Raw genomic sequence first — 57,671 nt, forward strand, 5'->3', positions numbered from 1 at the left:
GCTGGAAATCTTCCGCGTGGTGATGACCAACTGCGACGATCACCAGCACCTGGTGGTCGGCGGCGTGGAACAAGTGCCGCAAGGCATCTGGCGCCATGTGCCGGAGCGTTGCGTGCACTGGCCTGAAGGCACCAGCCTCAGCTCGCTGCACAACGGCGCACCGCGTACCGGCGTGAAGAAAATTGCCCACGCGGCAGGCGGCCGTTTTGCGGTCACCGACAACTGGGGCGACACCCGCGAATACGCAGCGGTGCTGACCACTTGCCAGAGCTGGCTGCTGACCACCCAGATCGAATGCGACGAGAGCCTGTTCTCGCAAAAGATGTGGATGGCCCTGGACCGTACCCGCTACATGCAGTCGTCGAAAACTTTCGTGATGGTCGACCGCCCGTTCTGGAAGGACAAAGACCCGGAAACCGGCCGCGACCTGATGAGCATGACCCTCACTGATCGCCTGACCCGTGGCACGTACTTGTTCGATAACGGCGACGACAAGCCTGGGGTGATTTGCCTGTCGTACTCATGGATGAGCGACGCCCTGAAAATGCTTCCACAGCCAGTGGAAAAGCGCGTGAAGCTGGCGCTGGATGCGTTGAAGAAGATCTACCCGAAAGTCGACATCGCCGCGCGGATCATCGGCGATCCGATCACCGTGTCGTGGGAAGCCGACCCGCATTTCCTCGGGGCCTTCAAGGGCGCCCTGCCCGGTCACTACCGCTACAACCAGCGCATGTACGCGCACTTCATGCAGGACGACATGCCGCCCGAGCAACGCGGGATTTTCATCGCCGGCGATGACGTTTCATGGACGCCGGCGTGGGTTGAAGGCGCGGTGCAGACGTCGCTCAACGCGGTATGGGGCATCATGAAACACTTCGGCGGTGAAACTCACGCTGAAAACCCGGGTCCAGGAGATGTGTTCAACGAGATCGGTCCGATCGCCCTGCCCGAGTAAGAGGAATCCGAAATGCGCGTAGCCCTTTACCAATGTCCACCGCTGCCCCTGGATGTCGCAGGCAACCTGCAACGCCTGCATCAACTGGCGCTGGAGGCCAAGGGCGCGGATTTGCTGGTGGTGCCGGAGATGTTCCTGACCGGCTACAACATCGGCATAGACGCCGTCAGCGTGCTGGCGGAGGTGCACAACGGTGAATCGGCGCAGCAAATCGCGCGCATCGCCAAGGCAGCCGGGATCGCCATTCTGTATGGCTACCCCGAGCGTACCGAGGACGGGCAGATCTACAACGCCGTGCAGTTGATCGACGCCCATGGCGAGCGGCTGTGCAACTACCGCAAGACTCATCTGTTCGGTGATCTCGATCACTCGATGTTCAGCCCCGGGTCGGATGAGTTTCCGTTGGTTGAACTCAATGGCTGGAAGCTTGGCTTTTTGATCTGCTACGACCTGGAGTTCCCGGAAAACGCCCGGCGTCTGGCGTTGGCCGGTGCCGAGCTGATCCTGGTGCCGACGGCGAACATGATTCCCTACGATTTCATCGCCGACGTCACCGTCCGCGCCCGGGCCTTCGAAAACCAGTGTTATGTGGCTTACGCCAACTACTGTGGGAGCGAGGGCGAGATCCAGTATTGCGGCCAGAGCAGCATCGCCGCGCCGGATGGCAGCCGTATCGCCCAGGCCGGCCTTGATGAAGCACTGATTGTCGGTGAGCTGGATCGCCAGCTGATGATCGATTCCCGCGCCGCCAATCGCTACTTCCTCGATCGCCGTCCCGAGCTTTACGACGCGCTGAACAAGCGCTGATCCACTTAGGGGGCGTTCTCAATATGTTTCCCCGGCGCAGTGTGGAAACTCATTGAGAACGCCCCCTAATCCGCTAGCATTAGCGCTTCTCTGTTCTGGAAGTGCTCATGCCTGCGCTGAATCACCCCCACCTTCACACTGAAACCCTGGCCAACGGTCTGCGGGTGACGCTGCGTCATGCTCCCGGTTTGAAGCGCGGCGCCGCTGCGTTGCGGGTCGCTGCCGGCAGTCACGACGTGCCATCGGCCTGGCCGGGGCTGGCGCACTTTCTCGAGCATTTGCTGTTCCTGGGTACAGAGCGCTTTCCCGCAGGACAAGGGCTGATGGCCTATGTGCAAGGTCATGGCGGGCAGGTGAATGCGCGCACCAGCGAACGGACGACGGACTTCTTTTTCGAACTGCCGCCCCAGGCGTTCAGCGCTGGGCTGGAGCATCTGTCAGACATGCTCGCCCATCCGCGTATGAATCCAGACGATCAGCGGCGGGAACGGGAAGTGCTGCACGCCGAATTTGTCGCCTGGTCGCGGGATGCCACAGCCCAACAGCAATTCGCGCTGTTCGACGGGCTCTCGGCGGCTCACCCGTTACGGGCGTTTCATGCTGGCAACCGTTACAGCCTGCCGATTCCACAGCCCGAGTTTCAGCAAGCCTTACAGGGCTTCTATCAGCGGTTTTATCAGACCGGCCAGATGACGCTGAGCCTGGCCGGCCCGCAGAGTCTCGACGAATTGAAAGGGATGGCGCAGAAGTTTGCCGCGGCCATTACCACTGGGGAGAAAGTCCCTCAGACAAAGCCCACCCTGTTGATGGATTCTTCGGCCAATAGTTATCAACAGGCTGGAGAACGTCGACTGGATCTGCTGTTCACCTTCGAAGCGCTGCCCGACTCATCGCCCGAAGCGCTGGCGTTCCTGTGCCATTGGCTGACCGCCGCAAAGCCCGGCGGCCTGTTGGCGCAGCTGCGAGACAGCGGGCTGGCAGACAACCTGAAAGCCGCGCCGCTCTACTGCTATGCCGGGCAAGCCTTGCTGCACATCGAATTCACGCTGCCCGCAAACGCCACGCAATCGGGCAACGTGATCCGCGAACGGCTTCTGGATTGGCTGGGCTTTTTTGCCTCCCGTCAGGATTGGGCCCAATTGCGCGAAGAATACGCAGCCCTGCAGCAGCGCCAACAACAAGTCAGCAGCGCCTTGCAACTGGCCCAACGGGACAGCGAGCAACTTGCACCGGGGTTATCCGAACAAGGCGTTGTCGCCCTCAAGGCAATCCTGCAACAAATCGGCGCTGTGGATAACTTCACCGGCCAGTGGCAACTACCGCCCCCCAACCCGTTTTTGCGTACCGAGACTCCAGCCCCGAATGCCGGCTTGATTCGCGGCCAGACCAGCGCCCACCGTGGCCTGCGGACCTTTGCCCAGGATCGCTCGCGCAGTCGCCGCGAACGTTCGCCGATGCAGTTCAGTCAGGCGTTGCCGGATAACACGGATGAAGGCGCGGTTTATCTGCGCTGGCGCCTGGAGTCCGCGCCTCACGGCCGTCTTCAGACCAATCTGGAAAACAACCTGGGGCCGTTGCGCGAGGATGCACGTCAGGCCGGTGTCGACGTTTCCTTCAGCGCATCGGGCAATGAGTGGCTGCTGAAACTGACGGGCCTGCAGGAGCCGATGCCAACAGTCCTCGAACATGTGCTGAAAGCGCTGACAAAACCTGATGCCCGTTTCTTACAGGAAGCACCGACGGCCACCCCATTGATGCCGATTCGACAGCTGCTCAAGGCGTTGCCCGATCTATGCACTGAGCACACCGCAGCCTCGGATGACTTGCAGCAACTCTGGTCGAGTGCGCGCTGGGATGGCCTGGCGACCGGACTGTCGGCCCAGACGCAAGCGGCGATGGGGTTGGCGTTGAGTCGTGTGCCGGGAACGCCAGACCATCAATCGACGTCACCTCTATCGATCGGCTCACAGCATCTCTGGAGCGCCATCGATACCGGCTCCAGCGAACACGCGCTGTTACTCTTTTGTCCGACGGCAACCCATGACATCGCCGACGAAGCTGCCTGGCGCTTGCTCGCACACGTGTGCCAGACACCGTTCTATCAACGCTTGCGGGTGGAACTGCAACTCGGTTACGCGGTGTTCAGTGGCCTGCGCCAGATCAACGGTCAGACCGGGCTGTTGTTCGGCGTGCAATCGCCGAGCGTCGCGCCTCTGGACTTGTTGCAGCACATCGAACAATTCCTCGGCGAGCTCGAAAGGATGATCGAAAGCATCGATGAGCTGACCTTCATCGCCCAACGCCAAGCCCTGGCCGATCAATTCGACAGCACCGCCCTGCCCAACACCCAGGCCGCCGAACTGCTCTGGCAAGGCAAACTGGCCGGCCACTCGTCGGATTATCTGGGCCTTTTACCTCAAGCGATTCTGAAGATCGACCGCAAAGCCTTGCTGGCCGCGGCACAGCGACTGAATATGGCCGAAGGTGGCTGGCGCTGTCTGGCCAGCGGAGCTTGCCCGACTACGCGCTGGCAAGTGGCAAAATGATCATTACCGGCGCTGCAATTAGCTTTCTCAAAGATTCGCAGCCAATCACTCTGTAATTTTGAGTAACATAGCCACCTAACTATCTGAACATCTCCGGCTGGAGGTGGACTATATGTGTAGGTCTCAACTGTCCCATCCACCTGAAGGAGCGCTTCTATGTCCTGGTCCAAACCTGCTTACACCGACCTGCGTATCGGCTTCGAAGTCACCATGTACTTCGCAAGCCGCTAAGCTCTGCCGTTTGGTAGAGAATGCAGTGCTACGCCTCGGCTTGCCGGGGCGTTTTTATTTTCAGTTTTCAATGATGGAGCGGCCATGTTTGTCCAGATTCTAGGTTCCGCCGCCGGCGGCGGTTTCCCCCAGTGGAACTGCAACTGCGCGAACTGCGCAGGTTTTCGCGACGGCAGCCTGCGGGCCGAAGCGCGTACCCAGTCGTCCATCGCGATTTCCGATGATGGCGTGAACTGGGTGCTGTGCAATGCTTCGCCGGACATCCGCGCCCAGCTCCAGAGTTTCGCGCCGATGCAGCCGGGACGCGCGCTGCGAGATACCGGCATCAGCGCAATCATCCTGATGGACAGCCAGATCGACCACACCACCGGCCTGCTCAGCTTGCGCGAAGGCTGCCCGCATCAGGTCTGGTGCACCGACATGGTCCATGAAGACCTGAGCACCGGGTTCCCGTTGTTCACCATGCTGACCCACTGGAACGGCGGGTTGAACTGGAACCGTATCGAACTCGATCAGAGCTTCACCGTCCCGGCCTGCCCGAATCTGCGCTTCACCCCACTGCCTCTGCGCAGCGCCGCCCCACCCTACTCGCCGCACCGCTTTGACCCGCATCCGGGCGACAACATCGGCCTGATCGTCGAAGACCTGAGCACCGGCGGTAAACTGTTCTACGCACCGGGCCTGGGCAAGGTCGATGCTCCGCTGCTGAAGATCATGGCCAGCAGCGATTGTCTGTTGGTAGACGGTACGATGTGGGACGACGACGAAATGCAGCGCCGTGGTGTCGGCACGCGCACGGGTCGGGAAATGGGCCATCTGGCGCAGAACGGCCCCGGCGGCATGCTCGAAGTGCTGGAACAACTGCCCAAGCAGCGCAAAGTGCTTATCCACATCAACAACACCAACCCGATTCTCGATGAGGATTCGCCAGAGCGTGCGGAGCTGGCCCGTCGTGAAGTTGAAGTGGCTTATGACGGCATGAGTATTGTGCTGTAGCGGATGGCCTCTTCGCGGGCCAGCCACGCTCCCACAGGGATAGCGCTATCTCTGTGGGAGCAGGCCTGCCCGCGAAGGCGTCAGACCAGACACCAAAGAATCCACCGGTTGTTCCCGGAGAACCGCAATGACTGACACCCCAATGTCCCCCGCCGAATTCGAAGCGGCCCTGCGCGCCAAGGGCGCCTACTACCACATCTATCACCCGTATCACGTGGCGATGTATGAAGGCCGGGCGACCCGCGAGCAGATCCAGGGCTGGGTCGCCAACCGCTTTTACTATCAGGTGAACATCCCGCTCAAGGACGCCGCGATCCTGGCCAACTGCCCGGACCGCGAGATTCGTCGCGAGTGGATTCAGCGCCTGCTGGACCATGACGGCGCCCCCGGTGAAGACGGCGGTATCGAAGCCTGGTTGCGTCTTGGGCAAGCGGTCGGCCTCGACCCGGATCAGTTGCGCTCCCAAGAACTGGTGCTGCCCGGCGTGCGTTTCGCCGTGGATGCCTACGTCAACTTCGCCCGCCGGGCCCGTTGGCAGGAAGCCGCCAGCAGCTCATTGACCGAACTGTTTGCGCCGCAAATCCACCAATCGCGCCTCGACAGTTGGCCGCAGCATTACCCGTGGATCGACCCGGCCGGTTACGAATATTTCCGTACACGCCTGGGCCAGGCTCGCCGGGATGTGGAGCACGGTCTGGCAATCACGTTGCAGCATTACACTACGCGGGAAGGCCAGGAGCGCATGCTGGAAATTCTCCAGTTCAAACTGGACATTCTTTGGAGCATGCTCGATGCCATGAGCATGGCCTACGAACTGAACCGCCCGCCGTACCACAGCGTGACCGAACAGCGGGTCTGGCATAAAGGAATCACCTTATGAGTTTTGATCGCAGCAAAACCCCGACCTGGCGTCCCGGCTACCGTTTCCAGTACGAACCGGCGCAAAAGGGCCATGTATTGCTCTACCCCGAAGGCATGATCAAACTCAATGAGAGCGCCGCGCTGATCGGCGGCTTGATCGATGGCCAGCGAGATGTCGCGGCCATCATCGCCGAGCTCGACAAACAGTTCCCCGGCGTGCCCGAGCTCGGTGACGACATCGAGCAATTCATGGAGGTCGCCCGTGCTCAGCACTGGATCGAACTTGCCTGATTCCGTGTCAGGCAAGTTACCGCCCAAGCCCGAAATCGGCCTGCCCCTTTGGCTGCTGGCCGAGCTGACCTATCGCTGCCCGTTGCAATGCCCGTACTGCTCCAATCCGCTGGATTTCGCCGAGCAAGGCCGGGAGTTGACCACCGAGCAGTGGATCAAGGTCTTTCGCGAAGCCCGGGAAATGGGCGCGGCGCAGTTGGGCTTTTCCGGTGGTGAACCGCTGGTGCGCCAGGACCTCGCCGAGTTGATCGCTGAGGCGCGCAAACTGGGGTTCTACACCAACCTGATCACCTCCGGCATCGGCCTCACCGAGCAGAAAATCAGCGACTTCAAAAAGGCCGGCCTGGACCACATCCAGATCAGCTTCCAGGCCAGCGACGAGCAGGTGAACAACCTGCTGGCCGGCTCGAAAAAGGCCTTCGCGCAAAAACTCGAAATGGCCCGTGCGGTGAAGGCGCACGGCTATCCGATGGTGCTGAACTTCGTCACCCATCGGCACAACATCGACAAAATCGACCGGATCATCGAGCTGTGCATTGCCCTTGAGGCAGACTTCGTCGAACTCGCGACGTGCCAGTTCTATGGTTGGGCTCAGCTCAATCGGGTCGGCCTGCTACCGACCAAGGAACAATTGGTTCGCGCCGAACGCATCACCAACGAATACCGCGCGAAACTGGAAGCCGAAGGGCATCCGTGCAAGCTGATTTTCGTGACGCCGGACTATTACGAAGAGCGTCCGAAAGCCTGCATGAATGGCTGGGGCAGTATTTTTCTGACGGTCACACCAGACGGAACCGCCCTGCCCTGTCATGGCGCCCGACAGCTGCCGGTGCAGTTTCCCAACGTGCGCGACCACAGCATGCAGCACATCTGGTACGACTCGTTCGGCTTCAACCGCTTTCGCGGTTACGACTGGATGCCCGAGCCGTGCCGCTCCTGCGACGAGAAAGAAAAGGACTTCGGCGGCTGCCGTTGCCAGGCGTTCATGCTCACGGGTGACGCGAGCAATGCCGACCCGGTGTGCAGCAAGTCGAAACATCACGGCGTGATCCTCAAGGCCCGCGAAGAAGCCGAGCACGCGACCCAGACCATCGAACAACTGGCCTTTCGCAATGAACGAAACTCACGCCTCATCGCCAAAAGCTGAACCCTTGAGCGCCGCCAGGGCCGTCGCGGCCGGCATCGACTTCGCCGAGTTGCAGGTCGGGCCACATGGCCTGTTCTGGAACGAGTACCGCCCCGAAGATGCTGCCTGCCGAGTCTGGCAGTGGCGCGACGGTCAGGCCCATTGCCTGACGCCACCCACGTTCAGTGTGCGCAGCCGGGTGTACGAATATGGCGGTGGCGCGTTTTGTCTGACCGATGACGGGCTGGTGTTCGTCAACGAGGCCGATCAGCAGCTGTATCGGCAATCGCTGAGCGATGAGACGCCTGAGGTGCTGACTTCAAGTGAATGCCGGTACGGCGATCTGCACTTCGCCAACGGGCAAGTGCTGGCGGTGGAAGAAAACCGCGATCGGCATCGCCTGGTGGCGATCGATCTGGCAGATGGCCGACGCCATCTGCTGGCCGAAGGCGCTGATTTCTACGCGGCACCGACCTTTAGTCCTGACGGTCGACGTCTGGCCTGGATCGAGTGGAATCGCCCGGATCAGCCCTGGACCGCAACACGCCTGATGGTTGCCGAACGCCAGCGCGATCACACCTTTGCGCAGCCGCGTTGTGTGGCCGGTGACGGTGCTCAGGAGTCACTGCAACAACCGGGATTCGATGACAGCGGCCGTCTGTATTGTCTGACTGATCGCGGCGGTTTCTGGCAGCCGTGGGTGGAGTCGACAGAAGGACTGAGCCCACTCCCGAGCACTGCTGCCGACCATGGACCGGCGCCCTGGCAATTGGGTGGTTGCACCTGGTTACCGTTGAGCGAAGACACTTATCTGGCCAGTTGGACCGAAGAGGGTTTTGGGCGACTGGGGCTTTGTCATGGCGATGGCTCCCGTGAGGATTTCACGGGCGACTACAGCCGCTTCCGCCATCTCGCACAGGATGAACAGTTCATCTACTGCATCGCTGCTTCACCAGTCAGTTCGGCGTCGGTGATTGCCATTGACCGCAAGACCCGACAGGTGAAGACCCTCGCCGGTGGTGTTGTCCCCCTGCCGGCCGATCAGATCAGCCGCCCGCAAACCCTGCGTTATCCGAGCGGTTCGGGCGAGGCCCATGGGTTCTTCTACCCGGCAATGAACGACGATACGAAACCGCCCTTGGTGGTGTTCATTCACGGCGGCCCGACTTCGGCCTGCTACCCGATGTTCGACCCGCGAATCCAGTATTGGGCACAACGCGGCTTCGCCGTGGCCGATCTCAACTACCGAGGCAGCAGCGGCTACGGCCGTGCTTATCGCCAGGCGCTGCATTTGAGCTGGGGCAAGGTGGACGTGGAAGATGCCTGCGCAGTGGTCGGCTACCTGGCCGGGCGCGGACTGATCGACGGCGATAAAGCGTTTATCCGTGGTGGCAGCGCCGGCGGGTACACCGCATTGTGCGCATTGGCCTTTCACAAGGTCTTTCGTGCGGGCGCCAGCCTGTATGGCGTCAGCGATCCCGTTGCGCTGGGCCGCGTCACGCACAAGTTCGAAAGCGATTATCTGGACTGGTTGATCGGAGACCCGGTAGAGGACGCTGAACGCTACGCCGCGCGCACGCCGCTGCTGCACGCGAACAACATTAGCGTTCCAATGATCTTCTTTCAGGGTGAACTGGACGCCGTGGTGGTGCCGCAACAGACCCGCGACATGGTCAAGGCATTACAGGACAACGGCATTCTGGTCGAAGCGCATTACTACGCCGACGAACGCCATGGCTTTCGCAAGGCCGGCAACCAGGCCCATGTGCTGGAGCAGGAATGGATGTTTTATCGGCGGGTGATGGAGTTGGCGGACTGAAATCGTAGCGCCCCATTCGCGGGCAACCATTGATCCTGCTATCGCTCAAGCACTGAAATGTCTTCGGCAAACCGCAGAGACAAAAAAACGCCCCACGCGAAAAGAATCAAACGTGGGGCGCTGCGTTATACCGCGAGACGGTTCGGAAATTCGTGTAGGGCGGGTCTGATCAGACAGCAATACCTTTGCGGCACTGCAGTTGCGCGGTGCGCACGCGGGAGAAGGCGCGGGCCAGACGCAGGAGCATTTCGTCGATATTGGCCTTGCTGACCGTAAGGGCCGGGGTAAAGCGCAGGCAATCGGCTTGCGGCGCATTGAGCAGCAAGCCTTCGTACAACGCAGCCTTGACTACGGCGTCGGCCGAATCGTCGGACAGATCGAGCCCCCAGAGCAGCCCTTGCCCACGCAATTCGCCGTGACCATAGCGATGGGCCAGACGACTCAGGCCTTCGCCCAGATGCTGAGCGGTTTCCCGCATATGATCGATAAAGCCCTTGTCCTGCACGCTGTCGAGCACGACAAGCCCGGCGGCACTCATCAACGCATTGCCATGATGAGTGCCGCTCATTTCGCCGATTTCGAGACAACAGGCCTTGCCTCGCGCCAACAATGCCGCCAATGGCACGCCACCACCGAGCCCTTTGCCGAGCACCACGATATCTGCCCGCACACCGTAGGACTGTTCGGCAAGCAATGTGCCGCAGCGACCGACGCCGGTTTGCACTTCGTCAAATATCAGCAGAATGCCAAGCTCACGACACAAGCGCTCGACGCCCTTGAGGTAGTGCTCGGTAGCGGGAATCACCCCGGCCTCGCTCTGGATCGGTTCGAGCATGATCGCGACCGTCTGGGCATCCACGGCCGCATGCAAGGCGGGCAGGTCATTGAACGGGACATGGCTGAAGCCCGGCAACTGTGGCTCGAATCGGTTGATCAGATTCGAACTGTCCGACGCAGAAATCGTCCCCAGGCTACGGCCATGACAGCCTTTGCTGGCCACAATGATCCGCGAAGCGCCGCCACGATGTTGCTGGCCCCATTTGCGCGCCAGTTTGATCGCCGCTTCACAGGCTTCGCTGCCACTGTTGAGCAGGTACGCCTGGTCACTGCCGGTACTGGCGCAGAGCCGGTCGGCGAGGTTGAGCATGCCGCGGTTGTGCAGTCCGAAACCCGGATTGATCAGCGACTGAGCCTGCTCCGAAATCGCTTTGACCAGTGCTGAAGGGCTATGTCCGAGGCTATTGGCGCCGCCACCCTGTGAGAAATCCAGGTAAGCGCGGTTATCGCTGTCCCACAACCAGGAGCCTTGGCCACGCACGAAAATCTGTTTCGGTCGTTCGACACTGGGCATCAGGCACTCGCTGGAAAAGTTGTCGCTTCTGGCCGGCAGGGAAGTGTCCATCGCCAGGTCATCAAGGCTCGGTGGCTTGCGTCGCAGGTTGAACAGATTCATCGGATAAAACCTCGTCCGAGGTTTTTTGCCTTGCCTATGTAAACACCATCGCTGTAAACGGTATTCATCGTGCTTTATGGCCCTGTAAGCCTTGTGAATACGGTTAGACTAGGCGTAGACAAGGCACTGAGCCATTTCGATTTCTCAGCATTTTCGATAAGTGTTAGTTATGGATTTCAAGCAACTGCGTTATTTCGTCGCGGTCTACGAAGAGGGCCACGTCGGTCGGGCCGCCGAGCGGCTTTCTATCTCCCAGCCTGCGTTGTCTCAGCAGATCCGCCAACTCGAACAGAACCTCGATGTAAGCCTGTTCGAACGCAGCAGCAAGCGTCTGCTGCCAACCCTGGCGGCCCACACGTTGTACAACCATGCCCTGCCCTTGCTCGATGGCTTGCAACGCGCGCGCGAAGCCTTGGGCAATTTCAAGGGCAAGGCGCTGCGAACCTTGGCCATTGGCGTACTGCAGACCGTCCACTCCAGCCTGGTGCCGCAAATGCTCGAACGCGTGCGCAAGGCACAGCCGCATCTGGTGGTGCAGATCTATGAACTGACCGGCCTGGAAATCGAGCGGCGACTACTCAATGGTTCGCTGGACATCGGGATCAGTTACCTGCCGCCCCGTCAGCCGGGTTTGCACGGCGTGCCGTTGTACGAAGATGAGCTGACCCTTGTCATCCCGGCGGACCATCCGTTGCGCGAATTCAAGAAGGTCTCCATGAGCCAGGCGGCCGAGTTGCCCATGTTGCTGTTGGGTGAAGAGTTCCAGGTGCGGCAGATCTGGCAGGCACAACTGGCCAGTCTTGGGCGCCGGCCGCAGGTGCAGGCCGAGCTGAACAACATGGCGGGGATTCTCGACAGCCTGCCGCACACGCGGCTGGCGACTGTGCTGCCCGGACGCTCGCAAAAGACCCATGGCGACCAAGAGTTGCTGTGGAAACCACTGAGTGAGCCGCGGGTGCCGCTGAAAGTGGGGTTGGTGTGTCGGGATGTGCAGCGGCAACAGGCTTCGCTGGCGTTGTTGCGGACATTGCTGGAAGAGGTGATGGATGAACACTTGCGTAGCCCGACGGCCCTGGATGGGTTGAGCTGAACTTTTTTGCAGGCAAAAGAAAACCCCGCCGAAGCGGGGCTTTGCAGACTGTTTCCCTGACATCCATTTCACTCCGCCGTCCTGGCAGAATCCTACGTGTCCGTGTTGTTGCTTTGCGCTTCCTGCGCGACGTCCATGTGAAGTAGATTAGCTCTGGATCCAATCTGCGCATATGGGAAAACAGCAGCACGTCATGTAAGAGAATGCTTACATGACGTTACAGAGTCAGAACTGTCCTGCGTCCAACAGGAACAACGATTCGCTTCCCGCCTTTACCGACGCGCTCAACGAGTGAATACGTGGCAGCAGACGAGCGAAATAGAACCGCGCCGTACCCAGTTTGCTCGCGTAGAAATCGTCCTGCGCTTCTTTGCCGAAGGCTGCCTTGGCCATCAGTGCCCACATGTAGGCATAGGCGGTGTAACCGAATGCTTGTAGATACTCGACCGAAGCAGCGCCGATTTCGTTCGGGTTGTTTTTCGCCCGGTCCAGCAGCCATGCGGTCAGATCGTCGAGGGTGCCCACTGCATCGTTCAGCGGTTTGGTGAACTCCGCCAAATCAGCACTGGCCGTCGCGGTGAAATGACGAATCTCGTCAGCGAACAGTTTGTAGAATGCCCCGCCGCTGCCGACGATCTTGCGCCCGACAAGGTCCAGCGCCTGAATACCATTGGTGCCTTCGTAGATCTGCGTGATACGCACGTCACGAACCAGTTGCTCCTGGCCCCACTCACGGATGTAGCCGTGGCCGCCAAAAATCTGCTGGCCATGAACTGTGGTTTCAAGCCCCAAATCGGTCAGGAATGCCTTGGCAACAGGCGTCAACAGTGCGACCAGGTCTTCTGCGCGCTTGCGGGTGGTGGCGTCTTCGCTGAACTTGGCGGTGTCCAGTTGCATCGCCACGTAAGTGGAAAATGCACGGCCGCCTTCGTTCGAGGCTTTCATGGTCAGCAGCATGCGACGCACGTCAGGGTGGACGATGATCGGGTCAGCCACTTTGTCCTTGTTCTGCGCGCCGGTCGGCGAACGGCTCTGCAGGCGGTCGCGAGCGTATTCAATGGCGTTCTGGTAGGAACGTTCACCCGAGGCCAGGCCCTGGATGCCGACACCCAGACGCTCGTAGTTCATCATGGTGAACATCGCCGCCAGGCCTTTGTTCGGCTCGCCGACCAGGTAACCCACGGCTTCGTCGAAGTTCATCACGCAGGTCGCAGACGCCTGGATACCCATCTTGTGTTCGATCGAACCACAGGTCGCCGGGTTGCGCGCACCGAGGCTGCCATCGGCATTGACCATGAACTTCGGCACCAGGAACAGCGAAATACCTTTCGGCCCTGCTGGCGCGTCTGGCAGTTTGGCCAATACCAGGTGGATGATGTTTTCGGTCAGGTCGTGCTCGCCGCCGGTGATGAAGATCTTGGTGCCGCTGACCTTGTAGGAACCGTCAGCCTGAGGTTCGGCCTTGGTGCGGATAATCCCCAGATCAGTACCGGCGTGCGGCTCGGTCAGGCACATGGAACCGGCCCAGACACCGGCGTACATGTTCGGCAGGTACGCGGCTTTCAGCTCTTCGCTGGCGTGGGCGTTGATCGACAGGCAGGCGCCGGCGGTCAGCATCGGATACAGACCGAACGACAGGCTGGCGGAGTTGACCATTTCTTCGACCTGCGCCGAAACCGCCTTGGGCATGCCCATGCCGCCGTAGGTTGGATCGCCACCGACACCGACCCAACCGCCTTCAGCGTAGGTCTGATACGCCTGTGGGAAACCGGCCGGGGTGGTGACGGCACCGTCGGCCCAGTGGCAACCTTCTTCGTCAGCCGCACGGCTCAGGGGCGCGATGCTTTTGCTGGTGACCTTGCCGGCTTCTTCCAGAATGGCTTCGACGGTTTCAGCATCGACGGTCTCGGCGAGCGCAGGCAGTTCGGCCCAGAGTTTGGCGACCTCGAAAACTTCATTGAGGACGAAGCGCATATCGCGCAGGGGCGCTTTGTAGTCAGCCATGGCAAACCTCGCAAGATCTAAACAGGTGGTTCGTAGGAATAGTGATTTCGCTGTGTCCGAGTGTACCTCAACAACTTTTACGACACATAGGGTCAGCCCATGACCGATTTGTTATTTTTAGTCACCGACCTGTTCTTCATAAAGAAGCCCGCAGCAAGGCGGGCTTCTTTATGGCCGATTTGAATGATTAAAGTGCAAACAACTCCGCCGGCAACTTCATCAAACAGTCGCTACCCGCCTCGATGGCCGCCCGATGAGCAGCCGTACGCGGCAGTAAGCGCTTGAAGTAAAACTCGCTGGTCGCCAGCTTGCCTCGGCAATAATCGGCATCACCGCTGCCCGCCTCCAACTGCGACTGAGCCACCAGCGCCATGCGTAGCCACAGGTAGCCGAGGATGATATAGCCGCAGTACATCAGGTAATCCACCGAGGCGGCGCCGACCTCATCCGGATTTTTCATCGCAGCCATGCCGATCCTGGTGGTCAATTCACCCCACTGCTGATTCAGATCGTTGAGTTGCGCCACATAACCGCCGAGTTGCGGGTGCTCAGCGTTTGCCGCACAGAACTTGTGGACGATTTTAGTGAAGCCGCGCAGCAGTTTTCCCTGACTGCCAAGGACTTTGCGCCCAAGCAGATCCAGCGCCTGAATGCCGTTGGTGCCTTCATAGATCGGCGCGATCCGGCAGTCGCGAACCAACTGCTCCATGCCCCACTCACGAATGAAACCGTGGCCGCCAAACACCTGCATGCCGAGGTTGGTCACCTCCAGCCCGGTGTCGGTCATGAAGGCTTTGCAGATCGGTGTGAGGAACGCCAGCAAATCCTCGGCGTCCTGACGCGCCGTTTCATCCGGGCTCAGGTGCGCAGCGTCCAGCAACTGTGCGGTGAAGTAAGTCAGCGCCCGGTTGCCTTCATTGAAGGCCTTCATGGTCAACAACATCCTGCGCACATCGGGATGCACGATGATCGGGTCGGCAGGTTTTTCCGGGGCTTTCGGGCCGGTCAGCGAGCGCATTTGCAGACGGTCGTTGGCGTATTTGACCGCCCCCTGGAAGCTCGCCTCCCCCAGACACAAACCTTGCATGCCGGTGCCGAGCCGCGCGTGGTTCATCATGGTGAACATGCAGTTCAGGCCCTTATTCGGCTCACCGATCAAGAAGCCCTTGGCATCGTCGAAATTCAGCACGCAGGTGGCCGAGGCCTTGATGCCCATTTTGTGTTCGATCGAGCCGCAGGAAACGCCGTTGCGCTCGCCTGCCTCGCCCTCGGCATTGGGTAGGAATTTGGGCACGATAAACAGCGAAATACCTTTGGTCCCCGCTGGCGCGTCCGGCAGTTTGGCCAGCACCAGATGAATGATGTTGTCACTCATGTCGTGCTCACCGGCGGAGATGAATATCTTGCTGCCAGAGATCGCGTAACTGCCATCGGCCTGAGGCACGGCGCGGGTCTTGATGATGCCCAGATCGGTGCCGCAATGGGCTTCGGTCAGGCACATGGTGCCGGTCCATTGGCCTGCGGTGAGCTTGCTCAGGTAGGTCTGTTTCTGTTCTTCAGTGCCATGGGCATGGATGGCCGACATCGCACCGTGGGTCAGGCCGGGGTACATGCCCCAGGACGTGTTACTGGAGCCGACCATTTCGCTGATGACCAGCCCCAAGGAACTTGGCAAGCCCTGGCCGCCGTAAGCCGGGTCCGCCGCCAGACCATGCCAGCCGCCTTCCACGTATTGTGCGAATGCTTGCTTGAAGCCTGTAGGCGTTGTGACCACACCGTTGTCGAAATGGCAGCCTTCTTCGTCGCCGCTGCGGTTCAGCGGTGCGAGAACGTTCTCACAGAATTTCGCGCCTTCTTCGAGAATCGCATTGACCATGTCCGGGCTGGCATCGGTGGCCCCCAGCGCGGCGTAGTTGCTGTGAAAATCAAACACGTGATCGATCAGAAAGCGCATGTCGCGCAGGGGAGCTTTGTACTCGGGCATGTTCATTTCTCCGGCAGCAGATGGCCCAAACCTACTGCCGTGCATCACACCTCACAATCACAGTCCAGACGCTGAATGCGCCATCATCACTCAACCCGCAGCGGCGTCCATGCGCACTGCGCCACGGCGGTTCTGACCGAAGGCCATCACACAGTTTCGCCCCGCCCCCTTGGCGCTGTAGAGCGCCTGGTCGGCGGATTTGAGCACTTCTTCGGGGGTGCGTTGTTCCAGGCGTTCGGCGACGCCGATGCTGACGGTGACCGAAACACTCGAGGCACCCGAACCCGCGCGACGCTGGCGTCCCTGCTGGTCATCCTGGGGACGGCTGTCCTGATTGCGCAGCTGGATGTTGTAAGTGGCAATGGATTCGCGGATGACCTCCAGATGCGGCATGCACTCTTCGAGGGTCTTGCCTGCGAACACCAAGGCAAATTCCTCACCGCCGTAGCGATATGCCCTACCGCCACCACTGATTTTCGACAGCTTGCTGGCGACCAGACGCAACACTTGATCGCCGACATCGTGGCCGTGGGTGTCGTTGAATTTCTTGAAGTGATCGACGTCGCTCATCGCCAGCACGTAATTGCGCCCCAGCCGTTGCATGCGCTCGTTCAGGGCGCGGCGCCCCGGCAGGCCGGTGAGTTCGTCGCGGAAAGCCATCTGATAGGCCTCATGGGCAACCGCGGCGGCAATCATCAACATCACCTGGCTGCACATGATGTTGAGGGTGAAGGGCAGGATGAAGGTTTTCGGCAACATCCAGAACAATCCCAACAGCCCCACCAATTGCGCAGCGTGCAAGGGTCTTGGGTTGCGCCAGTATTGCCAGGCCAATAACAGGAACGAGGCGAGGAACACGGGATAAGACAATTGGATCAGGCTCATCCACGCACCATGCAACGCCGGCCAGCGGATCTCCGACAGCCACATCAGCAGCGCCTGTGGGTAACTTTGCTCCAGCCCCAGCGCCACACTGCCGAACGCCAGCAACACAGCGAAACGCGCCACCATGTCCTGGAACAGGTGAGTACGCTCTTGCCAGGCAGCGAACAAGCCAAACAGCAACGGCAACAACAGACAGCACAGATGGAACACCACCGCGGCGTCTTCACGAACCTTGCCGTTGTCGCGGTAATAGTCGGTCTGGGTGTCGAGCAGGAAGTAGGCGATGTACACCGTGACCATCAGAAACAGTTCACGCTGACGTCGATAAACCGCGCAATACGCACCGCCGAGCAACAGCACCAGAGTGGGCAGCACGTTGAACAGCGAAGTGAAGAAGACGTTGAGATCCTTGACGTAGGCAGCCGCAAGCCCCGCGAGCAACAACAGCAGCGATGGCAAAAAATGGCTGAAACGTACAGCGGAAGAACGCGGCAAGGGTAAAGCTCCGACCCGGCAAACAAAGATGGCATTGTGCCTGCATTTGGCGCAGCTAAGCACGTGCAACGTGACAGGCGTCACATCGCAGCCTCTTTAACGGCAGCAAAGTCGTTCTTCTTAGCGTTTTAGTCAGGAATATTTAAAGACGTGATCGTTTGCGTCAGGCATAAAAAAGCCGCTGCTTCCGAGGAAGCAGCGGCTTTGTGAAGAGACTGCGTAGGGCTTAGTAACCCAGTGCGAAGTCTTCTTCTTTCATGTCCATCAGGTTGTTGGCGCCCGACAGCATGGTTGCAACGTGAGTGCGGGTACGCGGCAGGATGCGCTGGAAGTAGAAGCGCGCAGTCTGCAGCTTGGCGGTGTAGAACGCCTCTTCGGTGGTACCGGCAGCCAGTTTCTCGGCCGCCAGACGCGCCATGTCAGCCCAGAAGTAGGCCAGGCAGGCGTAACCGGAGTACATCAGGTAGTCCACGGATGCTGCGCCGACTTCTTCGCGATCTTTCATGGCCGCCATACCGACCTTCATGGTCAGCTCGCCCCATTCTTTGTTCAGCGCAGCCAATGGCTCGACGAACTCTTTGACCGCGTCATTGCCTTCGTTGCTCTGGCAGAACTTGTGGACGATCTTGGTGAAGCCCTTGAGCGCTTCGCCTTGAGTCATCAGCACTTTACGGCCCAGCAGGTCGAGTGCCTGGATGCCGGTGGTGCCTTCGTACAGCATCGAAATACGGCTGTCGCGAACGTTCTGCTCCATGCCCCACTCGGCGATGAAACCGTGGCCACCGTAGATCTGCACGCCGTGGTTGGCGGATTCGAAACCGACTTCAGTCATGAAGGCTTTGGCGATCGGCGTCATGAAGGCCAGCAATGCGTCGGCTTTCTTCTTCTCTTCTTCATCGACGCCGTATTTGACGATGTCGACTTGCTTGGCGGTGAAGTAAACCATCGCACGGTTGCCTTCGGCGAACGCCTTCATGGTCAACAGCATGCGACGAACATCAGGGTGAACGATGATCGGGTCAGCGGCTTTGTCCGGCGCTTTCGGGCCAGTCAGGGAGCGCATTTGCAGGCGATCGCGAGCGTATTTCAGGCCGCCCTGGAAGCCGATCTCGGCGTGTGCCAGACCTTGCAGCGCGGTACCCAGACGTGCGGTGTTCATAAAGGTGAACATGCAGTTCAGGCCTTTGTTCGCCGGGCCGATCAGGTAACCGGTGGCCGCGTCGAAGTTCATCACGCAGGTGGCGTTGCCGTGGATGCCCATCTTGTGTTCCAGGGAACCGCAGCTCACAGCGTTGCGCGCGCCGATCGAGCCATCTGCGTTCGGCAGGAATTTCGGCACGATGAACAGCGAGATGCCTTTGGTGCCGGCAGGTGCGTCCGGCAGACGTGCCAGAACGATGTGGACGATGTTGTCGGCCATGTCGTGCTCACCGGCCGAGATGAAGATCTTGGTGCCGGACACTTTGTAGGAGCCGTCGGCCTGAGGTTCGGCCTTGGTGCGCAACATGCCCAGGTCAGTGCCGCAGTGCGGTTCGGTCAGGCACATGGTGCCGGTCCATTCGCCGGAAACCAGTTTGGTCAGGTAAGCCTCTTGCTGCTCAGGCGTGCCGTGCTCGGAAATAGTGTTCATCGCGCCATGGGACAGGCCTGGGTACATGCCCCACGACCAGTTGGCCTCGCCAACCATTTCGCTGACAGCCAGGCCCAGAGACTCCGGCAGGCCCTGGCCGCCGTGCTCTACATCGTGGGCCAGGCTAGGCCAGCCGCCTTCGACGAATTGCTTGTAGGCTTCTTTGAAACCGGTCGGGGTTTTAACGCCCGACTCGCTCCAGGTGCAGCCTTCGGTGTCACCCACGCGGTTCAGCGGAGCCAGCACCTGCTCACAAAACTTGGCGCCTTCTTCGAGAATGGCGTCAACCATGTCCGGAGTTGCGTCCTGGCAAGCCGGAAGGCTCTGATAGTGCGCTTCGTAGCCGAGCAGTTCGTCACGAACGAAGCGAATATCACGCAAGGGGGCCTTGTAGTCAGGCATAGCGATAAACCTCTGCTGATGTAACCGGGAATGAACGACCGTGGTGATTTGTTGTGACGGTCAAACAGTTGTTTGAAACATACGTTTACGCCCAAACCTTGTCAAGCGCCGATCTTTTGCCGTTCGTCTTCGATCTATGAAAATCTTGGGCGCGCAGTGGCGCAACGTCGTTGATTGAGCAACACGTCATGTAGGAGAGATTAGTTGAGGGAGAAGGACTTACGCAGAAAAACGCCGCGAACAGGCGCGGCGCTGGGGTAGTGAATTCAGTGAGGAATCAGGCGAAGGTATCGATCAACGTACCGAGCATTTCATCGGAGGCCTTGGCGACTTTGACGCCAAGTTCCACCTGGAACTTGCCTTGAGACATCTCGACCACATTGCTGGCCAGATCCGATTGCTGGCTGCGGTCTACCGAGCGCAAACGATCGACCTGAACCTCGGAGGACTGACTGGTGACCGAACGCTCGATGGTGTTGTTGGCGATCTGTCCCGAAGCCTGATCGACGCGGCTCTGCCCTGTCTGAATAGTGCTCAGACCGGCATAGAAAGCGGTGTTTCCTGAGATTTCCATGGGAGAACTCGTCCTACAAAGGATCAACAGCGGCCATTGAACCAGACACGCCGCTAAAAGGCCCGACAAAAACACTAATGGCACAGTGCCTTATCATAGGTAAAACCCACGCCAGAAACGTCAGTCCAGCAGATCCAGCTGTAGATGTTCGGCCACCGCTTCGGCCGTCACCGACTTGAGTTTCGGCACCCGCCCCAGGCACGGCGCGGGAATGCGCTCGGCCAGCGTCGCCAGGTTTTCTTCCAGGCGCGAGGTCTTCGGATCGATGATGTTCGCCACCCACCCCGCCAACTGCAAACCATCCCGAGCAATTGCCTCAGCCGTCAGCAGCGCATGGTTGATGCAGCCCAGGCGCACACCAACCACCAGGATTACCGGCAGATCCAGCGCCATGGCCAGGTCTGACAGATTGTCTTGATCCGCCAACGGCACTCGCCAGCCGCCAGCGCCTTCGATCAAGGTGAAGTCCGCCTGCAGATCCAGAACCTGCCGCATTGGTGCCAGCAACGATTGCACGGTCAGCGCCACGCCAGCCTCCCGCGCCGCCAGATGCGGTGCGATCGCCGGCTCGAACGCGACCGGATTGACCTGATCGTAGGTCAACGGTATCGAGCATTCGGACAGCAGTGCCAGTGCGTCGGCGTTGCGTAATCCCTTGGGCGTCAGCTCACACCCGGAGGCTACCGGCTTACCCGCCGCTGTGCTCAAGCCTGACAATCGCGCGGCATGCAGCAAACCTGCGGCGACGGTGGTCTTGCCGACATCGGTGTCAGTACCGGTGATGAAATAGGCTGCGCTCATAAGGGTTTCTCCAGCACGGCGTAAACCACTTGATAAGTCGCCGGCAGTCCCTGTGCCTGACGAAACTGCTCGTAAGCCTCGATCAAGCCGAGGATTCGCGCCCTGCCGGTCAAACCGCCCGGCCGACCGGGGTTCAGGTTATGCGCCCCGAGTGCCTTGAGCTCATGGGTCAGGCTGCGGACATCGGGGTAATGCAACACATGTGGATGTGTTTCAAGACTGATGACCTTCAAGCCACTGTCCGCGCAAAGCTGCTGGTAAACACCGAACTCGCGGAAGCGGTTGACGTGCACCATGCCATCCACCTGACGCCAGCTGTCGCGCAATTCGTACAGCGTGCCTACACACAGACTAGCAAACGCGAAAATACCGCCCGGCTTCAGCACCCGATACGCTTCGTTGAGCACCGAGGCGAAATCCGCGCACCACTGCACCGCCAGGCTGGAGAAGACCAGGTCGCAGGTCGAATCCTGCAACGGCAAGCGTTCGGCATCACTGGCGATGAAATGGTTGGCGCCGCCCAAGGGACGGGCGTGATTGAGCATCCCCTCTGCGATATCAAGGGCCAGCCCGTTGCCGGCAGGAAAACGCGCCCCGAGGGCGCGGCTGAAATATCCGGTGCCGCAACCCATGTCCAGCCAACGAGCAGGGACGAAATCCTCCGGCAACCGACTCAACAACTGATTACCAACGTCGCGCTGCAATTCGGCCACGCTGTCGTAGCTCGCCGCCGCTCGGGAAAAGGACGCCGCTACCTGGCGTTTATCGGGCAAGCCGCCGGGCAGGTTGGGAAAGGACAAATCAGTCATCACCGGACTCATGCAAAAAGGCCTGAATCGCCCCCGCCACACCGTGGGGGTCTTCCAGAAGAAACGCGTGGCTGGCCTGTTCAATCAGACCGATTTCGACATCCGGCAGCAGCGCCAGCAAATCCCCCGCCGCTTCGGCCGGGACCAATCCGTCGAGACCACCGAACAAGTGCAATTGCGGACCGCGAAACGCCTGCAACGCTTGCCGGGTATCCAGCTGTGCAAGCAACTCCAGGCCGCTCATCAGCACCGATGGAGACGAAAGCGGTGCGCCAGCGAGCAACAGCCGCGATAGCCCGCGCGGGTCTGCGGCACCTTGGGTGCACAGCAGCGAGAAACGTTTCAACGTTATGCCCGGGTCGGCTTTGCAACCGGCCAGAAACGCGTCGAAGGTCTCGCCGGGCATCGCGCTCGACCACTGCTCATGGGCGACAAAAGAAGGGTTACTCGCCAGAGTCACCAAACCGCAGCAACGGTCACCACGCTTCGCCGCCAATTCGGATGCCAGCATGCCGCCCAATGACCAACCACCTAGCCAGGCATCCTGGGGCAGCGTCGAATCCAGTTCATCGAGCCATTCTTCAAGGTCGCTCGACTCCAGTTCCGGCAGTGGTTCGATTTCGACGCGCAGATGCTCATCCAGGCCTTGCAAGGCAGCCGCCAAGGGTTCCAGCGGAGAAATCCCGAGACCCCAGCCCGGCAGCAGAATCAGACGATCACGCATGGCTTGGCTCCGGTCCCAGTTGTTGAAAGCAATCGGCCAGTCCATTTAACAATAGCTGCACCTGCGCCTCGCTGTGGGCGGCGGTCAAGGTCACACGCAAGCGGGCGCTGCCGGCGGGCACGGTCGGTGGACGGATCGCGGTCACCATCAGGCCACGCTCACGCAGCATCTGCGACAGCCGGACCGCACGCCCGGCATCGCCAATCATGATCGGCTGGATCGGCGTGAAGCTGTCCATCAACTCCAGGCCAATCTGCTCGGCGCCTTGGCGGAACTGGCGAATCAGCGCCTGCAAATGCTCACGTCGCCAGTGTTCGCTGCGCAACAATTCCAGGCTTTTAAGCGTCGCGCAGGCCAGTGCCGGCGGCTGGCTGGTGGTGTAGATGTAGGGGCGAGCGAACTGGATCAGGCTCTCGATCAACTCCTCACTGCCAGCCACAAAAGCACCGGCCGTACCGAACGCCTTGCCGAGGGTGCCAACCAACACCGGCACGTCCTCCTGACTCAGGCCGAAATGCTCGACGGCCCCACCGCCATTGGCGCCCAGCGGACCAAAGCCGTGAGCGTCATCGACCATCAACCAGGCACCTTTGGCCTTGGCTTCCCGCGCCAGCGCCGGCAGATCGGCGATGTCACCGTCCATGCTGAACACGCCGTCGGTGACCACCAGCGTATTGCCGGTGGCCTTCTCAAGGCGGTTGGCCAGACTGGCCGCATCGTTATGCAGATAGCGATTGAAACGCGCACCGGACAGCAAACCGGCATCCAGCAACGACGCGTGATTGAGCCGGTCTTCCAGCACCGTATCGCCTTGCCCGACCAATGCGGTGACCGCGCCGAGGTTGGCCATGTAGCCGGTGGTGAACAGCAGTGCGCGCGGGCGGCCGGTGAATTCGGCAAGGGCTTCTTCCAGCGCGTGATGCGGGCCGCTGTGGCCAATCACCAGATGCGAAGCACCACCGCCCACGCCCCAACGAGACGCGCCGGCGCGCCAGGCTTCGATCACTTGCGGGTGATTGGCCAGGCCCAGGTAATCGTTGTTACAGAATGCCAGCAATGGCTGACCATCGACCACCACTTCCGGGCCTTGAGGGCTTTCAAGAAGCGGGCGCTGGCGATAAAGGTTTTCGGCACGACGGGCAGCAAGGCGCGCGCTGAGATCGAAAGACATGCAGACCTCGCGAGTAGAAGAGAGGCACGAACATCTGTAGGAGCTGCCGAAGGCTGCGATCTTTTGATCTTGCCCGTATCAGCTTCGATCCAGAAAAGATCGCAGCTTTCGGCAGCTCCTACAGAAAAGCCTGAACGTGGTTAAACAGCAGCGTTATAGAACTGCTCGCTGCTCTTCTGCTCCACCAGTGCCTGTTCGATGGCGGCCTGATGCACTTCGTCGGCGTGCTCTTCGCGGGCTTCCGGCAGGATGCCCAGACGCGAGAACAGTTGCATGTCCTTGTCTGCCTGCGGGTTGGCGGTGGTCAGCAGTTTTTCGCCGTAGAAAATCGAGTTGGCGCCGGCAAAGAACGCCAGGGCCTGCATCTGCTCGTTCATCGCTTCGCGACCGGCGGACAGGCGTACGTGGGATTTCGGCATCAGGATGCGTGCAACGGCGAGCATGCGGATGAAGTCGAACGGATCGACGTCGTCGGCATTTTCCAGTGGCGTGCCGGCGACTTTCACCAACATGTTGATCGGCACCGACTCTGGATGCTCTGGCAGGTTGGCCAGCTGGATCAGCAGGTTGGCGCGGTCGTCGAGGGACTCGCCCATGCCGAGAATGCCGCCGGAGCAGATCTTCATCCCCGAATCACGCACGTAGGCCAGGGTTTGCAGGCGCTCGCTGTAAGTGCGGGTGGTGATGATGCTGCCGTAGAACTCCGGCGAGGTGTCGAGGTTGTGGTTGTAGTAGTCCAGGCCGGCTTCGGCCAGGGCGACGGTCTGGTCCTGATCGAGACGACCAAGGGTCATGCAGGTTTCCAGGCCCATGGCTTTCACGCCTTTGACCATCTCCAGCACGTAAGGCATGTCTTTGGCCGACGGGTGTTTCCACGCCGCGCCCATGCAGAAACGGGTCGAACCGATGGCCTTGGCGCGAGCAGCCTCTTCGAGGACCTTCTGCACTTCCATCAGCTTTTCTTTTTCCAGGCCAGTGTTGTAGTGACCCGACTGCGGACAATATTTGCAATCTTCAGGGCACGCGCCGGTCTTGATCGACAGCAGGGTGGAAACCTGGACGCGATTGGCATCGAAATGCGCGCGGTGCACCGTCTGCGCCTGGAACAGCAGGTCATTGAATGGCTGAACGAAGAGTGCTTTGACTTCAGCCAAAGACCAGTCGTGACGCAGGGTGGCAGTGGTGCTGGCGCTCATGGGCGATTCCTTGGTTATGCTTGGCAAGCGACTGGGGAATGGAATACCCACAGACGCGACACGGATGTTCGGCATATTTAAGGAAGACTCATGCACTGTCAACCACGATACGAAGGACCGGTTTACATCTGGTTAAAAAACAAACAACCCTGTTTGCTCTGCTCAGAGGCCGCGGACGACACCATACCGATCTGCATGGCCTGCGAAACCGAGCTGCCCTGGCTGGACGACCAATGCCACACCTGCGCCCTGCCCTTGCCCGCCACCGGTCTGACGTGCGGCCAATGCCTGAAACAACCGCCAGCCTTCGAGCGAGTCGCCGCGCCCTGGACTTACAGCTTTCCCGTCGACAGTTTGATCACCCGCTTCAAGCACAGCGCAAAATGGCCGTTTGGCCGCCTGCTCGCCGAACTTCTTGCTCAGTTCCTGCAACATCGCTTCGATGAAGATCTGGATCGGCCCGACGCGCTGATACCGGTACCGCTGGCCCCCAAGCGGCTGCGCCAGCGGGGTTTCAACCAGGCGGCGATGCTCGCCCGCTGGCTCAGCGCCGGCCTCGATATTCCTTGCGATGAAACGCTATTGGTGAGGACTCAGGACACCAGTGCGCAACAAGACCTTAATGCCGACGCACGTAAAAAGAACCTGCGCCACGCCTTCGCCCTGGCGCCCAAGGCTTCGGTCAAAGGTCGCCACTTCGCACTGGTGGACGATGTGCTGACCACCGGCGCCACCGCACAGGCCCTGGCCCGGCTGTTGATGGTGGCGGGGGCGACGCGGGTCGACGTCTACTGCCTGGCCCGTACCCCCAAACCTGGCGATGGGGCCTGACTTGACTCCCGCACGCCAAGTCGCCAACGTCCCATCCATCGCCACAGCCCAAAGCGCCTTGCCATGTCCTTGCCTACGTTGTTGTCCCAGCACATTGTCCGTCGTCCGCAGCGCATCGCGTTGCTGCAACACATCGCCGAACAGGGCTCGATCACCCGCGCCGCAAAAAGCGCCGGCCTGAGTTACAAGGCCGCGTGGGACGCCATCGACGAGCTGAACAACCTCGCGCAGAAACCACTGGTGGAGCGCAGCGTTGGTGGCAAGGGCGGCGGTGGCGCCAAATTGTCCAGCGAAGGCGAGCGCGTGTTGCGCCTGTATCAAAAGCTGCAAGCGTTGCAGGCTCAGGTTCTGGAAGCCGCCGAAGAGGCCAGCGACCTGGACTTGCTCGGTCGGCTGATGCTCAGAACCAGCGCGCGCAATCAATTGCACGGCAAGGTCGTGGCGATCGATGCACAGGGGCGCAACGACCGGATCCGCCTTGAACTGGCCGAAGGCTTGCTCATTGACGCGCAGATCACTCACGACAGCACCCTGCGCCTGGAGCTGGAAACGGGTACCGAAGTGGTCGCACTGATCAAGGCCGGTTGGCTGGAACTGCTTGGCATCGATCAAGCTGCAACACATGGCAACAATTGCCTGAAGGGCACGATCGAAGAAATCCTCGACGCTGAAGACAGCCCCAGCGAAGTGCGCATCGGCCTGCCCAATGGCCAGACACTTTGCGCCCTGGCCGAGCCGCTGCACCTGAAAAACCTCGGGCTTGCCGCCGGTAAACCGGTGCAGGTGCAGTTCGCGCCATCGAACATCCTGCTGGGTACACCGCTCTAGCCTGCAGGCGCTGCAACAAAAGCTTCATCAACCGCCCTTAAGGTGGCTGCAAAAACCCGCAGGGAGCCTGATGTGAGCCTATTAGAAGACAACCAACCCACCGACCTCGAAAAAATGGTCGGCCTCAGCCGTCGTGGCTTCATCAGCGCCGGCGCCCTCTGCGGTGCGGCGATGTTTCTCGGTGGCAACCTGCTGAGTCGCAGCGTGCTGGCCGCCAGCGTCAGCGCCGGTTCCAGCAAGCTGTTGGGCTTCGACAGCATTGCCGCCGCCACCACCGATACCATCACCCTGCCGCCGGGCTACAAGTCCTCGGTTTTGATTAGCTGGGGTCAGCCTCTGCAAAAGAATGGCCCGGCATTCGACCCTAGCGGTAACGGCACGGCCCAGGCGCAGGAAGTCCAGTTCGGCGACAACAACGACGGCATGAGCCTGTTCGAATTCCCCGGTGACAAAGACCGGGCGTTGATGGCGATCAACAACGAATACACCAATTACCGCTACCTCTACCCCCACGGCGGCATGCCGCAATCGGCGGAAGATGTGCGCAAGGCCCTGGCCTGCGAAGGCGTGTCAGTGATCGAAGTGCAGCGCAAGAACGGCCAGTGGCAGTTCGTCCAGGGCTCGCGCTACAACCGGCGCATTCACGGTAATGCGCCCATCAAACTGAGCGGCCCCGCAGCGGGTCACGACCTGCTGAAAACCAGTGCCGACAAACACGGCAAGAAAGTCCTCGGCACCTTCCAGAATTGCGCCAACGGCAAAACGCCGTGGGGCACTTATCTGACCTGCGAAGAGAACTTCACCGACTGCTTCGGCAGCAGCAATGCCGAGCAAAAATTCGACGCCGCGCAGAAACGCTACGGCGCAGTGGCAACCAGCAAAGACATCAACTGGCATCAACACGATCCACGCTTCGACCTGGCGAAAAATCCCAACGAACTCAACCGCCACGGCTGGGTGGTGGAAATCGACCCGTTCGATCCGCAATCGACGCCGGTCAAACGCACCGCGCTGGGCCGCTTCAAACATGAAAACGCTGCCCTGGCCGAAACCAACGACGGTCGCGCCGTGGTGTACATGGGCGACGACGAACGTGGCGAGTTCATCTATAAATTCGTCAGCCGCGACAAGATCAACCACAAAAACCCCAAAGCCAACCGCGATCTGCTGGACCACGGCACCTTGTACGTGGCGCGTTTCGATGCGGGCGACGGCAACGCCGATCATCCGAAAGGCCAGGGTCAGTGGATCGAACTGACCCACGGCAAGAACGGCATCGACGCCAGCAGCGGCTTTGCCGATCAGGCCGAAGTGCTGATTCATGCACGTCTCGCAGCCAGTGTGGTGAGCGCCACGCGCATGGACCGCCCGGAATGGATCGTCGTCAGCCCCAAGGACGGCCAAGTTTATTGCACCCTGACCAACAACGCCAAGCGCGGCGAAGAAGGCCAACCGGTGGGCGGCCCGAACCCACGCGAGAAGAACGTCTACGGGCAGATCCTGCGCTGGCGCACCGACCGCGACGATCACGGTTCGAATAGCTTTGCCTGGGACCTGTTTGTGGTCGCCGGCAACCCGGGCGTCCACGCCGGCACGCCGAAGGCCGGCTCGTCAAACATCACCCCGCAGAACATGTTCAACAGCCCGGACGGCCTGGGCTTCGACAAGGCCGGACGCTTGTGGATTCTGACCGACGGCGACACGAGCAATGCGGGCGACTTCGCGGGCATGGGCAATAACCAGATGCTGTGCGCCGACCCGGCAACCGGTGAGATCCGCCGTTTCATGGTCGGGCCGGTGGGCTGTGAGGTGACGGGGATCAGCTTCTCGCCGGATCAGAAGACCTTGTTTGTCGGGATTCAGCATCCGGGGGAAAACGGCGGGTCGACATTCCCTGAACACCTGCCCAATGGCAAGCCGCGGTCTTCGGTGATGGCGATTACCCGCGAGGATGGCGGAATCGTCGGCGCCTGACAGGGCCTCTTCGCGGCAAGTCAAGCGCCTACTGCAGGAGCAAGGCTTGCCCGCGAAAGCGTCAGCCCAAACCACACTTACCTCAAGCCCACCCCCTAAAGAGGCCCCGTCTGCGCTACCATGCTTGGCCGGACGCGGCAGCCTGCCGCGCGCAGGAGTCAGCATGGCCCACCCGTTTGAAACCCTCACCCCAGACCTCGTGCTCGATGCCGTCGAAAGCATCGGCTTTCTCAGCGACGCCCGTATTCTGGCGCTCAACAGCTACGAGAACCGTGTCTATCAGGTCGGCATCGAAGACTCCGAGCCGCTGATCGCCAAGTTTTACCGTCCGTTGCGCTGGACCAACGAAGCGATTCTCGAAGAACACCAATTCACCTTCGAACTCGCCGAGTGCGATATACCGGTGGTCCCGCCGCTGATCCACAACGATGAAAGCCTGCACGAACATGCCGGATTCCGTTTCACCCTGTTCCCGCGCCGGGGTGGTCGCGCACCGGAGCCGGGCAACCTTGATCAGCTGTATCGCCTGGGCCAACTGCTGGGTCGTCTGCATGCGGTCGGCGCTACAAAACCGTTCGGACACCGTGAAGTGCTTGGGGTGAAAAACTTCGGTCACGACTCATTGGCCACCTTGCTCGAAGGCAATTTCGTACCGCGCAGTCTGCTGCCGGCCTACGAGTCCGTCGCCCGCGACTTGCTCAAGCGCGTGGAAGAGGTCTACCAGGCCACGCCACACCAGAACATCCGCATACATGGCGATTGCCACCCCGGCAACATGATGTGCCGCGATGAAATGTTCCACATCGTCGACCTCGACGACTGCCGCATGGGCCCGGCGGTGCAGGATATCTGGATGATGCTGGCGGGTGACCGTCAGGAATGTCTGGGGCAACTGTCGGAACTGATGGACGGCTACAGCGAATTCCACGACTTCGACCCGCGGGAACTGGCACTGATCGAACCGCTGCGCGCCTTGCGGTTGATGCACTACAGCGCCTGGCTCGCCCGTCGCTGGGACGACCCGGCCTTCCCTCGCAGCTTTCCGTGGTTCGGCACCGAGCGCTATTGGGGCGATCAAGTGTTGGCGTTGCGTGAGCAATTGGCGGCACTGAATGAAGAGCCATTGAAACTCTTCTAAACACCGCGTCCCTGTAGGAGCGAGCGGTGCGGCGATCCGACTTGCCCGCGAAGAACGATAATGCGGTTTGCCTGACATACCGAGTCATCGTTCTTCGCGGGCAAGCCTCGCTCCTACAAAAAAGGCCACACATCTATACAATCCCTTCTTTGTTAGCTGCCTAAGCAAGGATTCTCATGCAAGCCGCCAACCTGCGTCGCGGGTACATCCTGGGCCTGAGTGCCTACATCATCTGGGGACTTTTCCCGCTCTACTTCAAAGCCATCGCCAGCGTGCCCGCCGTGGAGATCATCATCCACCGAGTGCTTTGGTCCGCGTTGTTCGGCGCCTTGCTGTTGCTCGTCTGGAAACATCCCGGCTGGTGGCGTGAGCTGCGTGAAAATCCACGGCGGCTGGCGATCCTGGCCCTGAGCGGCACGCTGATCGCGGCCAACTGGCTGACTTACGTCTGGTCGGTGAACAACGGACGCATGCTTGAGGCCAGCCTCGGTTACTACATCAACCCGTTGGTAAACGTGCTGCTGGGGATGCTGATCCTCGGCGAACGGCTAAGGCGCATGCAGTGGATCGCGGTGGGGCTGGCGGCGGTCGGTGTCGCGCAGCAAGTGTGGCAGGTCGGCAGCCTGCCGTGGGTGTCGCTGGTGCTGGCATTGACCTTCGGCTTCTACGGTTTGATCCGCAAGCAGGCACCGGTCAAGGCGTTGCCGGGGCTGGTGGTGGAAACCTGGATGCTGGTGCCGATTGCTGTCGCCTGGTTGCTGTTCAATCCGACGGCGACCAGCGCGCAAGCCGCATTCTGGACCAGCTCCGAAGCCTGGTGGCTGGTAGCCGCCGGTCCGGTGACGTTGGTGCCGCTGGTGTGTTTCAACGCCGCCGCACGGCACTTGCCCTACACCACCCTCGGATTTCTCCAGTACCTGGCGCCGACGCTGGTGCTGTTGCAAGCCGTACTGCTGTTTGGCGAACACTTGTCGTCCAGCACGCTGGTGGCGTTCATCTTTATCTGGGCAGGTCTGGCGGTTTACAGCGTCGACGCGTGGATAAGTCTGCGCCGCCGCAGTTGATCAGAAAACGTACAAATCTCTACAGGCCACGTCTCCCGTGGCCTGCATCCATCCTTCCCAAGGTTATCCACAACGTGATCCCCGGCGTTTGTGCGCAAGTCACTGAAACTGCTGGTTTTTTGATCAGATCCTGAAGAGCCCCGGCCGGCGTGGGCTGGCGGGGTGTCTCTACAGGTTATCCACAGGCAGGTGCACGTATAACTTGGATAACCTGTTCAAGGTTCGCTGCGCAGCACCAATTCGACCATCAGGTCGTCCGCCAGGGTTTCCAGGCGCGATTGCAGCACCTCCAGCGACAAGGTCAGGGGCACCGCGAGGATTGCTTCGGCATGGAACAACGGCTCGCTGCTCATCGGCGCCGGACGCACCTCGGTCACCAGCCGCTCCAGGCTCACCCCTTGCTCACTCAGCAGACGCGTAATGTCCCGCACAATGCCCGGACGATCATTGCCCACCAGTTCCATGGCAATCGGCTTCCAGGTGCAGGATTGTTCGATGCTGCTTTCGGCGATCATCACACGGATGCCCTGGGTCGACAGTCCCTGTAGGGCGTCTACCAGTTCATCGTAGGCTTCGGCCGGTACGCCCACCCGAAGAATCCCGGCGAACTGCCCGGCCATGCGCGACATGCGGCTCTCCAGCCAGTTGCCGCCATGCTCGGCAATGCATTGGGCAATGCGCTCGACCTGCCCGGGCTTGTCCGGGGCGAATACCGTGAGTACGAGATGGTCCATGGCGCAGCCCTCTTGTCATGACTTTTGTTATGGAAAGGCAAGTATAGGCAAGGGGCTGGATGTGGCGAGGGGGCTTGCCCCCGTTGGGTCGCAAAGCGGCCCCTTGAGTTTCTCCAGCGTGTTCGCATCAGGCGATCTACGACTGCTTCGCAGTCGAACGGGGGCAAGCTCCCTCGCCACAAAGGCAATGCCCCATAGCAGGGCATCGAAGATTATGTGTACAAGTTTTTATATTTAGCTGGAACAATCCAATAGTTTTTTGAGAACATCCCGTCCCCCGACATGACTGCAATGCGTCATGGGGTCGCAGAACGACGTAATTAGTCTAATTTTCACAACCGCAATTCATCATGTAGTATGCCGCAGCGCGCACTACATAACGTTGGATCGATGTCTGCCGCAGGCACACTCGCAACCCTGAAAGCCCCGTCAGCAAGGCCGCAATGCCGTTGATCGGAACGAACCCAGCCGCCAGCAATGGCATGTACTGGTAGAAGGGTTTGTGGTTTAAATGGCCAGAGGCTTCATTGTTAAATTGAAGAGCTGAAAAGCGAAATAGCTGAGCAGAGTGAGGCAAGCAATGACTGAACACGTTCAAGTCGGTGGCCTGCAGGTCGCCAAAGTCCTGTTCGACTTCGTGAACAACGAAGCCATTCCCGGTACCGGCCTCACCGCCGACACGTTCTGGGCCGGTGCCGACAAGGTCATCCATGACCTGGCACCGAAGAACAAAGCCCTACTCGCCAAACGCGATGATTTCCAGGCTCGCATTGATGCCTGGCACCAGGCTCGTGCAGGTGTTGCGCACGATGCGGTGGCCTACAAAGCCTTCCTGCAAGACATCGGTTATCTGCTGCCAGAAGCGGCCGATTTCCAGGCAACGACACAAAACGTCGATGACGAAATCGCCCGCATGGCCGGCCCACAGTTGGTGGTGCCGGTGATGAACGCGCGCTTCGCGCTCAACGCCTCGAACGCCCGCTGGGGCTCGCTATATGACGCGCTCTACGGCACCGACGCCATCAGCGAAGCGGATGGCGCGGAAAAGGGCAAAGGCTACAACAAGGTACGTGGCGACAAGGTTATTGCCTTCGCCCGCGCTTTCCTCGACGAAGCCGCGCCATTGGCTGCCGGCTCCCACGTCGATTCCACCGGCTACAAGATCGTTGACGGCAAACTGGTTGTCGCCCTCAAGGGTGGTAGCAACTCCGGCTTGCGCAACGATGCTCAACTGATCGGTTTCCACGGCGATGCAGCGGCTCCGACCGCGATCCTGCTGAAGAACAACGGCCTGCACTTCGAAATCCAGATCGACGCCAGCACCCCGGTCGGCCAGACCGACGCTGCCGGTGTCAAAGACATCCTGATGGAAGCCGCGCTGACCACCATCATGGACTGCGAAGACTCGGTCGCCGCCGTCGATGCCGATGACAAAGTGGTGATCTACCGCAACTGGCTCGGCCTGATGAAGGGCGATCTGTCGGAAGAAGTCTCCAAGGGCGGTCAGACCTTTACCCGCACCATGAACGCCGACCGCACCTACACCGCTCTCGATGGCAGCGAACTGAGCCTGCACGGTCGCTCGCTGTTGTTTGTGCGCAACGTTGGTCACCTGATGACCATTGACGCGATCCTCGACAAAGACGGCAACGAAGTGCCAGAAGGCATTCTCGACGGTCTGGTGACTTGCCTCGCGGCGATCCATAGCCTCAACGGCAACAGCTCGCGCAAGAACAGCCGTACCGGTTCGGTCTACATCGTGAAGCCGAAGATGCACGGCCCGGAAGAAGCCGCGTTTACCAACGAGCTGTTCGGTCGCATCGAAGACGTCCTCGGCCTGCCGCGCAATACGCTGAAAGTCGGGATCATGGACGAGGAACGCCGTACCACGGTCAACCTCAAGGCCTGCATCAAGGCTGCCAGCGAGCGCGTAGTGTTCATCAACACCGGTTTCCTCGACCGCACGGGCGATGAAATCCACACCTCCATGGAAGCCGGCCCGATGGTGCGCAAGGCCGACATGAAGGCCGAGAAGTGGATCAGTGCCTACGAGAACTGGAACGTCGACATCGGTTTGAGCACCGGCCTGCAAGGTCGTGCCCAGATCGGTAAAGGCATGTGGGCCATGCCCGACCTGATGGCCGCCATGCTGGAACAGAAAATCGCTCACCCATTGGCCGGTGCCAACACCGCCTGGGTTCCATCGCCGACCGCTGCTGCGCTGCACGCGTTGCACTACCACAAGGTCGACGTGTTCGCCCGTCAGGCCGAGCTGGCCAAACGTGCGCGTGCTTCGGTGGACGACATCCTGACTATCCCGCTGGCTGTAAATCCGAGCTGGACTGCGGAACAGATCAAGAACGAACTGGACAACAACGCCCAGGGCATTCTCGGTTACGTGGTGCGCTGGATCGACCAGGGCGTAGGTTGCTCGAAAGTGCCGGACATCAACGACGTCGGCCTGATGGAAGACCGTGCGACGCTGCGTATTTCCAGCCAGCACATCGCCAACTGGCTGCGCCACGGCATCGTTACCGAAGCGCAAGTGATGGAAAGCCTCAAGCGCATGGCGCCGGTGGTTGACCGTCAGAACGCCAACGACCCGTTGTACCGCCCGCTGGCACCAAACTTCGACAGCAACATCGCCTTCCAGGCGGCGGTCGAGTTGGTGGTCGAAGGCACTAAACAGCCGAACGGCTACACCGAGCCGGTTCTGCACCGTCGTCGTCGCGAGTTCAAGGCTGCCAATGGCCTTTGAGTAAACGCTGACGCCGGACGTGAAAAAGCCCTGATCAAGAGATCAGGGCTTTTTCATTTACGCTGTTTCTTCCTGAAATAGGTTCACACCTGTTTCAGGACTAGACACGCTGCGGTCCCCTGTGGCGAGGGAGCTTGCTCCCGCTCGACTGCGCAGCAGTCGTAAATCCGGCGTATGCGGTGTATCAGGGACATTGGGATCGCAGTTTTTGGGGCTGCTTCGCAACCCAGCGGGAGCAAGCTCCCTCGCCACAAAAGCTGCCAACCTGGAAGTCCGCGCTACACATCCATCCCCAGCTCATGCTTGACCAATTCAAGCAATTTTTCGCTATCGATGGGCTTGAGCAAAAAGTCCACGACGTGCAAATGCATGGCTTCGATCGCATCCTTCACGTCGGCGTCGCCGGAAACGATGATGATCGGCAATGCCGCACGTGCCGACTCACGCACTTGGCGGATCAGTTCCAGGCCATCGACGTGCCCCATCCGCAGGTCGGTAATCACCAGACCGATCGATGGCTTCTCTTCCAGCATTTTGAGCGCCGTTTCGCCACTGGCCGCCGTCATGCAGTGAATGCCATCGAGCCCCAGAATTTCCGACAGCAATTCGCGGGCATCCTTATCGTCATCGACGATCAGCACCCGCTGCGGCGGCAAGTCTGGTTCCAGCATGACGGCGCTGAGCGCTTCGCGCTCGGCATCACTCAAAATATCGTGGTCGGACATGGCGTTCTCAACGTTTTCAATGCGATCCCTGACACAGGGTGTCAGACATCGCTCAGCAGACTTCAATGTGCACTTCGTCGGAAACTTTTCCAATAGACAATGTAGGAGGTTTTTCCCACCGTTGTGTCAGACATTTCCCATATTCCGGCCGCTGCACTGCCTACCTAGACTTACGTCCAATGGGCACCCTGCCCGCAGGGGTCGACCATGCCTGGAACGATCTGAAACAACGATCCGACACAACAATCAGAAAAAGACTGCGGTAATGGTTATGAGTAAAGCGGACGCCTTCACCCAGGCAGGGAAAACCGCGGTGTTGCAGAACATCCAGGGCACTTTGCAATTCCTGCAGCGCTTCCCACCCTTCAATCAGATGGAAAACGCTCACCTGGCCTATCTGGTGGAGCAATGCCAGCTGCGTTTTTATGCCCCCGGCGAAAGCATCATCAAACCCGCCGATGGCCCGATTGAGCATTTCTACATCGTCAAACAGGGCCGGGTCGTGGGGGAGCGCCCGCACACGGCCAAGGGCGGCACCGAAACCACTTTCGAAATCGCCACCGGCGAGTGTTTCCCCCTTGCCGCGCTGCTGGGCGAACGTGCAACCCGCACCGAACATCTGGCGGCCGAAGATACCTTTTGCCTACAGCTGAACAAGCTCGCGTTCATCAAACTGTTCGCACTGTCCAATCCGTTCCGCGACTTTGCCCTACGGGGTGTCAGCAGCTTGCTGGATCAGGTCAATCAGCAAGTCCAGCAAAAAGCCGTGGAAACCCTCGGCACCCAGTATTCGCTCAATACCCGGCTGGGCGAATTGGCCATGCGTCACCCGGTAACCTGCAGCCCGATCACACCTCTGCGTGAAGCGGTGACGCTGATGCACGATCAGCAAGTCGGAAGCATTGTGGTGGTCGATGAACAAAAGGCGCCGCTGGGCATTTTCACCCTTCGCGACTTGCGACACGTGGTGGCCAACGGCACCAGTGATTTCAATGAATCCATCGAGCGGCACATGACCCGGGCGCCGTTTTTCCTGTCGCCGGACCACAGTGCCTTCGACGCAGCGATCGCCATGACCGAGCGACACATCGCCCACGTCTGCCTGGTCAAGGACCAGCGCCTGTGTGGCGTGGTTTCGGAGCGTGACCTGTTTTCCCTGCAAAGGGTCGATCTGGTGCACCTGGCGCGGACCATTCGCAGCGCCCAGCGGGTGGAAAACCTGGTGGCGATCCGCGGCGAAATCGGCCAATTGGTCGAGCGGATGCTAGCCCACGGCGCGTCCTCGACGCAGATCACCCATATCATCACCCTGCTCAACGACCACACCGTCTGCCGGGTGATCGAACTGGCCATCGCGGAGAAAGGTGATCCCGGTGTGCCGTTCAGTTGGCTTTGCTTCGGCAGCGAAGGCCGCCGCGAGCAGACGCTGCACACCGATCAGGACAACGGCATTCTGTTCGAAGCTCGCGATGCGGCCCACGCCGCCGAAATTCGCGGCAAGTTGTTGCCCATCGCCCAGCAGGTCAATCAGAGCCTGGCGCTGTGCGGCTTTACCTTGTGCAAAGGCAACATCATGGCCGGCAACCCCGAGCTGTGTTTGTCCCGGATCGAGTGGGCACGACGCTTTGCGGCATTTATCCGCGAGGCGACACCGGAAAACCTGTTGGGGTCGAGTATCTATTTCGATCTGCGCGTGGTCTGGGGCGATGAGCGAGGCTGCGAGCAACTGCGCCGGGGCATTCTCGATCAGGTCGGCGACAACCGGTTGTTCCAGCGCATGATGGCCGAGAACGCCCTGCGCAACCGTCCGCCCGTAGGACGTTTCCGCGAATTCGTCCTGGCACGCAAGAATGGCGAGAAAGCCACCCTCGACCTGAAACTCCAGGGCCTGACGCCATTCGTCGACGGCGCGCGAGTGCTGGCCCTGGCCCACGGCATCGACGCCAACAACACCCTGGAGCGTTTTCGCCAATTGGTGGAAAAAGAGGTCATCGATCAGCTGGACGGCGCGGCCTATGAAGAGGCGTACCACTTCATCCAGCAAACCCGCATGCAGCAACATCAGCTACAGACCCGTGAGAACTTGCCCTACTCCAACCGGGTCGATCCCGACAGCCTCAATCATCTGGACCGACGCATCCTGCGTGAATCCCTGCGCCAGGCCCAACGCCTGCAAAGCAGCCTGACCCTGCGGTATCAGTTATGAGCCTGTTTTCATGGCTGCGCCCGGCCAGTCCCGTTTTGCCCGGCGAACTGCAACACCGTCTGGATCGCTTGCCGGCCGTGGCCCAGCTGAGCGACTGCAGCCTGCGCGAGCAACGCTGGGTGGTGCTCGACCTGGAAACCACCGGGCTGAACCTGAACAAGGATCGGCTGCTGTCCATCGGAGCCGTGGTGATCGAGGACGGGGCGATCGACTTCAGTCAGCAGTTCGAACGCACGCTGCAATGCACTGAACTCAAACTCGGCCCCAGCGTGTTGATTCATGGGCTGGGCCCGAGCGCCATTGCTGCGGGCAGCGACCCGGCGCATGCCTTGCTCGAGTTCATGGAGTTTGTCGGCGACAGTCCGGTGCTGGCGTTTCATGCGCCGTTCGACCAGCACATGCTCGGGCGTGCGCTGAAAGAGCATCTGGGTTACAAGCTGCAGCATCCGTTTCTGGACGTGGCAGACATCGCCCCGCTGCTTTGCCCCCAGGCACACTTTCGCGAGGCCGGGCTGGATGAGTGGATCGACTGGTTCAAGCTGGAGGTCTTCGAACGGCATAACGCCAGCGCCGATGCCTTGGCGACGGCGGAGCTGATGCTGATTTTGTTCAGCCGCGCGCGGCAGCAACAGATTCATAGCCCGTTGAACCTGCAGCAGCGGCTGAGTCAGTGGAAGCGGCGGCGGCAAGCGCCTTCTTTCTGAATCAGCGGAGCCTGTTCTGACGCCTTCGCGGGCAAGCCTCGCTCTTACAGGGATTGTGCTGTTCACGAAATCGGCAAACGACACAATTGCTGTGGGAACGAGCTTGAGCTCAAACACCAAAGCGCTATGCTCCCGACACTGCCCATGATCGAGATGCCGCCATGTCCGCCCCCAGCATGACCTTGTTCCACAACCCCGCCTCGCCCTTTGTTCGCAAAGTCATGGTGCTGCTGCACGAGACCGGCCAAACGAACCGCGTGGCGCTGCAAGCCTGCCAGCTCACGCCGGTCAGCCCGGATCAGGCTCTCAACAAAGACAACCCGCTGGGCAAGATTCCGGCGCTGCGCCTGGCCGACGGCAATGTGTTGTACGACAGCCGGGTGATCCTCGATTACCTCGATCACCAGCACGTCGGCAATCCGCTGATTCCTCGTGAAGGCTCGGCGCGCTGGCGGCGCTTGACCCTGGCTTCTCTGGCAGACGGGATCATGGATGCCGCCGTGATGATTCGCTATGAAGTGGCCCTGCGCTCACCGGAGAAACATTGGGACGCATGGCTCGACGGTCAACGCGACAAGATTCGTCGCGCCCTGGCGCTGTTGGAGGCCGATGCGATTGCCGAGCTGACCAGCCATTTCGATGTGGCAGCGATCAGTGTGGCCTGTGCCTTGGGTTATCTGGATTTACGCCATCCGGATCTGGAATGGCGCAAGGAAAACCCAAAGTTGGCCGAGTGGTATTTCGAAGTGAGTCAGCGGCCTTCGATGATCGCGACGATGCCCAAGGTTTGATCTTTGGTCGGCCATGCCGGCCTCAGAAGATCGCAGCCTTCGGCAGCTCCTACGCCGAACGCGTGCTCCTGTGGGAGCTGCCGCAGGCTGCGATCTTTTGATCTCTGTGCAAACAACCTGGCAATCCGCGTCGCCAACACCTCACCCACTCGCTGATCCTCGTGCAACCCCAACCACCGGCTCATTCCACGGCACCTATATCAAAGTCCAAGGGCTTCGCGGTTTTCTGCCCGATCCCATACCAGTCCAGCTTACGGGTCAGCACCATGAAAACGCCCAGTAGCCCGAACAACAGCAGCGAGCCCATCAACAGCGCGTAATCCTCGGCGCTCAACAAGCCGTAAAGCAGCCCGTATAACGCCGCCAACCCCGCCGAAAAGCTCAAACCGTGACGCACGCTGCGCAGCACATGGCAGACATAAAAACCGATCAACGCCACACAGCTACTCGCCGACAGCAGATACGCCAGGGCAAAGCCGATGTGTTCGGACAGCGACAACAGCAACAGGTAGAAGAACGCCAGCGCTACACCCACCAAGGCGTACTGCACCGGGTGCACCGCCAGGCTTTTCAACACTTCGAACAGGAAGAAACCGGCGAAGGTCAGGACGATAAACAGCAATGCATATTTGATTGCCCGGTCGCTTTTCAGGTACTGGTCCACCGGGTCGATGAAACTCACGCCGAAACTACGACCGCTGAACGCCTCGCAATGACCGCCCGACACGCAACTGTTCAACGCTTCTTGCAGGTTGGTGGAGAAAAACGAGGTCTGCCAGTTGGCGGTAAAGCCCTGATCGGTGATTTCCCGCTGGGCCGGCAGGTAATTGCCGATGAAGCTGGGGTGAGGCCAATTGGCCGCCAGTGAAACCTTGCTGGTCTTGCCCACCGGCAGAACCTGTAACTGGCCGGTGCCTTGCAGACGCAAGTCGAAACCGAAGGCCAGCTCCGTGGCCTGTTGGGTGTCCAGCGCCGGCAACGTCACATGCACACCCTCGCCCAGCCAGCCCACCTGGCTACCCGGTACAAAATCCAGCTTCTGGCCATTGAGTTCGAGTTTCAGCGCATTTTCGATGCCGCGGATGTCGCTGATGCCAACAGCCAGGAACGGCTGATCGAAGCGGTAATCGGCGAAGTCTTCCTTGATGCCCAGTTGTGCCGGAACCGAAAAATGCCCGCTGATGCGGTTATCGGCATGGAACAGTCGCGCCTCGTAGATGCCCCGGGAGCGCAGCTCTGTCTGGACCTGGCCGTCGAGTTCGAAACGCTCCGGCAAGAAATACAAACGTCCACGCTCCTCGCCGACATCCTGATAACGCTGGTTGGTTTTTTCGTTGGTTTTCCAGGTGCGCACCGTTTTGCGATAGGGCACCACCATCAGCGGGCCGCTCAATTGCTGGCTGTAACTGGAACTGCGGGCGATGTCTTCGAGTACACCGTCACGCAGTTGCTGGCGCTCCTGGATCACGCCGTTGATCATCAGTAGCGGGATCAGCAGCAACAGAATCAGCAGGGCAATTGCCCCGAGTTTTAGGGTCAGGCTTCGGTTCATGGGACTCTCCCTGTTTGGATGGGGAAAGTCTGGATTGGGTATGTGGGGGTTTTGTGGGAGGAATGTGGAGAGTGTGTGGAATTTGCGCTCGGCGCAGGAGCTGCCGAAGGCTGCGATCTTCAGCGGCTTGAAGGCAACCGCAAACGCACTTGAACACCGCCGTCGACGTTGCCGATACTCATCACACCACCATGCAACTTGACCACTTCCTCAACGAAGTTGAGCCCCAAACCGGTGCTCTTGCGTCCACTGTCCGGACGCGGCAGCGAGTAGAAGCGCTCGCTCAAGCGTGGCAACGCATAGTCGGGAATCGCTTCGGCCTGGTTGAACAGCCTGAACTCGATCTGCTCACCGACTCGCTCGGCACACAATCGCAGCACGCCATACGCCTGGGTGAAGTCCAAGGCATTCTCCAGCAGATTGCCCAGCGCCTGGCGCAATAGGAACGGCTCGCCAAGCAGATTCAGATCCGCTGCAATTTGCCGTTCCACACGCAATTGCTTGCCTTCGATTCGTGCAGCCTGCGCGCTCAACAGTTCTTCCACCAGGCCCGCCAACGGCACCGCCACCCGCTCCTCCAACCCTTGGCGCTGCTCAACCTGCGCCAGGTTCAGCAGTCGTTCGATCAACTGCTGCATGCGCGCGCTTTCGCTGTCGATGTTGCTGACGAAACGCTGCTGCTGGGCTGGCGGCATTTCGCCTTGCAGCAGCTCCGCTGCGCCACGAATCGCCGCCAGCGGGCTTTTCAATTCATGGGTCAGGGTGTGTACATAACGCTCGACGTAGGCTTTGCCCTCGAGTTGGGTACGCATGTGCTCCAGCGCCGTGGCCAGTTGTTCCAGTTCGCCCCCGCGGTAATGCGGCACCTCGACCCGTCGACCTTCGCTGACGGCCTGGGCATAAGCCGTCAACCGCCGCAGCGCCGCGCTCAGCCACCAGGACAACAGCGCACCGAACAACAAACCGAGGCCGATCAATCCGGCGCCATACGTCAGCAATCGCCGTTCGGTGCGATCGACGTAAGGCTGCAGTGAGCTGTTGGGTTTGGCCACGGTCACCACGCCGATGATCTGGCCGTTATCGCGAATCGGTGCCCCGACGTGCATCACCGACGAGTTCGAGTCATCGGGGTTGCTGCGCGTCGAACGCGCACCGTACTCGCCACGCAGGGTCAGGTAGACGTCATTCCAGCGCGAGTAGTCCTGGCCCACCGCAATCCCGCTGGAATCCAGCACCACGATGCCTTTGGCATCGGTGACGTAAATGCGGTGATTGACCTGATTCTTCGACAGGCCCCAGATTTTCGCCTGCGGTTGTCGCTCGCCATAAGCCTTGAGCAACTCGGGCCAGCGGTTCTGGCTGAGGGTGCCGGCCTTGAAGTCGTCGCGCAGGATCTCGGCCATCAGGTTGGCGGTGTCCACCAGGGTTTCTTCGGTGGACTGGCGCACACCGGGGCGGATTTCTTCCATCACGGTGTTGAGCACGAAGTAGCCGGTCAGGCCGATGAACAGCACGTAGACCAGAAAAATCCGGATCCCCAGTGACATCAGCTGTGCCCCGGGCTGTAGCTGTAGCCGAGGCCGCGATGAGTCTGGATCGGCTCGGCGTCGGCCTTCACCAGGCGCAACTTGGCGCGCACGCTCTTGATGTGGCTGTCGATGCTGCGCTCGTAACCGGCATCGGCGGCCACCCCCAGCGCATCGAGCAATTGCTCGCGGCTGAAGACTCGCTCCGGTTGTTCCAGCAGGCATTGCAGCAAACGAAACTCATGGCGAGTCAGGCTCAGCGGCTGGTTGCGATAGCTGATCTGCACCCGATCGCCGTCGATGCGAAACAGCGCTGAAGCCACCTCCGACACCTCCGCCACCGGTCGTGGCGCCATGCGCTTGAGAATCGCCCGGACCCGCGCCGCCACTTCCCGAGGGCTGAACGGCTTGACCACGTAGTCGTCGGCGCCGATTTCCAGGCCCACCACGCGGTCGATCTCGGCGTCACGGGCACTGAGGAACATCACCGGCACTTCGCTGAAACGCCGCAATTGCTTGCAGGTCTCGAAGCCGCTGATATCCGGCAGGCCGATATCGAGAATGATCAGGTCGGCCGGCGTGGCGCGCTGATGTTCGAGCGCCGCCGCGCCAAGGCTCAACCAGGTGGTGGTAAAGCCCTCGCCCTGCAAGGCGAAAATCAGGGTGTCGGCAATCGCCGCTTCGTCTTCGACAATCAGGATATGAGGCATGGCGTCCGAGCCCACTGGTTAAGTGGGCGAACGGTGCCCCAAGGCTGATTCGCCGTCAATCAGCAGTCGGGTTTGTCGGCTGTAAAGCGACGCGCCGGGTTCACTGCTGCGCCGAATTCGCGCAGGGCTTTGGCGCCGATCAGCAGCGGATAGTTGAAGCTGCTGCGGTCGGTGAGGTTGACCTCGACGGTGCGCTTGACGTTGCCCAGGCACAGTTCCAGATCGACCACCGGACGCTTGGTCACTTCGCTCACGGCCTTGTCTTCATCTTCTTCATCGGCACGGTTCTTGATCTTGCTGATCCGCGCGACCTTGTGTTCGTAGACCTTGTTGCTCGCGCCTTTGGTGGCGAGACGGAAACGTACCCACTCGTCGCCGTCGCGGGTGAAGGTTTCGATGTCTTTGGCCGACAGCGACGCGGTCAGGGCGCCGGTGTCCATTTTGGCCTTGAGGACTTCACCGCCGATTTCCGGCAGCGCGATGTATTCGTAACGCCCGTACAGGGTCGGCTCGGCGGCCAGGACCGGCAGGGTCACGAGGGCAAGCAGTGCAAGGAGAGATTTCACGTAAGGGGCTTCCTTGAGGGATGTGGACGCATTGGCCGAATTCTAGACCGCAAAAAACAACGATAGTTGGACCACTTCCCACTTTTGTGGCGAGGTAGCTTGCTCCCGTTCGGGGGCGCGGCGCTCGCAAAACCGTTGCCTGCGGTATACCTGAAAATCGCGGCGCCTGGTTTTAGGGCCGCTGCGCAACCCAGCGGGAGCAAGCTCCCTCGCCACAAAGGCAACAGCGATACGCTGAGAGCATACCGCTACCAAGGTGAAACATTCGTCACCACCGATTTGGCCTGCCAACCGAAGCTGCTTATCATGGCGCGCCCACACGCTTTCAAGAGTTATCTATGCGCCGCCTGCTCACCGGCTGTTTCGTTACCCTGCTGCTATTGCTCAACACGCTGGTCCTGTTCGGGCCTTTGATGGTGTTCGCGCTGCTCAAACTGCTCCTGCCCGGGCGCTTTCGCGATTACGCCTCGTGGGCGGTGATGTGGATTGCCGAAACCTGGGCCGAGATCGACAAGCTGATCTTCCGCCTGTGCATTCCCACCCAATGGGACATTCGCGGCGGCGATGAGCTGCGCGGCGACACCTCGTATCTGGTGATCGGTAACCATCAGTCCTGGGTCGATATCCCGGCGCTGATCCAGGCACTGAACCGGCGCACGCCGTTCTTCAAGTTCTTCCTCAAGAAAGAACTGATCTGGGTGCCATTCCTGGGCCTCGCCTGGTGGGCGTTGGACTATCCGTTCATGAAGCGCTACAGCAAGGCGTTCCTGGAGAAGCACCCGGAGCTGGCCGGCAAGGACCTGGAGATCACCAAACAAGCTTGCGAGTTGTACAAGCGCCAGCCGGTGACCGTGGTCAACTACCTGGAAGGCACCCGCTACACCGCGGCGAAAAGCGCCCAACAACAGTCACCGTTCACCCACCTGCTCAAGCCCAAGGCGGGCGGCGTGGCGTTCGTGCTGGCGGCGATGGGCGAACAGTTGGACGCCATTCTCGATGTGACGGTGGTGTATCCGCAGCAGAAGATTCCGGGGTTCTGGGATTTGCTTAGTGGCAACGTGCCCAAAGTGATCATCGACATCCACACCCGCGAACTGGACCCGGCACTGTGGCAAGGCGATTACGAAAACGATCCGGAGTTTCGCGAAACAATCCAGAACTGGGTCAACCAGCTCTGGATCGTGAAGGACCGGCGCATCCAGGCACTACGCGCCGAGGGCTGACTTAGCTACCGGCGCCGGTGCCCCAGATCCCGCCGAGGTTTTGCAACAGCGAACCGGCAACGCCTTGCTGACCGAGGTATTGCAGGATCACCGGGGCAAACACGCCGACCATCCCGGTGTCCATGCCCAGGGCGCTGAAGGCGTTGTTCAGGTCCTTGGTGTCTTTGACGTTACCCAGCAAGCCATCGAGCAACGCATTCTTGTCTGAACCCGCACCGAGCAACCCACCCAAGCCAGTCAGGCCACTGATCGCGCTGTTGCCGGCGATCTGAGCGAGGCCCGGCACGCTTTTGCTCAGTTCGGAGAAGTCCTGGCCGCTGAGCTGATTCCTCGCCAGGCCCAGCATCGCACCGGCGCCGCCGATGGCCTGCTCCGGGGTGATGTCGAGCTGCGAGCCCAGGGTATTGAGCAAACCGGCGGCCTTAGGCGCCGCCGCCACGATGCCATCGACATCATCGGCCTCGACACCCTCGACATCCTCGTCGTCCTGCATCGATGACACCGCCTTGACCGCATCGCTGAGGCTTAACTGTGCAAAGGCCGGGCTGGCGGCCAGCGTCGTCAACGAAGCGACAGCCATGAGCGATGCCAGTGCAAAACAGCGTGAAACGTTCATCCAGACATCCTCTTGTGCCACATGAAGACCGCCCGGTAACAGGAGCGGTAAAACTGCCGATTTGACCGGGGTTTGGGGGGCATTGTTCCTTGCGGGGTTAGCCATTTTTACCTCTGGAACGGAGCGCCAAAATAGCAATGGAATACTTCGGCTTGTTCGCAGCTATAAAAAAGCTCTCATTTACATCCTACCGATATAAAAACTGTCAGATCTGACAGTTGCTGCTTCCGTACAGCATAATTAAGCTGAATTCGTAACAACAGCAATTGTGAGTAAACCAGTAAAAAGCAGCTCACATTTCTTCGTTTTCGCTTAGGTAGGAAGCATCAATATGTCTGACAGAGAAAAGGGTAAAGTTAAATGGTTCAATGATGAAAAGGGCTTTGGATTCATTACACCAGATAGTGGTGCCGCAGACCTTTTTGTGCATTTCAAAGCAATTCAAAGCGATGGTTTTAAATCCCTGAAAGAGGGTCAGACAGTCTCTTTTGTAGCAACAAAAGGGCAGAAAGGAATGCAGGCCGAGCAAGTGCAACCAGAGTAAAAAACACCGTTCCGTGTATGAGCATCCAATAAGGCCTGCGTTGTATAGCCGTATGCGCAGGCCATTTTTAAGGGGGTCGCAGTGATGGAGAAACTACTGGAACAATTTGGCAACTTGGTTATGAACGACTCTACGTCGCTGCCATCGAAAAGCTTGGAAAATATAGATTCGGACATTCAGCCGATTATTTTTTGCATCAACCCAGGCGACTATCATCCGAAGGTCGGCGATAAGGTAACGTATGATGTCGTCCAAGGTGACAACGGACAGCTCTACGCAATCAACATTACAATTGTCGGCCACGAATACACCAACAAACCATTGCCCCTCGACAGCTAGCCCACACATTTCCTTTCTAACCTGCAGCACCTGTTTTTATTTAATCCGGGCAATATAGTTATATCGACTCTATTACAACTTCTCATCAAACGTTAAGAACCCCATAGAAGAATAAAAAAGGGCGACATCACTGTCGCCCTTTTTTCCGTCTTGCTCCAGGCCTTACGCCGCACTAAACAACTTGTGCGGATCGATCACAAACTTCTTCGGCACGCCCGCGTCGAACTCGCCGTAACCCCGTGGCGCGTCATCCAGGCTGATGACTTCCACGCCGACGATGTCGGCAATCTTGATGCGGTCCCACATGATCGCCTGCATCAGCTGGCGGTTGTACTTCATCACTGGCGTCTGGCCGGTGTGGAAGCTGTGGGATTTGGCCCAGCCCAGGCCGAAGCGAATGCTCAGGCTGCCCATTTTCGCGGCAGCGTCCACTGCACCCGGATCTTCAGTGACGTACAGGCCAGGAATACCGATTTTGCCAGCGACGCGAACCACGCCCATCAGCGAGTTGAGTACGGTGGCGGGAGCCTCGTGCTTCACGCCGGCATGGCCGTGACCGCGAGCTTCGAAGCCTACGGCATCGACGGCGCAGTCCACTTCTGGTTCGCCCAACAGTGCAGCGATTTGTTCGTGCAGTGGGGTGTCTGTCGACAGGTCGGCGATTTCGAAACCCTGAGCCTTGGCATGGGCCAGGCGGATCGGGTTGACGTCACCGATGATCACCACCGCAGCACCCAACAGGCGAGCGGAAGCGGCAGCTGCCAGGCCAACCGGGCCGGCGCCGGCAATGTACACGGTGCTGCCAGGGCCGACGCCGGCAGTCACTGCGCCGTGGTAACCGGTGGGCAGAATGTCGGAGAGACAGGTCAGGTCACGGATTTTTTCCATGGCCCGGTCGCGATCTGGAAGTTTCAGCAGGTTGAAGTCGGCATACGGCACAAACGCGTATTCGGCTTGGCCACCGGTCCAGTCACCCATGTCGACATAACCATAGGCACCGCCCGGACGCGCCGGGTTAACGCTCAGGCAGACGCCAGTATGTTGCTCTTTGCACGAACGGCAACGGCCACAGGCAACGTTGAAAGGTACCGACACCAAGTCGCCGATCTGCAGGTTCTCGACACCGCTGCCCTTCTCGATCACTTCACCCGTGATCTCGTGGCCCAGCACCAGACCGGTCTGAGCGGTGGTACGCCCGCGCACCATGTGCTGATCGGAACCACAGATGTTGGTGGAAACTACGCGCAGGATGACACCGTGCTCGATCTTCCTGCCGCGCGGGTCCTGCATTTTGGGATAGTCGATTTTCTGTACTTCGACCTTGCCTGCGCCGAGATACACCACACCACGATTACCAGACATGCTTTCACCTCGCTGTTGTTTTTATGTAGCGGTCGCGTCGCCAGGAAGCGGCGGCGCGTTGATTGCTCGATAAATCAAAAGATCGTCCGAACGCGGCCCGAGCCTTCGGCAGCGGCTACAGAGACAGGCGATCTTTTCAGGCAGTAAAAACGCTAGAGAACAACTGTCCTGTTAGCGTTAAGGAACACGCGTCTTTCAATGTGATAACCCACGGCCCGCGCCAACGTCAGCCCTTCAATATCCCGCCCCTTGGCGATCAAGTCTTCGGGATAGTGACTGTGATCAACGGCTTCCACGCCCTGGGCGATGATCGGACCTTCATCCAGATCGTTGTTGATGTAATGCGCCGTGGCGCCGACCAGTTTCACGCCTTTGTTGTAGGCCTGGTGATACGGCTTGGCGCCCTTGAAGCCCGGCAACAGGGAGTGGTGAATGTTGATCGCCTTGCCATCGAGTTTGCGGCACAGCTCTGGCGACAGGACCTGCATGTAGCGGGCAAGGATCACCAGCTCGGCGCCGGCCTCTTCGATCACCTGCCAGACCTGGCGCTCTTGCGATGGTTTGTCGTTGGGGTCCAGCGGAAAGTGGTAGTACGGAATCTGGTGCCAGTCGGCCAACGGCTTGAGGTCCGGGTGGTTGGAGACCACCGCGACCACGTCCATCGACAACTGGCCGATGCGCTGGCGGTAGAGCAAGTCGTTGAGGCAGTGATCGGCCTTGGAGACCATGATCACCACTTTCGGCCGGTAGTTCGGCGGGGTCAGCTCGAAGACCATCCCGAAGGCGGCACCACGCTCCGCCAGGCCTGCGCGGAAGGCTTGTTCGTCGAAAGCGTCGGGTTGCCGAAATTCCACGCGGATGAAGAAACGGCCTGAGAGCCGGTCATCAAAGGAGTGGTGCTCGGTGACGTAGCAGCCCTGCTCGAACAGAAAGCGGGTCACCGCATCCACGGTGCCGAGGACGCTTGGGCAGTCGGCGGTCAGAATCCATGTGTCTGGGGCGCGGCTCATAGTGCGGTGACTCCTGCTGCTACATCTGTGATCAGAGAGAACTCTGTGGCGAGGGAGCTTGCTCCCGCTGGGTTGCGAAGCGACCCTATGTCAGCAACCGCATTCCTGCAGAAGGAACGCGGACTCAGGTTTTACGACTGCTGCGCAGCCGAGCGGGAGCAAGCTCCCTCGCCACAATTACGCCTGGACGCTAAGCCCGTACTCAGCCGACGCATCCTGCAACCACAACCACCAGTAATCCGAGAAGCTGCGGCGAATCAGCAGTTCCCAGGTGTCTTCGGCGGTATGGCGGATCACCAGTTGCGACTTGGCGAACACCGTGCCCACAGCCTTGCCCACCGGGAAGTTGTTGGGGTGCACGTCGTAGCTGGTGGACTTCATCAGCACCTGACGCACGTTCGGGCCGCTGAGTTCGAGGATCTGCTGGCCACCGCTGACGTTGACGATCTGGATGTGCAGGTCGCCCAGCGCTTCACGGAGCTTTTTCTCGGCGGCGAATTCTTCACCGGTCGGCACGACTAGCAGCCATTCATCCGGCCCCATCCATTGCAGGCTGGTTTCGCCTTTGATGATCACGGTCAGCGCACCTGGCAACTCGATGCCAAGAGCCTTGTGCACACCAGCGGCGAACGCGGCGTCGTGGCCATCGCCACGGATGGTCAGGTGACCGAGGAGTTTTTTCTCACGCACGATCACGCCGGCGTTCTTGCGACCCTTGCCCACCAGGCTGGCGAGGTCGGCGTGATGCAGCGACGACTCGGCCTTGGCCCCAGTGGTTGGGCGTTGTTGGTAAACATTGGCTGCGGTCATAAAGCACCTGTCCTGAATTCTTTGTCGCCCCCCGCGCCTGGCGCGGGGGGTGATCGATTACACGTTCTGGCGATCGCCTTTCGGATCGAAGAACACCGAAGAAACGATTTCCGCCTCGATCACGCTGCCGTCGGCCAGCGGTGCGAACACCCGCTCACCCATGCGCTTCAAGCCGCCCTTGACCACGCCCATGGCAAACGAATAGCCCAGGGAGTTGTGCAAGTAACTGGAAGTCACGTGACCCACCATGGTCATCGGAATCGCTTGCTTGGTGTTGAACACCAGTTGCGCACCTTCCGGCAGCCATTTGGTCGGATCGATCGGCTTCAGGCCAACCAGCTGTTTGCGCTGATCACGCACACAGTCTTCGCGGTTCATGCCACGCCAGCCAATCCACGAGAACGGTTTGGTGCGACCGACACACCAGCCCATGTTCAGGTCGTCCGGGGTCATCGAGCTGTCAGTATCCTGACCGACGATGATGAAGCCCTTCTCGGCCCGCAGTACGTGCATGGTTTCGGTGCCGTACGGGGTCAGGTTGTACTTCTTGCCGGCCTCGACGATTTTCTCGAGCACGCCCATGGCGTAGTCGGCCTGCACGTTGACTTCGTACGACAGCTCACCGGTAAACGAAATCCGGAATATCCGTGCCGGCACGCCACCGACCAGGGCTTCTTTCCAGGTCATGAACGGGAAGGCTTCGTTGCTCAGGTCGGCGTCGGTGACTTCGCTGAGCAGCTTGCGGCTGTTTGGCCCGGACAGGGTCATGGTTGCCCAGTGATCCGTCACGGAAGTGAAGTACACCTTCAGGTCTGGCCATTCGGTCTGGTGGTAGATTTCCAACCATTGCAGCACGCGCGCAGCGCCGCCGGTGGTGGTGGTCATCACGAAATGGTTGTCGGCCAGGCATGCAGTCACGCCGTCGTCGAACACCATGCCGTCTTCTTTACACATCAGGCCGTAGCGCGCCTTGCCCACGTCGAGCTTGGTCCAGGCGTTGGTGTAGATACGGTTGAGGAACTCGCGGGAGTCCGGGCCCTGGATGTCGATCTTGCCCAGGGTCGAAGCGTCCAGCAGGCCGACGCTGTCGCGCACGGCTTTGCATTCGCGTTTTACGGCGGCATGCAGGTCTTCACCGTTTTTCGGGAAGTACCAAGGACGTTTCCACTGACCGACGTCTTCGAACTCGGCGCCATTCTTCACGTGCCAGTGATGCAGCGCGGTGAAGCGAACCGGCTCGAAGATGTGCCCACAGTGACGACCGGCCACGGCGCCGAAAGTCACCGGCGTGTAGTTCGGGCGGAACATGGTGGTGCCCATCTGCGGGATGGTCACGTTCAGCGAACGGGCGGCGATGGCCAGGCCGTTGACGTTGCCGAGCTTGCCCTGATCAGTGCCGAAGCCCAGTGCGGTGTAGCGCTTGACGTGCTCGACCGACTCGAAGCCTTCGCGGGTCGCCAGTTCGATGGCGGCTGCGGTGACGTCGTTCTGCAGGTCGACGAATTGCTTCGGCGCACGGGCGGTGGCTTTCTCGTGAGGTACCTGGAACAGTGCCAGAGTCGGCTCTTCCAGTCGGCTCAGGGCTTTGGGCAGTACGCCCTCGACCTTGCCGAAACCGGCTTCGCTGGCAGCGCGAGCACCGCCTTCAAAACCATCGGCCAACGAATCGCCGAGGCTGTAGACGCCGTTGATGCCACCGACGCACACGCGTTTCTGCGGTGCCTCGCCCGGTACGAAACCGAGGATGTCTTCACGCCAGATCGGCTTGCCACCCAGGTGCGAAGCCAGGTGAACCACTGGGCTGTAGCCGCCGGAACTGGCGACCAGGTCGCAATCGAGCCATTCGCCCGGGCTGGTCACGGTGTGTGCTTTTACATCAATCGCTGCAACGCGAGCGGCGGTCACGTGCTTGCTGCCACGGGCCTCGATCACGGCGCTGCCGGTCAGGATGCGAATGCCTTTGGCGCGCGCTTCTTCCACCAGCGCACCGCGAGGGTTGCTGCGGGCGTCGGCGATGGCCACCACTTGCAGGCTGGCGTCGAGCCAGTCCAGGGCAACGCGGTAGGCGTGGTCGTTGTTAGTCGACAGCACCAGTTTCTTGCCCGGTGCCACACCATAGCGACGTACATAAGTCGACACAGCGCCGGCGAGCATGTTGCCCGGCACGTCGTTGTTGCCGTAAACCAGTGGACGCTCGTGAGCGCCGGTCGCCAGCACCACGCGCTTGGCGCGAACCCGGTGGATGCGCTGACGCACCTGGCCGATCGGAGCGCGGTCGCCGAGGTGATCGGTGAGGCGCTCGTGAATGGTCAGGAAGTTATGGTCGTGGTAACCGTTGACCGTGGCGCGCGGCAACAGCAGCACGTCAGGGGTGTTTTTCAGCTCGGCGATGACACTGGCAACCCACTCGGTAGCTGGTTTGCCATCGAGGCTTTCGCGGGAGTCGAGCAGGCTACCGCCAAACTCTTCCTGCTCATCGGCCAGGATCACACGGGCGCCGCTGCGGGCAGCCGCCAGTGCAGCCGCCAGACCCGCAGGGCCAGCGCCGACGATCAGCACGTCGCAGTGCTGGTTCATGTAGTCGTAGGTGTCCGGATCGTTCTCGGTCGGCGAACGGCCAAGACCGGCTGCCTTACGAATGTACTTCTCGTAAGTCATCCAGAACGATTGCGGGTACATGAAGGTTTTGTAGTAGAAGCCCGGTGGCATCAGCTTGCCGCCGACCTTGCCGAGAATCCCCATCATGTCGTTGTTCACGCTTGGCCAGCCGTTGGTGCTGGTGGCGACCAGGCCTTGATACAGCGCTTGTTGCGTGGCGCGTACGTTCGGAATCTGCGTGGCTTCGGTCGCACCGATCTGCAGCACGGCGTTCGGCTCTTCGGCACCGGCGGCGAAGATGCCGCGTGGGCGCGAATACTTGAAGCTGCGGCCGACGATATCGACACCGTTGGCCAGCAAGGCTGCGGCCAGCGAGTCGCCTTCAAAGCCTTTGTAGACCTGGCCGTTGAAGGTGAAACTCAGCACTTTGTTGCGGTCGATGCGTCCGCCGTTGGACAGGCGATTGATCTGGCTCATACCTTCTCTCCCAGAGCCGTGGCGGCCGCTTTCGGGCTGTCGGTCTTGTCGGTGAACTGCGGCTTGGTGCCGATCTTGTAGGTTTCGAGAATCTCGTAGGTCACGGTGTCACGGGTCACGTTGAAGTACTGACGGCAACCGGCGACGTGATCCCACAGTTCGTGGTGCAGACCGCGAGGGTTATCGCGGAAGAACATGTAGTCGCCCCACTCCTCGTCGGTGCAGCTGTTCGGATCCAGTGGACGCGGGATGTGCGCCTGGCCGGATGCATGGAATTCCTCTTCGGAGCGCAGTTCGCCACAGTGAGGACAGAAGATATGCAACATAGGGATTTCTCCTGTTAGTGGGCGACTGCTGCAGCGCCGTGTTCGTCGATCAACGCACCGCTGTGGAAGCGGTCGATGGAGAAAGGTGCAGCCAATGGGTGCATTTCACCCTTGGCCAGGCTTGCGGCAAACACGTTGCCCGAGCCAGGTGTAGCCTTGAAGCCACCAGTGCCCCAACCGCAGTTGAAGAACATGTTCGGTACCGGAGTCTTCGAGATGATCGGGCACGCATCCGGCGTGGTGTCGACGATGCCGCCCCACTGACGGTTCATGCGTACGCGCGACAGCACCGGGAACATCTCGACGATGGCCTGGATGGTGTGCTCGATCACCGGGTACGAACCACGCTGGCCGTAGCCGTTGTAGCCGTCGATACCGGCGCCGATCACCAGGTCGCCCTTGTCGGACTGGCTGATGTAACCGTGTACGGCGTTGGACATGATCACGCTGTCGATAATCGGCTTGATCGGCTCGGACACCAGCGCTTGCAGCGGGTGCGATTCGATCGGCAGGCGGAAACCGGCAAGTTTGGCCATGTGCCCGGAGTTACCGGCAGTCACCACGCCGACGCGCTTGGCGCCGATGAAGCCCTTGTTGGTTTCAACACCGATGCACACACCGTTTTCCTTACGGAAACCGATCACTTCGGTCTGTTGGATCAGGTCCACGCCCAAGGCGTCGGCGGCACGGGCAAAGCCCCACGCCACGGCATCGTGACGGGCCACGCCGCCGCGACGCTGGACGGTAGCGCCCATCACCGGGTAGCGGGTGTTCTTGGAGCAGTCGAGGTACGGGATCTCGTCTGCCACTTGCTTGGCATCAAGCAGTTCGCCGTCCACGCCGTTGAGGCGGTTGGCGCTGACCCGACGCTCGGAATCACGAATGTCCTGCAGGGTGTGGCACAGGTTGTAGACGCCACGCTGGGAGAACATCACGTTGTAGTTCAGATCCTGGGACAGGCCTTCCCACAATTTCATCGCGTGTTCGTACAGGTGTGCCGACTCGTCCCACAGGTAGTTGGAACGCACGATGGTGGTGTTGCGCGCGGTGTTACCGCCGCCCAGCCAGCCCTTCTCGACCACGGCCACGTTGGTGATGCCGTGTTCCTTGGCCAGGTAGTAGGCGGTCGCCAGACCATGCCCGCCACCGCCGACGATGACCACGTCGTAGACCTTTTTCGGGGTCGGCGTACGCCACATGCGCTGCCAGTTTTCATGGTGGCTGAGGGAGTGTTTGAAGAGGCCGAAGCCCGAATAGCGTTGCATAGTCATTTACTCCAAAACCGCGCTCAGCGATAAACCGGGAAGTCCGCGCACAGGGCTGCCACATGCTGCGCGACATTGGCCTCGACATCGGCGTCGCCGAGGTTGTCGAGGATGTCGCAGATCCAGCCGGCCAGTTCAACACACTGGGTAACCTTGAAGCCGCGAGTGGTCACCGCCGGGGTGCCGATACGCAGGCCGGAGGTCACGAACGGCGACTGTGGATCGTTCGGGACAGCGTTCTTGTTCACGGTGATGTGGGCGCGACCGAGTGCTGCGTCCGCCTCTTTACCGGTGAGGCCCTGACGGATCAGGCTGACCAGGAACAGGTGGTTATCGGTACCGCCGGACACTACATCGTAGCCGCGTTTGATAAATACGCCGGCCATTGCCTTGGCGTTGTCGATCACTTGTTGCTGGTAGGCCTTGAAGCCAGGCTCCAGTGCTTCCTTGAAGCACACTGCTTTACCGGCGATGACGTGCATCAGCGGGCCGCCCTGGGCACCAGGGAATACCGCGGCGTTGAGCTTCTTCTCGATTTCTTCGTTAGCCTTGGCCAGGATCAGGCCACCACGTGGACCGCGCAGGGTCTTGTGGGTGGTGGTGGTCACCACGTCAGCGTATGGCAGCGGGTTCGGGTACAGGCCAGCGGCGACCAGACCGGCAACGTGAGCCATGTCGACGAACAGCAGGGCACCGACCTTGTCAGCGATCTGGCGGAAACGCGGGAAATCGAGGGTCTTGGAGTAGGCCGAGAAACCGGCGACGATCATCTTCGGCTTGCATTCGACGGCCAGACGCTCGACTTCGTCGTAGTCGATCAGGCCGGTTTTGGTGTCGATGCCGTACTGCACGGCGTTGTACAGCTTGCCCGACGACGACACTTTGGCACCGTGGGTCAGGTGACCGCCGTGGGCCAGGCTCATGCCCAGAATGGTGTCGCCGGCTTGCAGCAGGGCCAGGTAAACGGCGCTGTTGGCCGAAGAACCGGAGTGCGGCTGCACGTTGGCGTAATCGGCACCGAACAATTGCTTGGCGCGTTCGATGGCCAGGGCTTCAACTTTGTCGACGTGCTCGCAACCACCGTAGTAGCGCTTGCCCGGATAGCCTTCGGCGTATTTGTTGGTCAGGCCACTGCCTTGCGCTTCCATCACGCGCTTGCTGGTGTAGTTCTCTGACGCGATCAGCTCGATGTGATCTTCCTGGCGTTGCTCCTCGGCATTCATCGCCGCCAGCAGTGCATCGTCGTAACCCTGAATCTGGTCTTGCTTGCTGAACATCGCGTCTCTCCCAGCGGCGGCGGTGCGCCTTTCGTCTCGGTGAGGCACTGGCATTTCGGCAGTGCCCTTTGATAGCGATGGTATGACCGGCGCAGACAGGTCAAATGCCTATGGACGCCACGCAAAGGTGCGTTTACGACATGGGCCGAAATGGGTGAACGGGCGAACACCCCTGTGGCGAGGGAGCTTGCTCCCGCTCGACTGCGAAGCAGTCGTGAAACCGACAAATTCGATCTAACTGACGAACCACATGCGCCGGGTTTGGGTCTGCTGCGCAGCCCAACGGGGGCAAGCCCCCTCGCCACAGGGGACGGGCGTCAGGCGATGAGTTGGCGCAAGGCCAAAAGTACGAGGAAATGCCCGGGATAAAGGGCGTAGGCCCAGCGGCGCATCGGTGGTGGCTGGATGCCTTGGGCATGTCGCAATAGCAGCAGGCCCGAGAATGGCGCAATCAGACAAACGACAATACCCAAAATCGCCGCACCGCTGCCGAACCAGGCAGCGGAGTACAGCACTTGCCATTGATTGGCCGCCAGGCACACCAGCCCCGGCAACAGGCCGAAATACCAGGGCCGCTGGATCACCAGCAACATCGCCAGTGGCAACAGCACGCCGAAAAAGCCGAACATCAATCGCTGCGAGAACAGTGCCGCCAGCACCAAGGCAACGACCGCCAACAGACGCGACTGAACTGGCCCGTGCTGCCAGCCACGGACCACCAGCAACCCCATGACCAGCGTAGGCAATACATTCAAGGTGTCGTGATCAGGAATGTACATCCGATACGGAATTTCGCTCAGGGCACTAAACAGCAACAACCAACCGAGGTAGCGCCACTGGCCGTCGGTCGTCACTGTACGGACACGCGCCAGGTTCGCCGCCATCGCCAGACAGAACCACGGGAACGCCAGTCTGCCCGGCACATACAGCAGATCGAGGGAATAACCGACATATCGCAGGTGATCGAGCACCATGCTCAACAGCGCCAGCCACTTGAGCAGATCCAGTGCACCGTCCCTCTGCGTCATGTGCATAATTGCCCGAGGCGTTTGTATTTTTCTGACAGACTCATCCCGTGTGCTCCCCGGACGATCTTCGGTAAAGTGCACATCATCATTGACCAACGAAGCGCCACAAGCGCCTCGATCACGGAAGCCGGCCATGACCGACAAGAGCCAACAATTCGCCAGCGACAACTATTCCGGTATTTGCCCTGAAGCCTGGGCTGCCATGGAACAGGCCAACCACGGACACCAGCGCGCTTATGGCGACGATGAGTGGACCGCACGCGCCGCGGATCAATTCCGCAAACTGTTCGAAACCGACTGCGAAGTGTTCTTCGCCTTCAACGGCACCGCGGCCAACTCGTTGGCCCTGTCGTCGCTGTGCCAGAGTTACCACAGCGTGATCTGCTCGGAAACCGCCCACGTCGAAACCGACGAATGCGGCGCTCCGGAGTTTTTCTCCAACGGTTCCAAGCTGCTCATCGCCCGCACCGAAAACGGCAAGCTGACCCCGGAATCGATCCGCGAAATTGCCCTCAAGCGCCAGGATATCCACTACCCGAAACCGCGCGTCGTGACCCTGACCCAGGCCACTGAAGTCGGCAGCGTGTACACCCCGGAAGAAATCCGCGCCATCAGCGTCACCTGTAAAGAACTGGGCTTGAACCTGCACATGGACGGTGCCCGTTTCTCCAACGCCTGCGCTTATCTGGGTTGCTCGCCAGCCGACCTGACCTGGAAGGCCGGCGTCGACGTGCTGTGCTTTGGCGGTACGAAAAACGGCATGGCGGTGGGCGAAGCGATTCTGTTCTTCAACCACAAACTGGCCGAAGATTTCGACTACCGCTGCAAACAGGCCGGGCAACTGGCGTCGAAGATGCGCTTCCTCTCGGCCCCCTGGGTCGGGATTCTTGAAAACGACGCCTGGCTCAAATACGCCCGCCACGCCAACCACTGCGCGCAGTTGCTGGCCGAACTGGTGAGCGACATTCCTGGCGTCGAGCTGATGTTCCCGGTGCAGGCCAACGGTGTGTTCCTGCAACTCTCCGAGCCGGCCATCGCCGCACTGACCGCCAAGGGCTGGCGCTTCTACACCTTCATCGGCAACGGCGGCGCACGGTTCATGTGCTCGTGGGACACCGAAGAAGAACGCGTGCGGGAACTGGCAGCGGATATTCGGCACGTGATGACAGCCTGACACCCTCCCCCTCGCCACAGGCTCTGTGTTCTACCTCAGCTATTTGGTTGAAATGCGACTTTGTGGCGAGGGAGCTTGCTCCCGCTCGGCTGCGCAGCAGTCGTAAAACCAGCCAACGCGGTCCACCTGACAGACCGCATGCTCAGGCTTTGGGGCTGCTTCGCAACCCAACGGGAGCAAGCTCCCTCGCCACAGGTTCTGCGCTCGACCTCAGCTATTTGATTGGCAAGAGATCTTATGGCGAGGGGGCTTGCCCCCCCTTGCCACAGTCCCGCACGAGTTGGTCTACATTGACTGCGAGCCGTTTCGATCCGCTCGGATCACGCCAATCGGGAGCGTCCGCATGTCACTACAAGGCAAAACCCTGTTCATCACCGGCGCCAGTCGCGGGATTGGTCGTGAGATTGCGCTGCGGGCCGCGCGCGACGGGGCCAACATCGTGATTGCCGCGAAAAGCGCCGCCCCTCACCCCAAACTGCCTGGCACCATCTTCAGCGTGGCAGCGGAAGTCGAAGCCGCGGGTGGCAAGGCGCTGGCCCTGGAGGTGGATGTGCGCGATGAAACCATCGTGCGCCAGGCCCTGGCTGACGCCAATGAGCATTTCGGCGGCATCGACGCGCTGGTCAACAATGCAGGAGCGATCAAGCTGACCGGCGTGCAGCACA

At 60.1% G+C, this 57,671-nt stretch carries 50 protein-coding genes (2 of these 50 running past the window's edge); 24 read left to right on the forward strand and 26 right to left on the reverse strand.

The genetic code is table 11. The features are described from left to right. The 9 genes from F475_RS00280 to F475_RS00320 all read left to right on the forward strand — a co-directional run. Positions 1 to 955 carry the 3' portion of an NAD(P)/FAD-dependent oxidoreductase gene (locus F475_RS00280; RefSeq protein ID WP_018928833.1) on the forward strand. 728 nt of this gene lie to the left of the window's left edge, so the window shows 955 of its 1,683 coding nt (coding positions 729-1,683); its start codon lies beyond the left edge, outside the window; it ends in the stop codon at positions 953 to 955. A 12-nt stretch (positions 956 to 967) separates the two neighbouring features. Further along, complete coding sequence (locus tag F475_RS00285; protein WP_019650322.1) at positions 968 to 1,762, forward strand: carbon-nitrogen hydrolase family protein; 795 nt, start codon at positions 968 to 970, stop codon at positions 1,760 to 1,762. Between the two features lie 107 nt (positions 1,763 to 1,869). Further along, positions 1,870 to 4,308 (forward strand): pyrroloquinoline quinone biosynthesis protein PqqF, encoded by a 2,439-nt coding sequence (gene pqqF, locus F475_RS00290; RefSeq protein WP_111452921.1) that lies wholly within the window; start codon positions 1,870 to 1,872, stop codon positions 4,306 to 4,308. A 156-nt stretch (positions 4,309 to 4,464) separates the two neighbouring features. Continuing rightward, positions 4,465 to 4,539: a pyrroloquinoline quinone precursor peptide PqqA gene (gene pqqA / locus F475_RS00295; protein WP_009045898.1), complete on the forward strand. Its 75-nt coding sequence runs from the start codon at positions 4,465 to 4,467 to the stop codon at positions 4,537 to 4,539. An 84-nt stretch (positions 4,540 to 4,623) separates the two neighbouring features. After that, entirely contained in the window at positions 4,624 to 5,535 is a 912-nt protein-coding gene (pqqB, locus tag F475_RS00300; protein WP_018928830.1) for a pyrroloquinoline quinone biosynthesis protein PqqB, read from the forward strand. A 127-nt stretch (positions 5,536 to 5,662) separates the two neighbouring features. Then, positions 5,663 to 6,415: a pyrroloquinoline-quinone synthase PqqC gene (gene pqqC / locus F475_RS00305; protein ID WP_007936521.1), complete on the forward strand. Its 753-nt coding sequence runs from the start codon at positions 5,663 to 5,665 to the stop codon at positions 6,413 to 6,415. Beyond that, positions 6,412 to 6,687, forward strand: coding sequence for a pyrroloquinoline quinone biosynthesis peptide chaperone PqqD (gene pqqD / locus F475_RS00310; RefSeq protein ID WP_018928829.1), 276 nt, complete (start codon positions 6,412 to 6,414; stop codon positions 6,685 to 6,687). Before pqqC ends, pqqD begins: the two co-directional genes overlap by 4 nt. 4 nt (positions 6,688 to 6,691) lie before the next feature. After that, complete coding sequence (pqqE, locus tag F475_RS00315; RefSeq protein WP_168206208.1) at positions 6,692 to 7,834, forward strand: pyrroloquinoline quinone biosynthesis protein PqqE; 1,143 nt, start codon at positions 6,692 to 6,694, stop codon at positions 7,832 to 7,834. Next, positions 7,800 to 9,632, forward strand: a complete 1,833-nt coding sequence (locus tag F475_RS00320) for a S9 family peptidase (RefSeq protein WP_111452923.1) — start codon at positions 7,800 to 7,802, stop codon at positions 9,630 to 9,632. Before pqqE ends, F475_RS00320 begins: the two co-directional genes overlap by 35 nt. 169 nt (positions 9,633 to 9,801) lie before the next feature. Here the strand turns inward: F475_RS00320 and F475_RS00325 are convergent, their stop codons facing one another. Continuing rightward, positions 9,802 to 11,085 (reverse strand): aspartate aminotransferase family protein, encoded by a 1,284-nt coding sequence (locus F475_RS00325; protein WP_111452924.1) that lies wholly within the window; start codon positions 11,083 to 11,085, stop codon positions 9,802 to 9,804. A 169-nt stretch (positions 11,086 to 11,254) separates the two neighbouring features. Between F475_RS00325 and F475_RS00330 the strand changes: the two genes are divergently transcribed. Continuing rightward, positions 11,255 to 12,175 (forward strand): LysR family transcriptional regulator, encoded by a 921-nt coding sequence (locus F475_RS00330; protein ID WP_028940266.1) that lies wholly within the window; start codon positions 11,255 to 11,257, stop codon positions 12,173 to 12,175. A 225-nt stretch (positions 12,176 to 12,400) separates the two neighbouring features. On the opposite strand, the gene F475_RS00335 is transcribed toward F475_RS00330, so the two are convergent. From F475_RS00335 to bioB, 10 genes are all read right to left on the reverse strand, one after another. After that, positions 12,401 to 14,179: an acyl-CoA dehydrogenase C-terminal domain-containing protein gene (locus F475_RS00335; protein WP_018928824.1), complete on the reverse strand. Its 1,779-nt coding sequence runs from the start codon at positions 14,177 to 14,179 to the stop codon at positions 12,401 to 12,403. A 187-nt stretch (positions 14,180 to 14,366) separates the two neighbouring features. Next, complete coding sequence (locus tag F475_RS00340; protein ID WP_064620793.1) at positions 14,367 to 16,163, reverse strand: acyl-CoA dehydrogenase C-terminal domain-containing protein; 1,797 nt, start codon at positions 16,161 to 16,163, stop codon at positions 14,367 to 14,369. A 90-nt stretch (positions 16,164 to 16,253) separates the two neighbouring features. Continuing rightward, on the reverse strand, positions 16,254 to 17,543 hold the full coding sequence (locus F475_RS00345) for a GGDEF domain-containing protein (RefSeq protein WP_064620796.1): 1,290 nt from the start codon (positions 17,541 to 17,543) through the stop codon (positions 16,254 to 16,256). A 226-nt stretch (positions 17,544 to 17,769) separates the two neighbouring features. Next, positions 17,770 to 19,575, reverse strand: coding sequence for a phenylacyl-CoA dehydrogenase (locus F475_RS00350; protein WP_007936490.1), 1,806 nt, complete (start codon positions 19,573 to 19,575; stop codon positions 17,770 to 17,772). Positions 19,576 to 19,852: 277 nt separating this feature from the next. Further along, positions 19,853 to 20,149, reverse strand: a complete 297-nt coding sequence (locus F475_RS00355) for a hypothetical protein (RefSeq protein ID WP_018928821.1) — start codon at positions 20,147 to 20,149, stop codon at positions 19,853 to 19,855. A 120-nt stretch (positions 20,150 to 20,269) separates the two neighbouring features. Next, a complete protein-coding gene (gene bioD, locus F475_RS00360; RefSeq protein ID WP_111452925.1) occupies positions 20,270 to 20,950 on the reverse strand; it encodes a dethiobiotin synthase in 681 nt (226 codons plus the stop codon). Further along, positions 20,947 to 21,759 carry a malonyl-ACP O-methyltransferase BioC gene (gene bioC, locus F475_RS00365; protein WP_111452926.1) on the reverse strand — a complete coding sequence of 271 codons (813 nt, stop codon included), beginning with the start codon at positions 21,757 to 21,759 and terminating at the stop codon, positions 20,947 to 20,949. Before bioC ends, bioD begins: the two co-directional genes overlap by 4 nt. Then, positions 21,752 to 22,483: an alpha/beta fold hydrolase gene (locus tag F475_RS00370; RefSeq protein WP_111452927.1), complete on the reverse strand. Its 732-nt coding sequence runs from the start codon at positions 22,481 to 22,483 to the stop codon at positions 21,752 to 21,754. Before F475_RS00370 ends, bioC begins: the two co-directional genes overlap by 8 nt. After that, complete coding sequence (gene bioF, locus F475_RS00375; protein ID WP_111452928.1) at positions 22,476 to 23,654, reverse strand: 8-amino-7-oxononanoate synthase; 1,179 nt, start codon at positions 23,652 to 23,654, stop codon at positions 22,476 to 22,478. Before bioF ends, F475_RS00370 begins: the two co-directional genes overlap by 8 nt. 140 nt (positions 23,655 to 23,794) lie before the next feature. Next, on the reverse strand, positions 23,795 to 24,850 hold the full coding sequence (gene bioB / locus F475_RS00380) for a biotin synthase BioB (protein ID WP_008008198.1): 1,056 nt from the start codon (positions 24,848 to 24,850) through the stop codon (positions 23,795 to 23,797). A 90-nt stretch (positions 24,851 to 24,940) separates the two neighbouring features. Here bioB and F475_RS00385 point away from each other — a divergent pair, with 90 nt between their 5' ends. From F475_RS00385 to rarD, 5 genes are all read left to right on the forward strand, one after another. Next, positions 24,941 to 25,681 carry a ComF family protein gene (locus F475_RS00385; RefSeq protein WP_111452929.1) on the forward strand — a complete coding sequence of 247 codons (741 nt, stop codon included), beginning with the start codon at positions 24,941 to 24,943 and terminating at the stop codon, positions 25,679 to 25,681. Positions 25,682 to 25,744: 63 nt separating this feature from the next. After that, entirely contained in the window at positions 25,745 to 26,509 is a 765-nt protein-coding gene (locus F475_RS00390) for a TOBE domain-containing protein (protein ID WP_018928815.1), read from the forward strand. A gap of 72 nt (positions 26,510 to 26,581) precedes the next feature. Further along, on the forward strand, positions 26,582 to 28,483 hold the full coding sequence (locus tag F475_RS00395) for a PhoX family phosphatase (RefSeq protein WP_096479453.1): 1,902 nt from the start codon (positions 26,582 to 26,584) through the stop codon (positions 28,481 to 28,483). A 163-nt stretch (positions 28,484 to 28,646) separates the two neighbouring features. Then, the gene (locus F475_RS00400; RefSeq protein WP_111452930.1) at positions 28,647 to 29,621 is read left to right on the forward strand and encodes a serine/threonine protein kinase; all 975 of its coding nucleotides are present in this window, start codon (positions 28,647 to 28,649) and stop codon (positions 29,619 to 29,621) included. A gap of 176 nt (positions 29,622 to 29,797) precedes the next feature. Further along, positions 29,798 to 30,685, forward strand: coding sequence for an EamA family transporter RarD (gene rarD / locus F475_RS00405; protein WP_018928812.1), 888 nt, complete (start codon positions 29,798 to 29,800; stop codon positions 30,683 to 30,685). A 215-nt stretch (positions 30,686 to 30,900) separates the two neighbouring features. Here the strand turns inward: rarD and F475_RS00410 are convergent, their stop codons facing one another. Further along, positions 30,901 to 31,419: a glycine cleavage system protein R gene (locus F475_RS00410; RefSeq protein ID WP_007936467.1), complete on the reverse strand. Its 519-nt coding sequence runs from the start codon at positions 31,417 to 31,419 to the stop codon at positions 30,901 to 30,903. 580 nt (positions 31,420 to 31,999) lie between these two features. Between F475_RS00410 and F475_RS00415 the strand changes: the two genes are divergently transcribed. Next, positions 32,000 to 34,177, forward strand: coding sequence for a malate synthase G (locus tag F475_RS00415; RefSeq protein ID WP_018928811.1), 2,178 nt, complete (start codon positions 32,000 to 32,002; stop codon positions 34,175 to 34,177). Positions 34,178 to 34,455: 278 nt separating this feature from the next. Here the strand turns inward: F475_RS00415 and F475_RS00420 are convergent, their stop codons facing one another. Then, a complete protein-coding gene (locus tag F475_RS00420; protein WP_111452931.1) occupies positions 34,456 to 34,902 on the reverse strand; it encodes a response regulator in 447 nt (148 codons plus the stop codon). Positions 34,903 to 35,167: 265 nt separating this feature from the next. Here F475_RS00420 and F475_RS00425 point away from each other — a divergent pair, with 265 nt between their 5' ends. The 3 genes from F475_RS00425 (at position 35,168) to F475_RS00435 (ending at position 38,603) form a co-directional block, all read left to right on the forward strand. After that, on the forward strand, positions 35,168 to 37,108 hold the full coding sequence (locus F475_RS00425; protein ID WP_111452932.1) for a putative nucleotidyltransferase substrate binding domain-containing protein: 1,941 nt from the start codon (positions 35,168 to 35,170) through the stop codon (positions 37,106 to 37,108). Then, positions 37,105 to 37,812, forward strand: a complete 708-nt coding sequence (locus tag F475_RS00430; RefSeq protein ID WP_111452933.1) for a PolC-type DNA polymerase III — start codon at positions 37,105 to 37,107, stop codon at positions 37,810 to 37,812. Before F475_RS00425 ends, F475_RS00430 begins: the two co-directional genes overlap by 4 nt. Positions 37,813 to 37,973: 161 nt before the next feature. Further along, positions 37,974 to 38,603: a glutathione S-transferase gene (locus F475_RS00435; RefSeq protein WP_019650301.1), complete on the forward strand. Its 630-nt coding sequence runs from the start codon at positions 37,974 to 37,976 to the stop codon at positions 38,601 to 38,603. Positions 38,604 to 38,784: 181 nt separating this feature from the next. Here the strand turns inward: F475_RS00435 and creD are convergent, their stop codons facing one another. The 4 genes from creD to F475_RS00460 all read right to left on the reverse strand — a co-directional run bounded on the left by creD (position 38,785) and on the right by F475_RS00460 (position 42,957). After that, positions 38,785 to 40,155, reverse strand: a complete 1,371-nt coding sequence (gene creD, locus F475_RS00445; protein ID WP_064620818.1) for a cell envelope integrity protein CreD — start codon at positions 40,153 to 40,155, stop codon at positions 38,785 to 38,787. A 119-nt stretch (positions 40,156 to 40,274) separates the two neighbouring features. Further along, the gene (creC, locus tag F475_RS00450) at positions 40,275 to 41,702 is read right to left on the reverse strand and encodes a two-component system sensor histidine kinase CreC (protein WP_111452935.1); all 1,428 of its coding nucleotides are present in this window, start codon (positions 41,700 to 41,702) and stop codon (positions 40,275 to 40,277) included. Then, complete coding sequence (gene creB / locus F475_RS00455) at positions 41,702 to 42,391, reverse strand: two-component system response regulator CreB (protein ID WP_111452936.1); 690 nt, start codon at positions 42,389 to 42,391, stop codon at positions 41,702 to 41,704. Before creB ends, creC begins: the two co-directional genes overlap by 1 nt. Before the next feature lie 59 nt (positions 42,392 to 42,450). After that, positions 42,451 to 42,957, reverse strand: coding sequence for an ATP-dependent zinc protease (locus tag F475_RS00460; RefSeq protein WP_018928803.1), 507 nt, complete (start codon positions 42,955 to 42,957; stop codon positions 42,451 to 42,453). Between the two features lie 338 nt (positions 42,958 to 43,295). Between F475_RS00460 and F475_RS00470 the strand changes: the two genes are divergently transcribed. Continuing rightward, complete coding sequence (locus tag F475_RS00470; RefSeq protein WP_018928802.1) at positions 43,296 to 44,180, forward strand: acyltransferase; 885 nt, start codon at positions 43,296 to 43,298, stop codon at positions 44,178 to 44,180. A gap of 1 nt (position 44,181) precedes the next feature. Here the strand turns inward: F475_RS00470 and F475_RS00475 are convergent, their stop codons facing one another. Beyond that, positions 44,182 to 44,796, reverse strand: a complete 615-nt coding sequence (locus tag F475_RS00475; protein ID WP_111452938.1) for a DUF2780 domain-containing protein — start codon at positions 44,794 to 44,796, stop codon at positions 44,182 to 44,184. Positions 44,797 to 45,127: 331 nt separating this feature from the next. On the opposite strand from F475_RS00475, the gene F475_RS00480 reads away from it, so the two are divergent. Beyond that, the gene (locus tag F475_RS00480; RefSeq protein WP_028939048.1) at positions 45,128 to 45,340 is read left to right on the forward strand and encodes a cold-shock protein; all 213 of its coding nucleotides are present in this window, start codon (positions 45,128 to 45,130) and stop codon (positions 45,338 to 45,340) included. An 84-nt stretch (positions 45,341 to 45,424) separates the two neighbouring features. Beyond that, entirely contained in the window at positions 45,425 to 45,679 is a 255-nt protein-coding gene (locus tag F475_RS00485) for a hypothetical protein (protein ID WP_032830934.1), read from the forward strand. 162 nt (positions 45,680 to 45,841) lie between these two features. Here F475_RS00485 and fdhA read toward each other — a convergent pair whose 3' ends face one another. The 8 genes from fdhA to F475_RS00535 form a co-directional block, all read right to left on the reverse strand. Next, entirely contained in the window at positions 45,842 to 47,041 is a 1,200-nt protein-coding gene (fdhA, locus tag F475_RS00490; RefSeq protein ID WP_008008145.1) for a formaldehyde dehydrogenase, glutathione-independent, read from the reverse strand. 152 nt (positions 47,042 to 47,193) lie between these two features. Then, positions 47,194 to 48,051 (reverse strand): formyltetrahydrofolate deformylase, encoded by an 858-nt coding sequence (gene purU / locus F475_RS00495; protein ID WP_018928799.1) that lies wholly within the window; start codon positions 48,049 to 48,051, stop codon positions 47,194 to 47,196. 177 nt (positions 48,052 to 48,228) lie between these two features. Continuing rightward, complete coding sequence (locus tag F475_RS00505) at positions 48,229 to 48,861, reverse strand: sarcosine oxidase subunit gamma (RefSeq protein WP_111452940.1); 633 nt, start codon at positions 48,859 to 48,861, stop codon at positions 48,229 to 48,231. A 57-nt stretch (positions 48,862 to 48,918) separates the two neighbouring features. Continuing rightward, entirely contained in the window at positions 48,919 to 51,936 is a 3,018-nt protein-coding gene (locus tag F475_RS00510; protein WP_064620830.1) for a sarcosine oxidase subunit alpha, read from the reverse strand. Next, entirely contained in the window at positions 51,933 to 52,262 is a 330-nt protein-coding gene (locus F475_RS00515; RefSeq protein WP_007907563.1) for a sarcosine oxidase subunit delta, read from the reverse strand. The genes F475_RS00510 and F475_RS00515 overlap by 4 nt, the downstream gene beginning before the upstream one ends. A 14-nt stretch (positions 52,263 to 52,276) precedes the next feature. After that, positions 52,277 to 53,527, reverse strand: coding sequence for a sarcosine oxidase subunit beta (locus F475_RS00520; protein ID WP_007936415.1), 1,251 nt, complete (start codon positions 53,525 to 53,527; stop codon positions 52,277 to 52,279). Between the two features lie 23 nt (positions 53,528 to 53,550). After that, positions 53,551 to 54,804: a serine hydroxymethyltransferase gene (gene glyA, locus F475_RS00525; protein ID WP_018928796.1), complete on the reverse strand. Its 1,254-nt coding sequence runs from the start codon at positions 54,802 to 54,804 to the stop codon at positions 53,551 to 53,553. A 317-nt stretch (positions 54,805 to 55,121) separates the two neighbouring features. Then, the gene (locus tag F475_RS00535) at positions 55,122 to 55,838 is read right to left on the reverse strand and encodes a TraX family protein (RefSeq protein WP_111452941.1); all 717 of its coding nucleotides are present in this window, start codon (positions 55,836 to 55,838) and stop codon (positions 55,122 to 55,124) included. Positions 55,839 to 55,965: 127 nt separating this feature from the next. Between F475_RS00535 and F475_RS00540 the strand changes: the two genes are divergently transcribed. Together F475_RS00540 and F475_RS00545 are read left to right on the forward strand one after the other, a co-directional pair. Next, positions 55,966 to 57,006, forward strand: a complete 1,041-nt coding sequence (locus F475_RS00540; protein ID WP_018928794.1) for a low specificity L-threonine aldolase — start codon at positions 55,966 to 55,968, stop codon at positions 57,004 to 57,006. Positions 57,007 to 57,349: 343 nt separating this feature from the next. Beyond that, a protein-coding gene (locus tag F475_RS00545) for an NAD(P)-dependent oxidoreductase (RefSeq protein WP_111452942.1) crosses the window boundary here: on the forward strand, positions 57,350 to 57,671 show its 5' portion. 503 nt of this gene lie beyond the right edge of the window; only the first 322 of its 825 coding nucleotides appear in the window; it begins with the start codon at positions 57,350 to 57,352; its stop codon lies beyond the right edge, outside the window.

Source organism: Pseudomonas sp. URMO17WK12:I6 (assembly GCF_003253625.1).
Taxonomy (GTDB): Bacteria; Pseudomonadota; Gammaproteobacteria; order Pseudomonadales; family Pseudomonadaceae; genus Aquipseudomonas.

Coding starts and splice junctions, on each gene's coding strand:
- F475_RS00285 (WP_019650322.1), top strand. CDS start 968: ATGCGCGTAGCCCTTTACCAATGTCCACCGCTGCCCCTGGATGTCGCA.
- pqqF (WP_111452921.1), top strand. CDS start 1,870: ATGCCTGCGCTGAATCACCCCCACCTTCACACTGAAACCCTGGCCAAC.
- pqqB (WP_018928830.1), top strand. CDS start 4,624: ATGTTTGTCCAGATTCTAGGTTCCGCCGCCGGCGGCGGTTTCCCCCAG.
- pqqC (WP_007936521.1), top strand. CDS start 5,663: ATGACTGACACCCCAATGTCCCCCGCCGAATTCGAAGCGGCCCTGCGC.
- pqqD (WP_018928829.1), top strand. CDS start 6,412: ATGAGTTTTGATCGCAGCAAAACCCCGACCTGGCGTCCCGGCTACCGT.
- F475_RS00320 (WP_111452923.1), top strand. CDS start 7,800: ATGAACGAAACTCACGCCTCATCGCCAAAAGCTGAACCCTTGAGCGCC.
- F475_RS00325 (WP_111452924.1), bottom strand. CDS start 11,085: ATGAATCTGTTCAACCTGCGACGCAAGCCACCGAGCCTTGATGACCTG.
- F475_RS00330 (WP_028940266.1), top strand. CDS start 11,255: ATGGATTTCAAGCAACTGCGTTATTTCGTCGCGGTCTACGAAGAGGGC.
- F475_RS00335 (WP_018928824.1), bottom strand. CDS start 14,179: ATGGCTGACTACAAAGCGCCCCTGCGCGATATGCGCTTCGTCCTCAAT.
- F475_RS00340 (WP_064620793.1), bottom strand. CDS start 16,163: ATGCCCGAGTACAAAGCTCCCCTGCGCGACATGCGCTTTCTGATCGAT.
- F475_RS00350 (WP_007936490.1), bottom strand. CDS start 19,575: ATGCCTGACTACAAGGCCCCCTTGCGTGATATTCGCTTCGTTCGTGAC.
- F475_RS00355 (WP_018928821.1), bottom strand. CDS start 20,149: ATGGAAATCTCAGGAAACACCGCTTTCTATGCCGGTCTGAGCACTATT.
- bioD (WP_111452925.1), bottom strand. CDS start 20,950: ATGAGCGCAGCCTATTTCATCACCGGTACTGACACCGATGTCGGCAAG.
- bioC (WP_111452926.1), bottom strand. CDS start 21,759: ATGACTGATTTGTCCTTTCCCAACCTGCCCGGCGGCTTGCCCGATAAA.
- F475_RS00370 (WP_111452927.1), bottom strand. CDS start 22,483: ATGCGTGATCGTCTGATTCTGCTGCCGGGCTGGGGTCTCGGGATTTCT.
- bioF (WP_111452928.1), bottom strand. CDS start 23,654: ATGTCTTTCGATCTCAGCGCGCGCCTTGCTGCCCGTCGTGCCGAAAAC.
- bioB (WP_008008198.1), bottom strand. CDS start 24,850: ATGAGCGCCAGCACCACTGCCACCCTGCGTCACGACTGGTCTTTGGCT.
- F475_RS00385 (WP_111452929.1), top strand. CDS start 24,941: ATGCACTGTCAACCACGATACGAAGGACCGGTTTACATCTGGTTAAAA.
- F475_RS00390 (WP_018928815.1), top strand. CDS start 25,745: ATGTCCTTGCCTACGTTGTTGTCCCAGCACATTGTCCGTCGTCCGCAG.
- F475_RS00400 (WP_111452930.1), top strand. CDS start 28,647: ATGGCCCACCCGTTTGAAACCCTCACCCCAGACCTCGTGCTCGATGCC.
- rarD (WP_018928812.1), top strand. CDS start 29,798: ATGCAAGCCGCCAACCTGCGTCGCGGGTACATCCTGGGCCTGAGTGCC.
- F475_RS00410 (WP_007936467.1), bottom strand. CDS start 31,419: ATGGACCATCTCGTACTCACGGTATTCGCCCCGGACAAGCCCGGGCAG.
- F475_RS00415 (WP_018928811.1), top strand. CDS start 32,000: ATGACTGAACACGTTCAAGTCGGTGGCCTGCAGGTCGCCAAAGTCCTG.
- F475_RS00420 (WP_111452931.1), bottom strand. CDS start 34,902: ATGTCCGACCACGATATTTTGAGTGATGCCGAGCGCGAAGCGCTCAGC.
- F475_RS00425 (WP_111452932.1), top strand. CDS start 35,168: ATGGTTATGAGTAAAGCGGACGCCTTCACCCAGGCAGGGAAAACCGCG.
- F475_RS00430 (WP_111452933.1), top strand. CDS start 37,105: ATGAGCCTGTTTTCATGGCTGCGCCCGGCCAGTCCCGTTTTGCCCGGC.
- F475_RS00435 (WP_019650301.1), top strand. CDS start 37,974: ATGTCCGCCCCCAGCATGACCTTGTTCCACAACCCCGCCTCGCCCTTT.
- creD (WP_064620818.1), bottom strand. CDS start 40,155: ATGAACCGAAGCCTGACCCTAAAACTCGGGGCAATTGCCCTGCTGATT.
- creC (WP_111452935.1), bottom strand. CDS start 41,702: ATGTCACTGGGGATCCGGATTTTTCTGGTCTACGTGCTGTTCATCGGC.
- creB (WP_111452936.1), bottom strand. CDS start 42,391: ATGCCTCATATCCTGATTGTCGAAGACGAAGCGGCGATTGCCGACACC.
- F475_RS00470 (WP_018928802.1), top strand. CDS start 43,296: ATGCGCCGCCTGCTCACCGGCTGTTTCGTTACCCTGCTGCTATTGCTC.
- F475_RS00475 (WP_111452938.1), bottom strand. CDS start 44,796: ATGAACGTTTCACGCTGTTTTGCACTGGCATCGCTCATGGCTGTCGCT.
- F475_RS00480 (WP_028939048.1), top strand. CDS start 45,128: ATGTCTGACAGAGAAAAGGGTAAAGTTAAATGGTTCAATGATGAAAAG.
- F475_RS00485 (WP_032830934.1), top strand. CDS start 45,425: ATGGAGAAACTACTGGAACAATTTGGCAACTTGGTTATGAACGACTCT.
- fdhA (WP_008008145.1), bottom strand. CDS start 47,041: ATGTCTGGTAATCGTGGTGTGGTGTATCTCGGCGCAGGCAAGGTCGAA.
- purU (WP_018928799.1), bottom strand. CDS start 48,051: ATGAGCCGCGCCCCAGACACATGGATTCTGACCGCCGACTGCCCAAGC.
- F475_RS00505 (WP_111452940.1), bottom strand. CDS start 48,861: ATGACCGCAGCCAATGTTTACCAACAACGCCCAACCACTGGGGCCAAG.
- F475_RS00510 (WP_064620830.1), bottom strand. CDS start 51,936: ATGAGCCAGATCAATCGCCTGTCCAACGGCGGACGCATCGACCGCAAC.
- F475_RS00515 (WP_007907563.1), bottom strand. CDS start 52,262: ATGTTGCATATCTTCTGTCCTCACTGTGGCGAACTGCGCTCCGAAGAG.
- F475_RS00520 (WP_007936415.1), bottom strand. CDS start 53,527: ATGCAACGCTATTCGGGCTTCGGCCTCTTCAAACACTCCCTCAGCCAC.
- glyA (WP_018928796.1), bottom strand. CDS start 54,804: ATGTTCAGCAAGCAAGACCAGATTCAGGGTTACGACGATGCACTGCTG.
- F475_RS00535 (WP_111452941.1), bottom strand. CDS start 55,838: ATGCACATGACGCAGAGGGACGGTGCACTGGATCTGCTCAAGTGGCTG.
- F475_RS00540 (WP_018928794.1), top strand. CDS start 55,966: ATGACCGACAAGAGCCAACAATTCGCCAGCGACAACTATTCCGGTATT.